Origin of the sequence: Acetobacter sacchari, from assembly GCF_017377715.1 — a bacterium.
GTDB lineage: Bacteria > Pseudomonadota > Alphaproteobacteria > Acetobacterales > Acetobacteraceae > Acetobacter > Acetobacter sacchari.
The window spans coordinates 287682-343909 of sequence record NZ_JAFVMF010000001.1 but is presented as its reverse complement, the minus strand read 5'-3'; the positions used below and the strand labels follow the sequence as shown (position 1 = coordinate 343909).

General features: G+C 60.9%; 58 protein-coding genes, 1 tRNA gene and 1 pseudogene (2 of these 60 cut by a window edge). 28 read left to right on the top strand and 32 right to left on the bottom strand.

The annotated features are described in order from the left end of the window. The 5 genes from J2D73_RS01555 to J2D73_RS01535 all read right to left on the bottom strand — a co-directional run. Positions 1 to 426, bottom strand: partial view of a sugar ABC transporter ATP-binding protein gene (locus J2D73_RS01555; RefSeq protein WP_207878694.1) — the beginning only. 1074 nt of this gene lie to the left of the window's left edge; 426 of the gene's 1500 nt are visible here — the first part of the coding sequence; its start codon is at positions 424 to 426; the stop codon falls past the left edge of the window. Positions 427 to 451: 25 nt separating this feature from the next. Further along, positions 452 to 1477, bottom strand: coding sequence for a substrate-binding domain-containing protein (locus J2D73_RS01550; RefSeq protein WP_243429522.1), 1026 nt, complete (start codon positions 1475 to 1477; stop codon positions 452 to 454). Then, positions 1437 to 1925 (bottom strand): D-erythrulose-4-phosphate isomerase, encoded by a 489-nt coding sequence (gene derI, locus J2D73_RS01545; protein WP_207878692.1) that lies wholly within the window; start codon positions 1923 to 1925, stop codon positions 1437 to 1439. Before derI ends, J2D73_RS01550 begins: the two co-directional genes overlap by 41 nt. A gap of 17 nt (positions 1926 to 1942) precedes the next feature. Continuing rightward, positions 1943 to 2791, bottom strand: coding sequence for a DeoR/GlpR family DNA-binding transcription regulator (locus tag J2D73_RS01540; RefSeq protein ID WP_207878690.1), 849 nt, complete (start codon positions 2789 to 2791; stop codon positions 1943 to 1945). A 661-nt stretch (positions 2792 to 3452) separates the two neighbouring features. Continuing rightward, complete coding sequence (locus J2D73_RS01535) at positions 3453 to 4349, bottom strand: LysR family transcriptional regulator (RefSeq protein WP_207878688.1); 897 nt, start codon at positions 4347 to 4349, stop codon at positions 3453 to 3455. Between the two features lie 168 nt (positions 4350 to 4517). Here J2D73_RS01535 and J2D73_RS01530 point away from each other — a divergent pair, with 168 nt between their 5' ends. The 3 genes from J2D73_RS01530 to J2D73_RS20975 all read left to right on the top strand — a co-directional run bounded on the left by J2D73_RS01530 (position 4518) and on the right by J2D73_RS20975 (position 6876). Continuing rightward, a complete protein-coding gene (locus J2D73_RS01530; protein ID WP_207878686.1) occupies positions 4518 to 5507 on the top strand; it encodes an aldo/keto reductase in 990 nt (329 codons plus the stop codon). Positions 5508 to 5646: 139 nt separating this feature from the next. Then, positions 5647 to 6630, top strand: a complete 984-nt coding sequence (locus J2D73_RS01525) for an aldo/keto reductase (RefSeq protein WP_207878684.1) — start codon at positions 5647 to 5649, stop codon at positions 6628 to 6630. A gap of 123 nt (positions 6631 to 6753) precedes the next feature. Then, positions 6754 to 6876, top strand: coding sequence for a hypothetical protein (locus tag J2D73_RS20975; protein WP_279380871.1), 123 nt, complete (start codon positions 6754 to 6756; stop codon positions 6874 to 6876). A gap of 76 nt (positions 6877 to 6952) precedes the next feature. Here the strand turns inward: J2D73_RS20975 and J2D73_RS01520 are convergent, their stop codons facing one another. From J2D73_RS01520 to J2D73_RS01510, 4 genes and pseudogenes are all read right to left on the bottom strand, one after another. Continuing rightward, positions 6953 to 8071 (bottom strand): HNH endonuclease, encoded by a 1119-nt coding sequence (locus J2D73_RS01520; protein ID WP_207878682.1) that lies wholly within the window; start codon positions 8069 to 8071, stop codon positions 6953 to 6955. A 125-nt stretch (positions 8072 to 8196) separates the two neighbouring features. Further along, positions 8197 to 8394 (bottom strand): hypothetical protein, encoded by a 198-nt coding sequence (locus J2D73_RS20625; RefSeq protein WP_243429558.1) that lies wholly within the window; start codon positions 8392 to 8394, stop codon positions 8197 to 8199. Between the two features lie 50 nt (positions 8395 to 8444). Continuing rightward, positions 8445 to 8798 (bottom strand): annotated as a pseudogene (locus tag J2D73_RS20620) (tyrosine-type recombinase/integrase); the annotation flags it as partial. 150 nt (positions 8799 to 8948) lie between these two features. Beyond that, positions 8949 to 9034, bottom strand: a tRNA-Tyr gene (locus J2D73_RS01510). 134 nt (positions 9035 to 9168) lie between these two features. Between J2D73_RS01510 and rlmB the strand changes: the two genes are divergently transcribed. Then, the gene (gene rlmB, locus J2D73_RS01505) at positions 9169 to 10053 is read left to right on the top strand and encodes a 23S rRNA (guanosine(2251)-2'-O)-methyltransferase RlmB (RefSeq protein WP_207878680.1); all 885 of its coding nucleotides are present in this window, start codon (positions 9169 to 9171) and stop codon (positions 10051 to 10053) included. 15 nt (positions 10054 to 10068) lie between these two features. Here the strand turns inward: rlmB and J2D73_RS01500 are convergent, their stop codons facing one another. From J2D73_RS01500 to J2D73_RS01485, 4 genes are all read right to left on the bottom strand, one after another. Beyond that, a complete protein-coding gene (locus J2D73_RS01500; protein WP_207878678.1) occupies positions 10069 to 10221 on the bottom strand; it encodes a hypothetical protein in 153 nt (50 codons plus the stop codon). Further along, positions 10218 to 11174, bottom strand: a complete 957-nt coding sequence (cyoE, locus tag J2D73_RS01495; protein ID WP_207878676.1) for a heme o synthase — start codon at positions 11172 to 11174, stop codon at positions 10218 to 10220. Before cyoE ends, J2D73_RS01500 begins: the two co-directional genes overlap by 4 nt. Continuing rightward, a complete protein-coding gene (locus J2D73_RS01490) occupies positions 11171 to 12478 on the bottom strand; it encodes a heme-copper oxidase family protein (RefSeq protein ID WP_207878674.1) in 1308 nt (435 codons plus the stop codon). Before J2D73_RS01490 ends, cyoE begins: the two co-directional genes overlap by 4 nt. 214 nt (positions 12479 to 12692) lie before the next feature. Then, positions 12693 to 13424 (bottom strand): class I SAM-dependent methyltransferase, encoded by a 732-nt coding sequence (locus J2D73_RS01485; protein WP_207878672.1) that lies wholly within the window; start codon positions 13422 to 13424, stop codon positions 12693 to 12695. Between the two features lie 164 nt (positions 13425 to 13588). Between J2D73_RS01485 and J2D73_RS01480 the strand changes: the two genes are divergently transcribed. Continuing rightward, complete coding sequence (locus J2D73_RS01480) at positions 13589 to 13786, top strand: hypothetical protein (protein ID WP_207878670.1); 198 nt, start codon at positions 13589 to 13591, stop codon at positions 13784 to 13786. Positions 13787 to 13793: 7 nt separating this feature from the next. Here J2D73_RS01480 and gshB read toward each other — a convergent pair whose 3' ends face one another. The 7 genes from gshB to J2D73_RS01445 are packed head-to-tail and all read right to left on the bottom strand — an operon-like array spanning position 13794 to position 20702. Further along, a complete protein-coding gene (gshB, locus tag J2D73_RS01475; protein ID WP_207878668.1) occupies positions 13794 to 14789 on the bottom strand; it encodes a glutathione synthase in 996 nt (331 codons plus the stop codon). Between the two features lie 59 nt (positions 14790 to 14848). Next, entirely contained in the window at positions 14849 to 15364 is a 516-nt protein-coding gene (greB, locus tag J2D73_RS01470) for a transcription elongation factor GreB (RefSeq protein ID WP_207878666.1), read from the bottom strand. A 31-nt stretch (positions 15365 to 15395) separates the two neighbouring features. Next, on the bottom strand, positions 15396 to 16262 hold the full coding sequence (gene motA / locus J2D73_RS01465; RefSeq protein WP_207878664.1) for a flagellar motor stator protein MotA: 867 nt from the start codon (positions 16260 to 16262) through the stop codon (positions 15396 to 15398). 55 nt (positions 16263 to 16317) lie between these two features. Next, complete coding sequence (locus J2D73_RS01460) at positions 16318 to 17502, bottom strand: flagellar motor protein MotB (RefSeq protein WP_207878662.1); 1185 nt, start codon at positions 17500 to 17502, stop codon at positions 16318 to 16320. 50 nt (positions 17503 to 17552) lie between these two features. Next, positions 17553 to 18998: a glycosyltransferase family 39 protein gene (locus tag J2D73_RS01455; RefSeq protein ID WP_207878660.1), complete on the bottom strand. Its 1446-nt coding sequence runs from the start codon at positions 18996 to 18998 to the stop codon at positions 17553 to 17555. A gap of 46 nt (positions 18999 to 19044) precedes the next feature. Next, complete coding sequence (locus J2D73_RS01450) at positions 19045 to 20226, bottom strand: glycosyltransferase (RefSeq protein WP_207878659.1); 1182 nt, start codon at positions 20224 to 20226, stop codon at positions 19045 to 19047. Then, entirely contained in the window at positions 20223 to 20702 is a 480-nt protein-coding gene (locus J2D73_RS01445; RefSeq protein ID WP_086643420.1) for an Lrp/AsnC family transcriptional regulator, read from the bottom strand. Before J2D73_RS01445 ends, J2D73_RS01450 begins: the two co-directional genes overlap by 4 nt. 230 nt (positions 20703 to 20932) lie before the next feature. Here J2D73_RS01445 and trxB point away from each other — a divergent pair, with 230 nt between their 5' ends. The 8 genes from trxB to J2D73_RS01405 all read left to right on the top strand — a co-directional run bounded on the left by trxB (position 20933) and on the right by J2D73_RS01405 (position 33072). Then, complete coding sequence (gene trxB / locus J2D73_RS01440; RefSeq protein WP_207878657.1) at positions 20933 to 21886, top strand: thioredoxin-disulfide reductase; 954 nt, start codon at positions 20933 to 20935, stop codon at positions 21884 to 21886. A 124-nt stretch (positions 21887 to 22010) separates the two neighbouring features. After that, positions 22011 to 22895 carry a LysR substrate-binding domain-containing protein gene (locus J2D73_RS01435; RefSeq protein ID WP_207878655.1) on the top strand — a complete coding sequence of 295 codons (885 nt, stop codon included), beginning with the start codon at positions 22011 to 22013 and terminating at the stop codon, positions 22893 to 22895. A gap of 255 nt (positions 22896 to 23150) precedes the next feature. After that, positions 23151 to 26459, top strand: coding sequence for an efflux RND transporter permease subunit (locus J2D73_RS01430; RefSeq protein WP_207878653.1), 3309 nt, complete (start codon positions 23151 to 23153; stop codon positions 26457 to 26459). Positions 26460 to 27745: 1286 nt separating this feature from the next. Continuing rightward, entirely contained in the window at positions 27746 to 28237 is a 492-nt protein-coding gene (locus tag J2D73_RS01425) for a MucR family transcriptional regulator (protein WP_207878651.1), read from the top strand. 82 nt (positions 28238 to 28319) lie between these two features. After that, positions 28320 to 29267: a signal peptide peptidase SppA gene (gene sppA / locus J2D73_RS01420; protein ID WP_207878649.1), complete on the top strand. Its 948-nt coding sequence runs from the start codon at positions 28320 to 28322 to the stop codon at positions 29265 to 29267. A gap of 20 nt (positions 29268 to 29287) precedes the next feature. Beyond that, a complete protein-coding gene (gene ihfB / locus J2D73_RS01415) occupies positions 29288 to 29590 on the top strand; it encodes an integration host factor subunit beta (protein WP_207878647.1) in 303 nt (100 codons plus the stop codon). Positions 29591 to 30330: 740 nt separating this feature from the next. After that, the gene (locus J2D73_RS01410; RefSeq protein ID WP_207878645.1) at positions 30331 to 31809 is read left to right on the top strand and encodes a mannose-1-phosphate guanylyltransferase/mannose-6-phosphate isomerase; all 1479 of its coding nucleotides are present in this window, start codon (positions 30331 to 30333) and stop codon (positions 31807 to 31809) included. Positions 31810 to 32370: 561 nt separating this feature from the next. After that, entirely contained in the window at positions 32371 to 33072 is a 702-nt protein-coding gene (locus J2D73_RS01405; protein ID WP_243429521.1) for an SH3 domain-containing protein, read from the top strand. Between the two features lie 137 nt (positions 33073 to 33209). On the opposite strand, the gene J2D73_RS01400 is transcribed toward J2D73_RS01405, so the two are convergent. The 3 genes from J2D73_RS01400 to aat are packed head-to-tail and all read right to left on the bottom strand — an operon-like array spanning position 33210 to position 35332. Continuing rightward, a complete protein-coding gene (locus J2D73_RS01400; protein ID WP_408736815.1) occupies positions 33210 to 33758 on the bottom strand; it encodes a hypothetical protein in 549 nt (182 codons plus the stop codon). Between the two features lie 47 nt (positions 33759 to 33805). After that, positions 33806 to 34588, bottom strand: a complete 783-nt coding sequence (locus J2D73_RS01395; protein WP_207878643.1) for a DUF4412 domain-containing protein — start codon at positions 34586 to 34588, stop codon at positions 33806 to 33808. 51 nt (positions 34589 to 34639) lie between these two features. Then, positions 34640 to 35332: a leucyl/phenylalanyl-tRNA--protein transferase gene (gene aat, locus J2D73_RS01390; RefSeq protein WP_408736814.1), complete on the bottom strand. Its 693-nt coding sequence runs from the start codon at positions 35330 to 35332 to the stop codon at positions 34640 to 34642. A 413-nt stretch (positions 35333 to 35745) separates the two neighbouring features. On the opposite strand from aat, the gene J2D73_RS01385 reads away from it, so the two are divergent. After that, positions 35746 to 36714, top strand: coding sequence for a 2-hydroxyacid dehydrogenase (locus J2D73_RS01385; RefSeq protein WP_207878641.1), 969 nt, complete (start codon positions 35746 to 35748; stop codon positions 36712 to 36714). 116 nt (positions 36715 to 36830) lie between these two features. Then, a complete protein-coding gene (locus J2D73_RS01380; protein WP_158093393.1) occupies positions 36831 to 36986 on the top strand; it encodes a hypothetical protein in 156 nt (51 codons plus the stop codon). Positions 36987 to 37174: 188 nt separating this feature from the next. Here J2D73_RS01380 and J2D73_RS01375 read toward each other — a convergent pair whose 3' ends face one another. After that, positions 37175 to 38032: an EcsC family protein gene (locus J2D73_RS01375; RefSeq protein WP_086643430.1), complete on the bottom strand. Its 858-nt coding sequence runs from the start codon at positions 38030 to 38032 to the stop codon at positions 37175 to 37177. A gap of 64 nt (positions 38033 to 38096) precedes the next feature. Between J2D73_RS01375 and J2D73_RS01370 the strand changes: the two genes are divergently transcribed. From J2D73_RS01370 to hflX, 3 genes are all read left to right on the top strand, one after another. Further along, positions 38097 to 38345, top strand: coding sequence for a hypothetical protein (locus tag J2D73_RS01370; RefSeq protein WP_207878639.1), 249 nt, complete (start codon positions 38097 to 38099; stop codon positions 38343 to 38345). A gap of 12 nt (positions 38346 to 38357) precedes the next feature. Then, complete coding sequence (locus J2D73_RS01365) at positions 38358 to 38978, top strand: hypothetical protein (RefSeq protein ID WP_207878637.1); 621 nt, start codon at positions 38358 to 38360, stop codon at positions 38976 to 38978. Positions 38979 to 39295: 317 nt separating this feature from the next. Next, positions 39296 to 40657, top strand: coding sequence for a GTPase HflX (gene hflX / locus J2D73_RS01360; protein ID WP_243429519.1), 1362 nt, complete (start codon positions 39296 to 39298; stop codon positions 40655 to 40657). Between the two features lie 110 nt (positions 40658 to 40767). Here the strand turns inward: hflX and J2D73_RS01355 are convergent, their stop codons facing one another. Then, positions 40768 to 41769: a zinc-binding dehydrogenase gene (locus tag J2D73_RS01355; protein ID WP_207878633.1), complete on the bottom strand. Its 1002-nt coding sequence runs from the start codon at positions 41767 to 41769 to the stop codon at positions 40768 to 40770. A 104-nt stretch (positions 41770 to 41873) separates the two neighbouring features. On the opposite strand from J2D73_RS01355, the gene J2D73_RS21240 reads away from it, so the two are divergent. Continuing rightward, a complete protein-coding gene (locus J2D73_RS21240) occupies positions 41874 to 42257 on the top strand; it encodes a winged helix-turn-helix transcriptional regulator (RefSeq protein ID WP_207878631.1) in 384 nt (127 codons plus the stop codon). Positions 42258 to 42645: 388 nt separating this feature from the next. Here the strand turns inward: J2D73_RS21240 and ssb are convergent, their stop codons facing one another. Beyond that, entirely contained in the window at positions 42646 to 43203 is a 558-nt protein-coding gene (gene ssb / locus J2D73_RS01345) for a single-stranded DNA-binding protein (RefSeq protein ID WP_207878629.1), read from the bottom strand. Positions 43204 to 43380: 177 nt separating this feature from the next. Between ssb and J2D73_RS01340 the strand changes: the two genes are divergently transcribed. The 3 genes from J2D73_RS01340 (at position 43381) to J2D73_RS01330 (ending at position 46201) form a co-directional block, all read left to right on the top strand. Continuing rightward, entirely contained in the window at positions 43381 to 44775 is a 1395-nt protein-coding gene (locus tag J2D73_RS01340; protein WP_207878627.1) for an ethanolamine ammonia-lyase subunit EutB, read from the top strand. Further along, positions 44772 to 45512: an ethanolamine ammonia-lyase subunit EutC gene (gene eutC, locus J2D73_RS01335; RefSeq protein WP_207878625.1), complete on the top strand. Its 741-nt coding sequence runs from the start codon at positions 44772 to 44774 to the stop codon at positions 45510 to 45512. Before J2D73_RS01340 ends, eutC begins: the two co-directional genes overlap by 4 nt. Before the next feature lie 362 nt (positions 45513 to 45874). Further along, complete coding sequence (locus tag J2D73_RS01330; RefSeq protein ID WP_207878623.1) at positions 45875 to 46201, top strand: hypothetical protein; 327 nt, start codon at positions 45875 to 45877, stop codon at positions 46199 to 46201. A gap of 61 nt (positions 46202 to 46262) precedes the next feature. On the opposite strand, the gene J2D73_RS01325 is transcribed toward J2D73_RS01330, so the two are convergent. The 4 genes from J2D73_RS01325 to J2D73_RS01310 form a co-directional block, all read right to left on the bottom strand. Next, positions 46263 to 46733, bottom strand: a complete 471-nt coding sequence (locus J2D73_RS01325; protein ID WP_207878621.1) for a helix-turn-helix domain-containing protein — start codon at positions 46731 to 46733, stop codon at positions 46263 to 46265. 91 nt (positions 46734 to 46824) lie between these two features. After that, the gene (lnt, locus tag J2D73_RS01320) at positions 46825 to 48414 is read right to left on the bottom strand and encodes an apolipoprotein N-acyltransferase (protein ID WP_207878619.1); all 1590 of its coding nucleotides are present in this window, start codon (positions 48412 to 48414) and stop codon (positions 46825 to 46827) included. A gap of 103 nt (positions 48415 to 48517) precedes the next feature. Continuing rightward, positions 48518 to 49366 carry a GNAT family N-acetyltransferase gene (locus J2D73_RS01315; RefSeq protein ID WP_207878617.1) on the bottom strand — a complete coding sequence of 283 codons (849 nt, stop codon included), beginning with the start codon at positions 49364 to 49366 and terminating at the stop codon, positions 48518 to 48520. Continuing rightward, the gene (locus tag J2D73_RS01310; RefSeq protein WP_341535000.1) at positions 49366 to 49917 is read right to left on the bottom strand and encodes a Fur family transcriptional regulator; all 552 of its coding nucleotides are present in this window, start codon (positions 49915 to 49917) and stop codon (positions 49366 to 49368) included. Before J2D73_RS01310 ends, J2D73_RS01315 begins: the two co-directional genes overlap by 1 nt. Before the next feature lie 280 nt (positions 49918 to 50197). Between J2D73_RS01310 and J2D73_RS20970 the strand changes: the two genes are divergently transcribed. The 5 genes from J2D73_RS20970 to J2D73_RS01285 all read left to right on the top strand — a co-directional run bounded on the left by J2D73_RS20970 (position 50198) and on the right by J2D73_RS01285 (position 53779). Next, positions 50198 to 50422 (top strand): sulfurtransferase TusA family protein, encoded by a 225-nt coding sequence (locus tag J2D73_RS20970; RefSeq protein WP_408736813.1) that lies wholly within the window; start codon positions 50198 to 50200, stop codon positions 50420 to 50422. Positions 50423 to 50559: 137 nt separating this feature from the next. Continuing rightward, positions 50560 to 51747 carry an amine dehydrogenase large subunit gene (locus tag J2D73_RS01300; RefSeq protein ID WP_207878606.1) on the top strand — a complete coding sequence of 396 codons (1188 nt, stop codon included), beginning with the start codon at positions 50560 to 50562 and terminating at the stop codon, positions 51745 to 51747. 73 nt (positions 51748 to 51820) lie between these two features. Further along, positions 51821 to 52426 (top strand): thioredoxin domain-containing protein, encoded by a 606-nt coding sequence (locus J2D73_RS01295; protein WP_341534996.1) that lies wholly within the window; start codon positions 51821 to 51823, stop codon positions 52424 to 52426. 100 nt (positions 52427 to 52526) lie between these two features. Next, positions 52527 to 53078, top strand: coding sequence for a methylamine dehydrogenase light chain (locus tag J2D73_RS01290; RefSeq protein WP_026396805.1), 552 nt, complete (start codon positions 52527 to 52529; stop codon positions 53076 to 53078). A gap of 113 nt (positions 53079 to 53191) precedes the next feature. After that, the gene (locus J2D73_RS01285) at positions 53192 to 53779 is read left to right on the top strand and encodes a hypothetical protein (RefSeq protein ID WP_207878602.1); all 588 of its coding nucleotides are present in this window, start codon (positions 53192 to 53194) and stop codon (positions 53777 to 53779) included. A gap of 3 nt (positions 53780 to 53782) precedes the next feature. Here the strand turns inward: J2D73_RS01285 and cobU are convergent, their stop codons facing one another. Further along, a complete protein-coding gene (gene cobU / locus J2D73_RS01280; RefSeq protein WP_207878600.1) occupies positions 53783 to 54325 on the bottom strand; it encodes a bifunctional adenosylcobinamide kinase/adenosylcobinamide-phosphate guanylyltransferase in 543 nt (180 codons plus the stop codon). Positions 54326 to 54435: 110 nt separating this feature from the next. Then, on the bottom strand, positions 54436 to 55293 hold the full coding sequence (bla, locus tag J2D73_RS01275; protein ID WP_207878598.1) for a class A beta-lactamase: 858 nt from the start codon (positions 55291 to 55293) through the stop codon (positions 54436 to 54438). Between the two features lie 300 nt (positions 55294 to 55593). Here bla and cobT point away from each other — a divergent pair, with 300 nt between their 5' ends. Then, a protein-coding gene (cobT, locus tag J2D73_RS01270; RefSeq protein ID WP_207878596.1) for a nicotinate-nucleotide--dimethylbenzimidazole phosphoribosyltransferase crosses the window boundary here: on the top strand, positions 55594 to 56228 show its 5' portion. The gene runs 400 nt beyond the window's last position; only the first 635 of its 1035 coding nucleotides appear in the window; it begins with the start codon at positions 55594 to 55596; the stop codon falls past the right edge of the window.

The following is a 56228-nucleotide window of genomic DNA, read 5'->3' as shown; positions in this document are numbered from 1 at the left end:
CGGCACGCTGATGCTACTCACCGATTGGTCAGCCAGGCAATGCATGCCGAAACGTTCAATAAATTTATCCGCAGCAACTTTCATGGCGCGCCGCGATACCGCGAGACCACCAAAACCCGCACGCCCGAATGGCATGAACATATTTTCTGCGACGGTCATCGACGCAAATAAATTCAACTCTTGCGGCACATAAGCTATTTTAGAAAAGAGCGCCCTGTTCGCCAGCGCGTCCTCTCCCTCAATATCTATCGAACCGGCGTCAGGCGTTACAAGACCTGTAATGGTCTTGATCAGCGTAGATTTGCCCGCCCCATTTTCACCCGCAAGAATATGAATTCTTCCCGGTTCTAGCGACAGATCGACACGATCCAGAGCAACGACGCCTGGGTACTCCTTACGGATTCCTGCAACCTTCAGAAACGACATGTTCACCTCCAGGCGTCGGATAACCTTAAAGAGACTGTTTGGTGATAATGTCTATTCCGGTATCGATATTTTTTGGGGTCTTCTGCCCGGCCGCTTTCTGCCACGCCGCAACGACAGCCCAATAACCCTGCATTTCCGGACGACTTGACGCCGACGACTCCGCGACTCCGTCTTTGATCAACTGGATCATATCATTGAGATTGTCGAGCCCGACTTCCTTTACCTTACCGGTTTGGCCACTCTCCCGAATTGCCTGCCCTACGCCTACCGGCCCTGCAGCGTCGCAAGCCACCCATCCCACCAGGTTGGGGTGAGCCTGCATAATCGCCGACGCCTGCTTCTGCGCCGTCTCGATGCTGTCATTGTCGATGCCCGTGGCGACCACTTTTATAGCAGGGTATTTTGCGAACACCTTCTGCTCGCACTGCGCACGAATGGAATGATTAGGCGCGGTGGGTACGCCCATCATAATCGCGACTTCCCCCTTTTCGTCTATCAATTTGACCAATCGTTCAGCCGCCAACGTGCCCTGTTCGCAAAAATCTGCACCGACGCCGGTCACGTCCATGCCCTGCGGTGGAGGCGAGTCAAACACCGTCAGTCCCACACCCTGACCGTCAGCTTCCTCCATGGTCGAACGATTCCCCTTTTCATCAAGAGGATCCAACAAAATTCCATTCGGATGTGTCGCAATCGCTCGCTCGATGATGTCATTTTGCATCGAGACGTCAGCATTTTGCGGCGCACGATACTCAACCGTAATTTGCTGTCCCGTCGCCTTACTCAGCATCGTAGCGGCCGACTGCGCGCCAGCGTTGACCTTGTCGAACCAGGGGTGAACCGTCTTCGGAATCAACACAAAGCGCATTGGACCACTCGTATCCGCCGCCTTCATTGGTGTCGGCGAAACCATGACGCCTGCGGCCAGAATTGCAGAAAGCAGAAAAACATGTTTCATTTTTATTTTTCTTTCGAAACCGTCTTGTCCGGTTATTTTCAATTCGGGCGTGTTAACAGGCCAGCTTATCCTCGCGTCCCGCCTTACCACCATATTTTCTTCCCAACGCGTCAACGCCAGCTACGTTTTTGGCGGACGCACTTTTGGGATCAAAACTCTTCATAATCCAGGCGTCAGCAATCACTTTAGCCAACTCCGCACCGATAACACGCGCTCCCATCGTGATGATATGCGCGTCGTTTGAAAGCGCTGCGCGCTCCGCCGAGTAGGTATCATGCGTCTGCGCCGCGCGTATTCCTGGAATTTTGTTCGCCGACATGCACACGCCAATACCTGTGCCGCAACACAAGATGCCGCGGTCGAACTCACCGTCGATGATGGAGAGACACACACGCTCACTTAGTTCGGAATACAGTTCCTTGTCGCCGCCGCGCGGGTGTGACATATCAACGACCGTCAAACCCTCTTTCTGAGACAAGTATTCGTACAGAACATGCGCCAATCCCTCGCCCGCGCTGTCACCTCCGACCACAATACGCATCTTTCCACTCCTTCTGTTTATTCTTCAGAGACCTGCATGACCTCCGCCTGATTCGCCCCACGTTCGGGGCGCAGAGAGGCAATCTGCAAGTTGACGCCAGCATCTTCCAGACGCGACCTTGTATCCGGCGCAATTCCGGCGTCCGTTATAACGATGTCAAAAGCAGTTAGATCCGCCAGTCGGTTCAAAGCGCTGACGTCGAATTTCATGCTGTCGACAAGCAAAACTCTCCGATCGACGATCTCCATCATGGCAAGCTTGGCTTTGATGACCTCCTGCTCTTGATGATAGGCCGTCGTGCCATGGATTGCAGACACGGACATGAACAATGTGTTCGCCCTCAACGCAGACACCGACAATTCGCAAAGGTTTCCAAAAAACGCATCGAATGTCGGCCGATATTGCCCCCCCAGTGAGATTAGCTCGATTCCACGGGCGGATGAGAGACGCGCCCCCGTTCCCAGACTGTTGGTTATGACAATCAGCGGCGCCTTTTGGACCAGGTAATCGCTCAGTATTGCGGCAGTCGACGAGTCGTCGAGCACCACGATATCGCCTGCCGACACTAACCGGGACGCGACATTCGCAATCGCCCGCTTTTCGTGAGTTGCACGCCGCGAACGATGCAAAATGCTGGTTTCCACACTTCCTGTGGAAAGCGTGGTCACGCCTCCATGCACTTTTCGCAGCAAGCCTTCGGCCGCCAAAGCCTGAACGTCACGGTGCACCGTCATGCGGCTGGTCGCGAAGTGTTCGGCCAACTCCTCAATTTGCGCATTACCGTTTGCAGTAACGTACTGCAGCAACGCCTGACGTCGCGCCGCCACCGCTCCTGATACGCCACCTGTATCGACTGAACGCGCCATAAATCACGCTCTCCTTTTTGTGCCCCTCATGACTGATAGCACCAGGCCCCCCGCCGCGCAGCGGCCAGAAAGCCCGGCAGGAGGGCGTCTCGTCTTCTGCGCGAACGAGTTCACCCAACCGGCACAACTTCACATAGAGAACATGAAGATCACAGTAAAGTGGTATTTTTTATGTGATAATGATACAAATATCACATCACTGTGTGAGTGACGTCACAAGCCGCCGCCCACGCGGCAACGCAACCTGGTTTTCTCCGCTTACCCACGGCCGAAGACAGATGAGCAGTCGCCGTGACCGATTGGGGCTCAAGCGGATGAAAGCCAGGGTTCTTCTCGAACTGAGAAAGTGGCGCTTGTCCCGGAGCACATTAGCGCCCTTAGATTGCCCACAAGCTCACGGCGTCACCGAAAGATCATGAGCGTGGTTTCATCAATAACCATAATAACAAACACCAATCGTCGGCGATCGGCGCCTTGAGCCCCTGCGCCGTCGAAACACTGCCAGCAGCTTTGCGGACGGAGACACACTACGCAGATCAACAGCAAACAATACTCGTTATTAGCGCAAAGTAAATTTTAATATATACTCACGTTTTCGTCGCGTTATTTAAATATATAATTCAATAACAAAACACCAAATTAATATTTACTGCGTGCAATTCTATAACTCGCGATAACGCAACGCCTCAACCAGCAGATTAAACGCTGGCGAGGTCTGGCGGCGACTGGGATAATAGAGATGATAGCCGGAGAACGGCGGGCACCAATCCTCCAGAACACGCACCAGCCGCCCCTCGTCAATCAAAGCGTCGAACTGATCCTCCGGCAAACATGCAAGCCCCAGACCACTGAGGGCCGCGTCTATAATCATCGGAACGTCGTTGCAGACGAACTGCCCCTCCACGCGCACATTCAGAGCTCGCCCATCCTTTTCGAGCTCCCATGCGTAAAGACCGCCGTACGTAGGCAGCCGGATATTAATGCAATTGTGCGCAGTCAAATCATGAGGGGTCATAGGTTTAGGATTTACCGCAAAATACTCCGGCGAACCCACGACTACCATGCGCAAGTCCGGGCCAATTTTAACGGCCACCATGTCCTTTTCGACTTGCTCGCCCAACCGGACGCCAGCGTCGTATCTCTCCGCAACGAGATCGACTAACCTCTGATCGACGGTGAGTTCGATCCTGATCTCTGGATAATCAAGCATCAACCGCTTCGCCGCGGGCATCAGAATGGTTTGGGCGGCATGCCTGCTGGTCGTAACCCGAATCAAGCCCGCTGGTCTTTGCCGTAGCGCACTGATCGCATTCATCTTCGCCACTATATCATTAAACGCAGGCCGCAGGGTCTCCGCAAGCTGCTCTCCAGCTTCGGTAGGCGCGACATTACGGGTGGTGCGCGTCAGAAGCCGCACCCCCATCCGTTCTTCCAGACGCCGGACAGTATGACTGAGCGAAGATTGCGACGTCGCCAGCCGAGCGGCCGCACGCGTGAAGCTCCGCTCCTCAGCGACAATCAGAAACGCCATCAAGTCGCCAAGTTCGTCGCGCTTCATATATGAACCTAAAATATAACTTCATGCGGAACTTAGCATCTAATTCATAAGCGAAGCGAGCGTTATGTAGGACGTTCACATAACGCTACGGCCATGTTGCGGCGCGTGGAAAGTGATCGCCTCCCTGAGGCCTTCCACCCCGACCCAGCCGACTGAAAGGAATGAGCAATGCTGAAAAGACGCCTTGGGGCTCGCGGCCCCGAAGTATCCGCATTGGGTTATGGCTGCATGGGCCTCGACTTTGGCTACGCGACCAGAGTCACGAAAGCTGAGGGCGTGACGCTAATCCGTCAGGCGGTGGATCGTGGCGTCAGCTTCTTCGATACGGCCGAAGTCTACGGCCCGTTCACCAATGAAGAGATGGTCGGAGAAGCGCTGCATCCGGTGCGTGAGCAGGTGGTTATCGCCACGAAGTTCGGGTTCAATTTCGTCGACGGCAAGCAGTCCGGGTTGAACAGCCGCCCCGAAAACATCAAAGCCGCCGCCGACGCTTCGCTCAAGCGGCTTGGCGTCGAGCAGATCGACCTTCTCTATCAGCATCGCGTCGATCCAAATGTGCCTATCGAGGACGTTGCTGGCGCAGTCAAGGACTTGATCGCCGAGGGCAAGGTGAAGCACTTCGGGATGTCCGAACCCAGCGCTGCGACCGCGCGGCGCGCTCATGCCGTGCAACCACTCACAGCTCTCCAGAACGAATACTCGCTGTGGACCCGTGGCGTCGAGACCAACGGCATCCTTGATCTTTGCGAGGAGCTGGGGATTGGCCTCGTTCCCTACAGCCCTCTCGGCAAAGGGTTCCTGACCGGCGCGATGGACAAGGACACCAGAATTGGCGAAGGCGATTTTCGCGCGATCATTCCTCGGTTCACCCCGGAAGCTATGGACAAAAATCAGGCGCTGGTCGACCTGCTGAAAGAGATCGCTTGGGAGAAGAACGCCACGCCCGCCCAAATTGCGCTCGCATGGCTGCTTACGCGCAAGCCATGGATCGTGCCGATCCCCGGCACCACCAAACTACACCGGCTTGAAGAAAACCTCGGAGCTGCAAGCGTCGATCTAACGCCATCTGACCTAGAAAAAATCGAAACGGCAGCGTCGGCGATTCGGATAGAAGGCGAACGCTATCCCGCACAGATCATGGCGATGACCGGTCTCTAAAACGTCGATGAGTCGCAAAACCGGCTACTGGCCAGACGCCGGAAGTCAACGATGCAATGTTTTCCGTTCGCGCCCACCACGAAAGCAGGTTGCGGCTCTTTGCCTACCCCGGAAGCAAACGGAATCTATGAGGTGATTTATGCAATACACGCGACTTGGTAATTCCGGCCTGAAGGTAAGCCGCCTCACACTTGGATGCATGAGCTTTGGCACAGGCGGTTTCTCGGGCTCATGGTCATTGAGCGAAGAGGACGCTCAACCCATTTTCCGGCAGGCGCTTGATCTGGGAATAACGTTCTGGGATACCGCCAATGTTTACGGTCAGGGCACCTCGGAAGAAATCGTCGGACGAGCGATTGCGAACCTCGCACGTCGTGATGATATCGTTCTTGCAACCAAGCTGAATTTCCCGATGCACGACGGTCCCGGCGGGTCTGGCTTGTCGCGCAAGGCGGTGATGGAGCAGATCGACGCTTCCCTGAAACGACTGGGAACTGACTATATCGACCTGTATCAGATCCATCGTTTTGATCCGAACGCGCCGGTCGAGGAAACAATGGAGGCCCTGCACGACGTCGTGAAGGCTGGGAAAGCCCGTTATATCGGCGCTTCGTCAATGTGGGCATGGCAGTTTTCCAAAATGCAGTATATCGCAGCCCTGAACGGCTGGACGCGATTTGTCTCCATGCAACACCAGTACAATCTGGTGCAACGAGAGGAGGAACGTGAAATGTTTGGCGTGCTCGCCGATCAGGGCGTCGGATCGTTGCCATGGAGCCCTCTGGCCGCAGGCCTCGTCACGCGCCCCTGGGGAGACAAAAGCACCACGCGGGGAGCAAACAATCCAACTGAAGACAGGTCTGGCCGTCCACTGTTCCTGCATAGCGACAAGCCCATCATCGACGCCGTCGAAAAAATCGCTGCTACACATGGTGTCTCGATGGCCACTGCGGCGATGGCATGGGTATTCAATAATCCTCTTGTCACTTCGCCGATTATCGGCGCAACGCGACCAAAGCATCTCGCCGACGCCGTCGCGGCGCTCGATATCAAACTCAGCCCCAAGGAAGTCGCCTCTCTGGAACAGCCTTACGCCCCGCGACTTCCGACCTATTTCGATTGATATTCTCGCTTTTTACCACAACAAACCATTAATTCATTAGACCGGGCGACACTCCGCAATTCACAGGCCGTAGCCGCATTAATCGTCCCCGATCGTCGGTTGACGGCCTTTATGCGGCAGGCAATGGCGGCCATACTCGATCAGGAAGGCGTTGTGCTGGCAATCCATGACACCCTGATGGCGCCTGCGTCGTTCCGCGAGCGGACGCGGACTGCTATTGAGGGGGGGCGTGTAGGGAACGATTAGGGCGCGTTGTCAGGACCGTTTAACGGACATTGGCTCCGTTCAGTTAACGCAGCCTATTGCTTCAAGAAGACAAGGTTTATCTGAGCCGATTTGAATGCATGTAAAAATCCACAACCCGCCTTGCGATGCTATCTGCGATTTTTCTTGACTGCTCCAACGAAAGACGTTCGCCTCTTTTGACGCCGCAATCTGTCAGTGCAATATCGATGGCATCCTCAATTGCATGTTGAGTTTCGCGCTCTCGCAAGCGAGTTAACGCAGGCGCGATCACGCTGTCAGCGGCTGTTTTTAGGTGTTCGAAATCACAGTGCTTGTACTCGAAGATATCCTCCATATCGGATCGAGAGAAATCAAATCGGGTCATTATTTCCAATTGCTCTCTGGTCGTCGGGTCGATGGCATAAGACCTGTTACATTCCGCACCTGTATAGCTTTCAGACAGCAAGACGACCGATCGAAGAAAGCCAAAATATTCGACATATCCGATGAGTAACCCGGTGTCTGGATTGCCCGAAATAGCCACACAATGTAACGGCTTGCTTGTGGGCCTATCGACAAGAATGTCGGTTGTTGCACAATAACCGAAGCAGGCCTCGCCTTCATCATTTCTCATGTAATTTATGGCTAAATTACAAAATTCAAAAGAGATTCCGCAATCGAGAGCAAAGGCGACAGCAGACTTGACTATTGAGCGCCCAGCGAGAGCGCCACCAATTTGAATCGGCAACTCAACCAGCCCTTGAAGGTAAGTTGTCTGCCGCGTGCTTTTCGACATCTCCTCGTCAATATTTAATTGCGGATGTTTCTTTTTAATTCCGCGAAGAATTTTCATAGCCTCAGATGCGTTGCGTGCGGTCACGTTATATTTGAAGCCACGGTCGGTCTCCGATAGCGAAACTTTCGGTTGCGGCAATTGAAGCCGCCCGTCTCTCAACTTTTGCATGACTTCTCCAGCAGTCGTGCGGATAGTCAGCATCGGAAGCTCGCCACGTTCTCGCCTAATATCGAAAAGATGACACAGGCCGTTCAGTTGCGCGGCAAGTTCCGCATCCCATTTATGCCCGCTCGTGTTGTTGCATGGAGCGCAAAGAAAGCCGCGTATTTTACGAGAACCGCCGATGGCATTTGGTATGATATGCTCTGCGGAATCATTCGAGCGGTCGATGTTGGTATTGCAAAGCGCACAATTCGGCATGGCTCAACCTACACCAGTGAAGGCAATATCCGAAGTGTTTCTTCACACCTGAAAGTGTTCCGGCGGCGAGGCGATGGTATTTTTGTTGACCTGCTCAGTCCGTCGCAGACCGCCGGGTATAAGCATTAAGTTGTTTTGCAAACGACGCCCAGAGCCTCCCGCACGCCCTCCGGCATCCCGCTTTCGACCACGCCGAGGATCGCACATCCGCAAACGGCCCACTGTAACTCGTCCTCCATATAAACCGCCTCTGCGATCGTCTGCGGCTTATGGTCAAGCAGCTTCTGTGCAACCAAAAGCTGGCATTTTGGAACACCGGCCAAATGCGCTCCCGCATGAAGGCGCCAAACGATTTTCTGAAGCTGTGAAAGTTCACCACGCCGTTGCCTTCCACGCCCAGCACGGCCCGCCGCAGGTCCGTGAAACATTGCGAGAAGACATGACCGCGCTTCTTGCCCACGCCACCGGGCCTGCACTCAGGGAACAGCACGGCGTCCGGTCCGCCCGTCGCCTCCGCATCCCGCAAGCGTCTCGCTTTAATAGGCATTAACCGCGGGGGGAGCGGAACCTTGCGGACGGAGTTCTCCGTCTTGGCGTGCTCTTCCGTCACCGAAATGCCCCAGAGCGGTCCATGAGCGCCGCCGCGATTCACGATGCGGCTCACCGTCAAGCTGCACAGTTCGTTTTCGCGTGCCCCTGTTAGCCGAGCGATCCGCAGCAGGTCCATGAGCGGCGCAGTCCGCCGTACGCTTCAAACCACGCATGTCTGGTCCCTTTTTAGCCATGAGGGACTACCGACAGACAACCACCGACGAGGTAGCTGATCACTACCGACAGCACGGTGTAGTTCGTTGGTTTTATTAAATTTTCAGGATCGTGGTGGAAGGGGTTGGATTCGAACCAACGTAGGCGCACGCCAGCGGATTTACAGTCCGCCCCCTTTAGCCACTCGGGCACCCTTCCGACGCGGAGACGAATTACGGCGCTCGTCCCCTCCTGTCAATGCGGTTTCGTCACACAAACGTATTCCGCGCCCTGGCGAACAGCGGGCGCGCGAAATGATGACGGATGCGCACCGTAATCGTATAGCTGCATTCATGCCTAAGCCACGCTCATCAGCACCCCGTCCCCAGCCATCCTCTCGCCCGCAGCAGAGGCGCTCAGAACGCGCCGCACCGCATGAGCACCCGGGGCAGCCATCAGCCACCCGCAACGAGGGCCAGCGTGCGCCTCGCGAGCATCGTGGCCGTGGGCGGCAAGGGGGTAAGCCCGGCGGGCCGTACTGGCTAGCTGGCGTTCACGCGGTGCAGGCCGCGTTGGAAAACCCCGCGCGCACCATTCTCCGCGTCCTGCTGACCGCCGAAGCCCGCCCAGACTTCATCGAGAGACTGTCAACGCCACTCCCCGCCTTGGCTGAGACCACAGACCGGGCGCATCTCGCGGCTCTTCTTGGAGCAGAAACGGTACATCAGGGCGTCGCGGCGCTGGTCGAACCTCTGGAAGCCATGGATCTTGAGGACGCTCTGGAGCGCCCCGGCCCCATCCTCGTGCTCGATCAGGTCACGGATCCCCGCAACGTCGGCGCGATTCTCCGCTCGGCCGCGGCGTTCGGCGCCGCATGCATCGTCATGCAGGATCGCCACGCGCCGGATGAAGGCGCCGCACTCGCCAAGGCCGCTTCCGGGGCTCTTGAGATCGTGCCGCTGATACGCGTCGTCAATCTTGCGCGGAGTCTGGAGACGCTGAAGCGTCAGGATATCTGGACAATCGGCCTCGACGCAGGAGGGAGCCGCCTCAACGGGTCGTCGCTGGGCGGGCGACGCGCCGCACTTGTGTTGGGCTCGGAAGGCGATGGATTGCGACGCCTCACTCGAGAAGCCTGCGACGAGATCGCAGGCGTGTACATGCCGGGCCACATGGAAAGCCTGAACGTTTCCGTAGCAGCGGCGGTCGGCCTCTACGAACTGATTCGGACCAATTGAGTAAAAGAAAAAATTCTACAGACGGATCAGCGCGATCACATAGATGATCGCCGCCATAGCCAGCGTGAAGCTCACAAGACCGACGATCCGGCCGCGCTGGCGACGATCAGCCTCATGCAATTCAGCCTCCGTCAAAATGGCGGAGGGGCGCTGTTCGATCGTGCTCATGAAAGCCACCATGTCAGTGCATGATCCCCGAGTAAGCCGCAGAACAGCAGGAAAAGATAAGCCAGCGAGAACCGAAACGACACCCGCGCAGCACGATCGCCGGCGAGACTGACGCCCGCATCATCCTGCTTCTCCAGCAGCACCCGCACCGCGCAGGCCACGAACCCGAGACCGAGCAAAGTCGCCGTCACGGTATAGAGCGCACCGCAAAGCCCCAGCACGGAAGGCGTCAACGACACCGGCAGAAGAATCAGGGTGTAGAGAAGAATCTGCCAGCGCGTGTGCCGCGCTCCGCGCACGACAGGCAACATCGGAATGCCCGCGCGCCCATAATCCTTACAGGCGTAAAGTGACAGCGACCAAAAATGCGGCGGCGTCCACAGGAACACGATCAGAAACATGACGACCGGCAGCACCGACAGCGACCCTGTGGCGGCGGCCCAGCCGATCATTGGCGGAAAAGCGCCCGCCGCCCCACCGATGACGATGTTCTGCGGCGTCGAACGCTTCAGCCACATCGTGTAAATAACCGCATAGAAGAAGATCGAGAACGCCAGAATTCCGGCCGCCAGCGCGTTCGTCGCCAGCCACATCAATGCGACGGAAAGAACGGAAAGACCGACGCCGTAAACAAGTGTCTCATCAGCGGGAATTCGACCACCGGGAATAGGGCGCGTCGCGGTGCGTTGCATGACCGCATCAATATCGCGGTCGTACCACATGTTGATCGACCCGGCCGCGCCAGACGCAAGGCAAATACATAAAATGCTGATCGCTGCGAGAATGGGATTCACCGGGCCTGGCGCGACAGCAAGGCCGGCCGCCCCCGTAAAGACCACCAGAGAAATCACTCTCGGCTTTAACAGTTGAACCCAGTCATGCGCCCGGGTCCCGACGCGGTCAGCGCGATAGCGGGGCCGCGCAGCGCGATCGGCAAGGCTCGCGCCGCTCATCGCGCAACCTGCGCAATCGTCGCGCCGTCAGTCGATCGCTCACCTAGGAAAACACCAAGAGCAACAACAACCAAAGCCAGCAACGACAGGCCAAACGCGACGCCGCTGACGATCTGCAGCGCCCCGCCAGCATGCGAAACCGCCAGATTGCCCAGAATGGATCCCGCAAACATAAACAGAAACTGGAATCGCGCCGCGACGGCAGGGTACCAACGCCCGGCGCTATCGAGCCAACCGTAAAAGGCCCCGAATAACGCCAGAGCGGATGCGCTCAGCACGGCGGCATGAACGCTGTCACCCTCCGCCACACCAACCGTCCAGCCCGAAAGCAGCACGACGAAGAAACCGGACGTCCATAACAGTTGCACGCCCCCGCGTCCTGCAAAGGAGACGGCCCGTCGCCACAAACGCGACATCCAGAGGGCGCCAAACGTGAGCGAGCACAGCGCCGCCAGCCCTGTCTCGAAAGAGACGACCGGCGCCAGCGCCTGATGCGTCATCATCGCATGAGCCCAAATTACCGGCCCGCCGACGCCTGCCGCCACCGCTACTGCGCGCCCGACGTTGCTTTCAAGGGCAGAGCCTCTCCGATCATCGTCCTGACCTGCAGCGGGCTCGAACGCACGTGACGCCAGACCAAGCGCCGCAACCAGCACGACAATCATCGTCGGCATCTCAAAAGACGTCAGCACATCCGACGTCGAAGCTCCGGACACAAGCGCTCGGGTCAAGCCCGCCGCCAGCACCGGAACCGAGAACAACAACCCGGCTGCCGCCGCGACCTGTGTCCATAAAAACAGGGAGAAACGGTGCGCCGAACCGCGTTCACCGGAAACGACAGATGTCCGGCTATCCAGAATTCTGCTGAGAACGGACGTCGCCATCACGACGGCTCCCAGACACCACACGAGCCCGCCCCACACGCTTGTCGCCGCCCCTGCCGCACCAAAGAACAGCAGCAGACTGGCGATCATCAACACGAGCGACAGCGATAAAAGCCGGGCGCAGATCGCGCTGGCGCCAACACCGCGTCGCAGCTCCGCCGGAGCCAAAAGCGCCCCGAAACCGCCCAGCAACGCAGGCAGCGCAACATACAGCACCATCGCGATCGAATGAGCGTGACCGGCCTTCTTTGCGAGATCGGAAGGAAGAAGGCCAAATTGCGACGCCAGCGCAGCCGCGCCGGCCGCAGCTCCCACAGCGCAGGAGAACACTACATATCCGACGGCGGATCGAGGAGATGACGACCGTTGGGCGGTCAGCCCGGACATCGAACGGAACGAAGCGTCTACTGTTTCAGACATGGCGCCGAGTGTCTCTCCACCTCCGGCGATTACGCCTCCTGAACCGCCACCCACGTCTGCTCGACGAAGCGGCGCGGCGTCATCGCATCTATTTCATCAACCTTAACGGGATTTCACGTCGCCATGAAGCCCGTTGACGGCGTCAGCGGGACAGACCTGCATCACCGACATTGCACCTACGCGCACGCCAATCCCAACAAACCGATGCGTAGCGTCAGGCGTCTTCAGGCTGCGGCGCGGCGACCTGTTCGTGCTTCAACGTCACCAGAGTAAAAATCCCCGCTGGCGGAACAGCTTCGATCCGGGCACGGCGTATGTCTTCAGGCGGCAGCAACGCCTCCATGGCGAAATCAGGATGCCAGCCCAGAGAGTGGGACGCGCGCGCCATGCCGCGCTCAACCGCGCCGCGCAGACCGTTCGGCGCAAGAAAATGATTCACGAACAGAATATGACCGCCGGGCCGAACAACGCGCTTCAGTTCTTTCAACAAACGGCGCGGATGCGGAACGACCGAAGCGACGAACATTGCGACCGCGATGTCGAACGATGCATCTGGAAAGCGCGTGTCCTCCGCGTCCATCTCCAGAAGCATTTCGACGTTGTTCAGGCGTTCGCGGCGAACCCGCTCTCTGGCGCGGGCCAGCATGTCGGAAGACAGGTCTATCCCAGTAATCCGCTTACCAGGGACGTAATGCGGCAGCGCAAGCCCCGTGCCTACGCCAACCTCAAGGACGCGCTCGCCCGGCAGGGCATTGACGGCGGCCACGGCGCGGCGGCGGCCAAACGCGGACACTCCGCCAAACACAGCGTCATAGACTGAAGCCCAGCGCTTATAGGCGGCCTTAACCGCGTCAGCGTCGAGGGCGACCTTGGGTCCATGAGACTCGGGTATCGAAGAGGCCACTTCCACCGACTCGGCGCGGACGCCTTGCAAGACTTCGCTCATGCCCCCTATCTGCCCGCCACCGCGAAGTTCTACAAGAGGCCGCGTATCGTTACACTTCGTCGAGCGCTTGCAAACGCAGCGACCGACCTACAGCATAGTGGAAGCCTCCGCGCTGGCCCGGAACACGGACCGGAGCGAAACAGCCCGGAAACGCGAGGACACTCATGCTGCAAATCGTTTTACCCTTGCTGTGCGTCATCATCTGGGGCGGAATGTTCGCTTACTACTTCCGCCAACAGTTGTGGGATTTGAGGGACCGTTTCGACAACCGTTTCGGCTCGGACAAACCCAAAGGGCCTGTGCCGGAAACAAAACTCCCGGCACCGCAGCCAGAACCCCCGGCGAGGTCGGACGGCGCCTAAACCCGCGTCAACCCGCCGACAGACGGGCCTCGATGCAATCCCAAAGAACCCCCGCTGGGTTGACGCCGTCGAACCGGGCCAACTCCTGCAGGCCCGTCGGCGACGTAACGTTGATCTCTGTCAGCCAGTCGCCAATCACGTCGATGCCGACAAAGACCAGCCCCTTCTCCCGGAGCATCGGGCCGATCGTCTCACATATTTCACGGTCGCGCGGGGTCAGGTCGACCTTCTGGGCAACGCCGCCCACATGCATGTTGGACCGAGCCTCGCCTTCCGCCGGGACGCGATTGATGGCGCCAATAGGCTTCCCATCCGCCAAAATGATTCGCTTGTCGCCAGCCCGTACAGCCGGTTCGTAACGCTGGATCATCAGCGGCTCGCGAGAACGGGCGAAATGCATTTCCAGCAAAGCGTTGAGATTCTGGTCGTCTTCGCGAATGCGGAAAACGCCGCTACCTCCGTTGCCGAACAGCGGCTTGACTATGATGTCTCTCCATCTGGCGCGAAACGCGCGAATCTCAGCTACGTCCCATGTGACAAGAGTCGGGGGCATCAGTTCCGGGTAATGCGTGACCAGCAGCTTCTCAGGTGAATCACGCACCGAACGCGGATCATTCACGACCAGCGCACGCCCTGGGCCGGTTCCATGAATATGCTCGAGCAAATGCGTCGCGGTGATGTACGCCATGTCGAATGGCGGATCCTGACGCATCAGGATCACGTCCATGTCGCCCAGATCACGACGTACAGCGGCGCCAAAACGCGCGTGATCGCCCTTTTCCCGCTGCACGCTGACCGGTCGCACGCTCGCCGTGACGCGGCTCGTCCGCCCACGCCCCGGAGTATGGGCGCCTTCCGTCAATGCAAGCGACTCAACACCATAGACAAAAAGATTATAGCCCCGGGCCTGTGCCTCAAGCATCAGGGCGAATGTCGAATCACCGTTGATGTCGATCCCCTCGAGGGGGTCCATCTGCACCCCGACGTCAAGCTTACGGGCCATAGCCGAATTTCCTCCATTGAGCGGTCGACACTAGAACAGTTTCGTCCCGCCGAAAACGCTCAGCCCTGTGGCGGCGGGTAGGAAATCTCCAGCAGCTCCAGTCGCTCGGGCCCGCGCGGCGTGTTCAGAACCACCTCATCCCCAACGCCATGCCCGAGCAACGCACGCGCGACCGGCGCCAGCAGGCTGACCTGCCGCTGAGAAGAATCCGCCTCATCGGCGCCGACGATAGTCACGGTGGTTTCCCGGTCGCTCTCATCGACATACAGCACCGTGGCGCCGAAAAACACGCGATCCCGCCTGGTCTGGGTCGCAGGATCGACCGCAATGGCGTTTTCGACACGCTGCGTGAGAAACCGAATGCGCCTGTCAATCTCACGAAGCCGCTTCTTGCCGTAGATATAGTCGCCGTTCTCGGAGCGATCGCCATTGCCTGCCGCCCACGACACGATTTCGACCACGGACGGACGCTCCTGCTTTAACAGACGCGTAAGTTCCGCCCGCATCGTCTGCAAGCCATCCGGCGTCACGTAGCGCGCCAGTTCGGCGCCAACGTCGGGCGTTGCGGCAGTCATATGCCCAGGTTTCTCACATCAACGCCCGACGTCAGCCGATCGCCTGCTCGCTGATCGCCGTGTCCATCTCCAGAAAGCTGGGCATGTAATGCACGGGGATGTCCTTTCTACCGATCTCGACACTGACCTGCGGGGCGTTGCCCTGAAGATGAGCCACGAATACCACGCGAATGAGATCGTAGTAACTGGCCTCTTCTTCGGCGACGCTGCGCATACGTGTCGCAATTGGCCCCACGATCCCATAAGCCAGCAGCACGCCGAGAAAAGTTCCAACCAGAGCGCCCGCAATCATTTCACCAAGCACCTCTGGCGGCTTGGTGATCGAACCCATCGTCTTGATCACGCCCAGCACTGCGGCGACAATGCCCAGAGCAGGCAACGCGTCAGCGAGCTGCTGCATGCCATGCGAAATATGCGTTTCTTCTTTCAGGTTTTTCGCCAACTCACGCGTCATGACGTCGTCGATCTGAAATGCGTCGTCCATATTCATGCTCATCATCCGCAGATAATCGCAGATCATGTCGCGTGCGCGTTCATTGTCACGAATCTTGGGATAGGCAGCGAAAGCGGTGCTCTCTGTCGGCGTTTCGATGTGACTTTCCAGCGCCATCAGACCCTGCGACTGCGCCAGACGCGTGAAGAAGAACAGCAGGCCGAGCAAATCCATATAATCGCGCTTGCCATAGCTCGGCCCTTTCAGCGCGGATTTGAACGCAGCCGGCACATGCTTCAGGTCGCCCATGGAATTGGCCATGATAAACGTGCCAATTCCGGCGCCAAGAATTGTAAGCAGTTCAAAAGGCATCGACGCCAGAAGCGGCGCGATGGCCCCACCCGACGCCACAAACGATCCGAACACGCACAGCAGCAGAAAAACGAGGCCGCCGATCACCAGCATTTACTGAAATCCCACTCTTGAACGCCGTTTCTGTTTGAAGAAGAAACCATTCGCATCATTTGACGGCGCCCACGTTAGAGGCTGCCGCCGACGTACCTACGCTTTCTGGCGCCGGATGATCGCGATGAAGGATAAGCACCACGCGGCGATTTTCCGGCGCGCCAGGATCGTCGGGACGCGCTAGGTCATGGTCTCCGACGCCGACCACCTCTCTGAGCCTCTGGTCCGGAAAACCATTGTCCGTCAGAATTTGCCGCGCCGAGTCCGCCCGCGCGCCAGACAGTGTCCAGTTCGACATTTTGCGCCCGCGATAGAGCGCGCCATCCGCATATCCATAGACAGAGAGCTTCTCAGGCAAAGCCGTCAGATACGGGGCGATGACACGCAACAAAGCGACCGCGCGGTCGGTCAACCGCGCCGAACCGTTATCGAACATCGATTTGCGATCAGATTCACTCAGCTCGATCTTCAACCCGGCAGGAATAACGGCGACGGCGACCTGCCCCGCATCCGCCGCCACCGTCGGCGTCCGGGCAAGCACCCGCTTTAATTGATCCGCCCCCGCCTCCAGAGCCCTCTGCTCCGCTCTGGCCGCATCCGCCTCTCCAACCGCAATCGATGGTCCTGCCCGGTCACCGCCGACTGGCACGATGCGCAGGATCGCTGGTGGCGCGAGTGTCTGGCGACCCAGACTGCGGTCAGGGAAGGACGGCTGCGGCGCGACCATCGCTCCGCGCTCCTCATGTGCAGGGCCGGAGCCTGCGTCACTGCGTCCGGGAACAGCTCCGGGCTCGGGCCCGAATCCCCCGACGCGCCCCGGCTCGGACACCGCGATCACACCAAGCGATTTACTCGCCGCAGCACGGAGACTCGCTGCGCCTGCCGCGCCGGACGCACTGGCGCTTCCTGCACTCGCTGCGCTGCCTGCGCTTCGGCTTTCAGCGCTTGTCGCCGTCTGCTTGTTGTCAGATGAGGACGCGTTTGTCGGGGTGTCCTGCGGCTGAACCTGCAAGGCGGGCGAGCCGCTATTGGCCATCGGGTTGAAGAAATTGGCGATGCCACGACGCCGCTGTTCGGTCGTGGCGTTGATCAGCCACATGACAAGGAAGAACGCCATCATCGCGGTCACGAAATCGGCGTAGGCGATCTTCCAAGCACCGCCGTGGTGTCCGGCGCCCCCGCCGCCGCCGCGACGCACGATGATCGTCGGCCCCTTGTTATGTCCGTTCCGTTTCGCCATCCGCTCCCACGCCTCCGCCGACATGCTGGCGGGCGCAGCTTAAGGGCGGCTTAACGGGCGGGCGGAAGGCGGTAGAAACCCGCCTGCGAACATGACAGGCGGTAAAGAACGTAGCGTTCAGCCTCGACGCCGCGTCGTGCGCGGATCACCGTCACCACCGTTTCCGCCCCGCGCATCCACCCCGCGTTCCCGGGCGGATCACGACGAGCGTTATGCAGCAGATAACCATCGCCCGCGCATGCAACAGGGTGAAGACCAAAATATGTCCAGCGATCGTCCGCCCCCGCTACGACGCGTCCCGGAAGACGCAACGCAAGTTCCGAAGCCAGCCCATAATCGTCGGCGGCGACGAAAGCCGCGCCTGCCGTCCGCGCATCGACGTCCTGCACGAAAGCAGGCCACCCGCCACCTTGCCGCAACGCGACGTCGAGATGGCGCCCCAGGGGAAACACTGAAGTCAGCGCCTGAAGGATCACCAGCACGCTTAACGCTACGCCCGTGAACGCGGCGACGAACCGCCAGCGGACATCGACCCGGGCGGCCAACACGGCGAAAACGGGATATATGATGACCGGCCAGTTCGCCTGCACCCGATCGCCAAGCGCGTGCTGCGCAAACACCGCCAGCGGGACGCCAACCAGACATAGCAGCAGCCTGTCGGCCGCATCGCGCCGACGCGACGCATTCCATACGCCTACGACGAACAGGGCGAAAATCGCAGGCGTCGCAAGGCCGACCTGTCCGCCGAGCAGTTCCCCCAGAAACTGCGCCGCGCGCGCGGGCCGCCAGTCCGCCGCCCGCCCGCCCTGCCTGACGAAACTCGCCCAACCATGTGTCGCGTTCCACCAGAAGACCGGCGCAGTCAAAACTGCTCCCGTGACGGCCGCCAACCACGGCCATGGCCGCGCAAGCCTGCGTCGTCCCTCTTTCGTGAGCACCAGCCATACCGCAAGACCCGCCGCAGGCAGGGCCATCGTGTACTTGCTGTCGAAGCCAAGCCCGACAGCCGCGCAGACGGCGAGCCACCACATCGACGAACCACCTGATGACACGCGCGCCAGGGCCAACAGAAAGAGCGCCACGAAAAATAGCAGCGGCGTGTCCGGGGTCATCGTCACAGACCCGACGCCCAGCGCCAGAGTCGCGTTCAGGAGAACGCCCGCCATGATCGCGCGGGCATTCTCCCGCCCGTCTGGCTGCGCGAGGCGAAACAGATCACGCGCAGCAGCGACAATCATGACTGTGCCAGCCGCCGTCGCCAGCGGAGCCAGCACCCGAATCCCGAAAGCATTGTCGCCGAAAAGATCTGTGCCCGCCCGTATCCACAAGGCGACCATCGGCGGATGATCGAGGTATCCGCCCTGCAGTCCCCGCGACCAGACCCAGTAATAGGCCTCGTCAGGCGTCACCGGCAGAAACGCAGCCACGATAAGGCGCAGTATGGTTGCCACAGCCAGCCAGACCGCAGGCGAGCGAACCGTCTGGCGGATTTTCACGACGGCTTCCGACTTCTCTTGCAGCCGACTTCCAGCCGCGCAGTCGTCACCTCGGGCGCCATATCAGGGTCGACGACACGGCATAGTTCCACACGACGCCGATCACTGCGCCCGCAGCGCTCGCCTGCCCCCAGCCGTCCCCGCCCGCGCGGAAAAGTTGCGCTATGCCGATATTCGCCCAGGCACCAACTGACGAGACCAATAGAAACGCTACGAAACCACCGAAAAGACGCGGACCACGCAGGCGTCGATCGCGATAGGTGAAGGTGTTGTCGAGCCAGAAATTCGCCAGAATGGCGGCGACGGTGCCTATGGTCTGGGCGACCTCGAAATCCGCGCCCCCAACACGCATGACGTTCATGACGATCAGATTCACCGCAACGCCGATCGCGCCCACACAGGCGAATGTCAGGAACCGCACCGGCAGCCAGCCACGAAACAGCTTGTCCAGCAACAGCCCCGCGAACTGCAGCAGGACCAGCACGTCCAGTTTACTTTCGCCTGCGACGCGTGGGCGGAACACGCAGGGGATTTCCTCGACCCTGATTTTTTCTGGAGCGGACATGATCAGATCCATCAGGATCTTGAAGCCCTGCCCTGACAATCGCGGCGCGATGCGCTGAAACAGCGTCCGACGCAGCGCGAAGAAACCGCTCATCGGGTCCCCGACCTTCACCGGCAGCACCATCTGCGCCAGACGGATGCCGCCATCGGACAGGGCGTGCCGCCAGACATTCGCTAAACCGCTGTTGTCGCCGCCCTCCACATGGCGGCTTCCGACCGCGATGTCGCAACGCCCTTCACTCAGAGCGTCAATCAACGCGGGCAATCGCGATTCGTCGTGCTGCAGGTCGCCGTCCATGACGGCGACGTAGCGAGCTGACGAAGACAGCGCCCCTTCGATCACCGCCGAAGACAAGCCGCGCCGCCCGATACGGCTGATTCCACGTACGCGCCAGTTCTCTTCCGAAAGCGCGCGGACCTCGTCGATCGTACCATCGGGTGAATCGTCGTCGACGAACACCACTTCCCAGTCGCGCCCCTCAAGCGCAACGGTCAGCGCGTCCACCAGAGGCCGGACGTTCGCCACCTCTTTGTAACACGGCACAACGACTGTGATCTCCGGGCCGCCGTGACGCTCCGCATCTGTCTCGGTAGCGAAATACGTTCTGTTTTCGAGCCCGCCTGAGCGTCCGGCGGCCTTCGGCGTCACAGTCTCTACCGTCATAACGCGGCCTCGTTCAGATCTGCCGGTCTCGCAGGTTGAGACAGGCTGGTGCGAATCGTATGAAGCGTCTGAACACGCGCGACATGCGGCGCTTCGGTCAGACGGCGCGTCAACCGGTTCTCATGCGCCGTATCCCGAGCCACCAGATGAACAAGGAAATCAACGCCGCCACGAAGCATGTGACACTCGCAAGCTTCCGGCCATGCGGCGATCATCTCCTCGAACTGCAACAGGATTGCTTCCTTCTGACTGTCGAGTCCGATCAGGGCGAACATCGTGATCGGCCACCCCAAAGCCTGCGGATCAGTGTCGGCGCGGTACCCGCGTATGACGCCTTCTTCCTCCAGCCTGCGGACGCGGCGCAGGCATGGCGGCGCCGAGATGCCGACGCGGCGCGCAAGCTCCACGTTCGTCATCCGCCCGTCCGCCTGAAGTTCGGCCACGATCCGCCGGTCGACCGCATCCAGTTCCGTCACAAGATTCCGCCTTTTCACGCACGGTTTGGCGGCGGGTATAGGACGAACGACGCTGCTTGCGCAAAGCCGTCTTCAGTGACGGCGCAGATGACCCGACTGTGACGGCGCGCAAATCCGGCGCGACTTGCCGGGACGTTCTCACGCCGCCATATGTAACTCACAGTCACTTCGTCGGCGCCCGGCGGCGTATCCGCCAAGCCGCACGCAGACGCCCACGGATAATCGACCCCATGAACGAACCCGTCACGACCGACCTTTTAATCATCGGCGCCGGTCCCGCCGGTTATACCGCCGCGATCTACGCGGCCCGCGCCAACCTCAAACCGGTTCTGGTCGCAGGCCTGCAACCCGGCGGCCAGCTGATGATCACGACCGACGTGGAGAATTATCCCGGTTTCGCCTCCGCGATTCAGGGACCGTGGCTGATGGAGCAGATGGCGGCGCAGGCGGAGCATGTCGGAGCCGAGATCGTGCATGACATCGTGACCGAGGTGGAATTTCGCCACGGCGGCCCGTTCCGCGTCACGCTCGACGGCGGCGACGTCATGCACGCCCGCAGCGTCATCATCGCCACAGGCGCGCAGGCGAAATGGCTCGGTCTGCCCAGTGAAAAGCGCCTGCAGGGCGCCGGGGTGTCGGCATGCGCGACCTGTGACGGGTTCTTCTTCAGGGGCAAGAAAGTCGCCGTTATCGGTGGCGGCAACACAGCCGTGGAAGAAGCCCTTTACCTGACGCACCACGCGGAACACGTGACGCTGATCCATCGTCGCGATTCACTGCGCGCGGAAAAGATTCTGCAGGACCGCCTGCACGCCAACCCGAAGATTTCCGTAGTCTGGAACTCGGTCGTAGCAGACATCCTTCATGACGGAACGCCGCCCGCGGTGACCGGCGTGCGTCTGTGCGACACGCTGACCGAAACGATGTCGACCATCGACGTCGACGGCGTGTTCGTCGCCATCGGCCACTCCCCCAACACCGCGCTGTTTCACGATCAGCTCATGCTCGACGACGAGGGCTATATCATTACCCAGCCCGGCTCGACGCGCACCTCCATCCCCGGCGTCTTCGCGGCGGGCGACGTGCAGGACAAGATCTATCGCCAGGCCGTCACGGCGGCAGGCTCGGGATGCATGGCGGCTCTCGACGCCGAGCGGTTCCTCTCCGGAATCGCCGCAGTCTGAAATCGTTACGCCTGCGGGTTGCAAACGCTTGACCTGAACCGCCGATTCCTGCACGAGAACGACAGGCATCGTGTTTTCGGGCGTCCGGCGCGCAGGCGACCCGCGTCCAGACAGGGAGACAGATGTGGACTGGGATAAACTAAGAATTTTCCACGCGGTCGCAGAGGCCGGGTCATTCACTCACGCGGGGGAAGTTCTGAACCTCAGCCAGTCCGCCGTATCCCGGCAGATTTCCGCGCTTGAGGATGTGCTTCAGGTTCCGCTGTTTCACAGGCACGCGCGTGGACTGATCCTGACCGAGCAGGGCGAGACGCTCAACCAGACCGTCCGCGAGGTTTTCTCCAAGCTGGAAATGACCCAGACTCTCCTGACAGAGAGCAAGGAAAAAGCAGCCGGAAGGCTTCGCGTCACCACGACGACCGGCTTCGGAAGCTGCTGGCTCATGCCGCGCCTGCACCGTTTCATGGAGCAGAATCCCGAGATCGCCATCACCATGATCCTCGAGGATAACGACCTCGATCTCGGCATGCGGGAGGCAGACGTCGCAGTACGCATGCACGCGCCCCGTCAACCGGATCTGATCCAGCGTCATCTCGCCGACTTCCCGCTGCCGGTATACGCCGCGCCGTCCTACATCGAATCTTACGGTATGCCGACGTCGCTCGACGATCTGGCGACGCACAAGCTGGTGGCGTTTGGCGGCTACCATCCTCCGGTGCCTCATATAAACTGGCTGCTCGAAGCCGGCCTGAACGACGGCACCCGCCGCGCTGCGCGCCTTGAGGTCAACAGCATGGCCGCCATGGCGGACGCCATCGCCTCCGGGCTCGGCATCGGGTCCATCCCCGGCTACGCGGCGGCGGAGTACCCACACCTCGTCAAAATCCTTCCGGACATACAGCACCCGGCGGTGGAGGCGTTTTTCGTTTACCCTGAAGAGCTGCGCAGTTCGAAGCGCGTCGCCGTCTTTCGCGACTTTCTCACCAGCGAAATGGGCCTGCGCGGTTAAAGGAGCCCCGGTGGGGCCTGCGTCCCACCTCCCCTTCGGCTCAACTCACTATCCGGTTTTTTCAAACTCCGGAAACAGACACGCTCAGAAGCATTTGTCAGGCACGCCTTCCGATCCGGACGTTTTTGAAATACGGAGCGGTAAAGGCGTATCCTTTCATGGATACCTCTCCGTTCACGGTCGGCCGCCGTAACGGTCGGAGAATCAGCCCGCGCCGAAATCGAACGCGACTGCACGCTTCGGGAGCCCCCGCATTTGAACCTGTGCCGCATTTTCATTCTTCGGCCGGTCGCGACGACTCTGATGGCCTTGGCGTTCCTCGTCTCCGGCGCTTTGGCCTACAGGTTAATGCCGATCGCCGATCTGCCGAATATTTCGGTGCCGGTCATCTACGTGATAGCGAACCAGCAGGGCAGTTCGCCGCAACAGATGGCGAGCGCCGTGACGACGCCGCTGGAGCGGCGGCTGGGGACCATCGCCGGACTGACGCAGATGACGTCCGACACGACGGACAAATCATCGTTCCTGCTACTCTTCTTTGACGATAATCGGGATATCGACGGCGCCGCCCGCGACGTTCAGGCCGCGTTGCAGGCGGCGCGGCAGGACATGCCGAGCACGCTCATCGACAATCCGCAATATTACAAGGCCAACCCAAGCGACAATCCGATCATCATCGCCGCCCTGACCTCCGACACGCGTCCGCTGATCAAACTCCGCGACTTCGCCGAAACGCGACTTATGCCGCAACTCGCGGGTATTCGCGGCGTCGGCTGGGTGCAGACGGAGGGCGTCGCAAAGCCGTCCGTCCGGGTCGAAATGAACCCCTACGCACTTTACAAGTTCGGACTCGGTTTTGAGGACATCCGTTCCGCGCTGGCGTCGGCGAACGCCAACACGCCGAAGGGCTTCATCGACGCCGGTGGCCTTCGCATGACGCTCGCCACCAACGATCAGGCGCGAGAGGCGGCGCAATATCGCGACCTCGTCGTCGGGTATCGCAACAACCGTCCGATCCGCCTGACCGATATCGCAACAGTCAGCGACGGGCCGCAGAACGAACGCCAGGCCGCATGGTTCGACGGCCAACCCGCCGTTATCGCCATCATCCGCCCTCAACCGGGCGCGAACGTTATCGAGGTCACGGACCAGATCAAGGCCCACGCGCCGATGTTGCAGAGCGTGCTGCCCGGCGACGTGAAGCTCACATTGCTCGATGACATGTCGAAGAGCATCCGTTCAGCGCTGGCCGACACACAACTGACGTTGCTGATCTCCGTGGCTCTGGTCGTCATCGTCGTGCTCGCCTTCCTGCGTTCATGGCGTTCGACGCTCATACCTGCCGTCACCGTACCGGTGTCGCTGGCTGGCTCCATCGCGATCATGCATCTGCTCGGATTCTCGCTCGACACTCTGTCGCTGATGGCGCTGACCATCGCGACCGGCTTCGTCGTGGACGACGCCATCGTCGTCGTCGAAAACATCGCCCGTCACATGGAAGACGGCATGGATCGAATGGAAGCCGCGATTCTCGGATCGCGAGAAATATCCTTCACCGTGCTGTCGATCACCATCTCGCTCATCGCGGTGTTCCTGCCGTTGCTGCTGCTGAGTGGCACGGCTGGCAAGATATTCTTCGAATTCGCGATGACGCTGGCGACCGCAGTCTCAATCTCACTGCTACTCTCGCTCAGCCTTACGCCAATGATGTGCGCATACCTCCTTGAGGTGCACCATGGCGGCCCGGCGCAGCAGGGTTCAGGTCTGGCGCGGTTGGCGCATCTCGCGTTCGACGCAGTGGAGAGCACGCTGAACGCGATGGTCGGCCTCTACATGCGCTCGCTCGACCGCACGCTTCGCCACCGCTGGCTGGTGCTTGCTTCTCTCCCGCTGAGTCTGGTGGCGACGGTCGCCGTCATCATCGTGATGCCAAAAACCATCCTGCCCGCCGAAGACATCGCGCTGCTCTCCGCCTACCTACATGCGGACGAAACCAGCTCCTTCTCGTCAGTGTCGACAAAGACCCGCGCCGTGGTCGACGCCATGATGACGGACCGGCAGGTTACGTCGGTCGTCGCGTTCACGGGAGACGACGCCGCGAACGAGGCCGAAGCCTTCTCCGAGCTGACTGACAAATCCACGCGCAGCGAAACCCCGGAAACGATCGCTGCGCGCGTTCAGAAACGCGTCGCCGACATTGCCGGGCTGGACGCGCATATTTCCAACTCCGGCGACGTGAACGGCGGCGGCGGACGCCAGCACAGGGGCAATTACAACTATGTCTTCCACGGAGAGAACGCAGACGACGTCTACGTCTGGGTGCCCCGACTGGCGGAAGCATTGCGCAACAACGCGATCCTCAAGGACGTCAGCACCGACATCCAGAACACTGGCGCTTCGGTTCATGTGAATATCGATCGCGACAACGCCGCGCGGCGCCTGATCACCCCCCAGTTGATCGGCAACGCGCTTGAGGACGCTTACGGCCAACGGACGGCGTCCAGTATTTCGACGCCGCTTACGACCTATTATGTCGTCATGGAAGCTGCGGCGCGTTACCGTCAGAGCCCCGACATCCTCAACAGTATGTGGGTTTCAACCTCTGGCGGCACGGCAGGCGGCGGCACGGTGTCGAACTCGATACGCGTTAAACTCCCCGACACCACGGAATCCAAGCAGGCCTCGCTTAGCCAGCAATCTTTCCGCAATCAGATCGCCAACCGACTGGCGGGCGGAAACGGCGCCTCAAACGGGTCGGCAGTCTCGTCGTCCTCCGAAACAATGGTGCCGCTCACGACCGTCGCATCTTTATCGTATTTGCCGACGCCGCTGAGCATCAGCCACACCGACAGCTTCGTGTCGGGGACGGTCTCGTTCAACCTGCCTAAAGGCAAGGGAATCAGCGATGCGGAAACCGAGATCAAGCGCGTGCGGACCCTCATTCACATGCCTGCTGAAATTCAGGGCGGCTTCACCGGCCGGGCGGCGGATTTCAACAAGACGCTGATCAACGAGCTCCTTGTCTTCATCGCCGCCCTGGCGACGATGTACGTGACGTTGGGCGTGCTTTACGAAAGCTACGTCCATCCATTGACGATCCTGTCCACGCTGCCTTCGGCCGCGATTGGGGCAGTGCTCGCTTTATGGGTCACGGGCCAGTCCTTCTCGCTGATCGCCATGATCGGCGTGATCCTGCTGATCGGCATCGTCAAGAAGAACGCGATCCTGATGATCGACTTTGCGCTGCAAGCCGAGCGTGAGGGCGGCATGACCCCGCAGGCGGCGATCCGCGAAGCCTGCCACAAACGGTTTCGACCAATCCTGATGACGACGCTCGCCGCCGCTCTCGGCGCGGTTCCACTGGTGCTGGGCAACGGATATGGCGCGGAACTGCGACGCCCTCTCGGGATCGCCGTGGTGGGCGGCCTTACCATGAGTCAGTTGCTGACACTGTATTCGACGCCCGCCGTTTATCTACTGATGGAAGGTTTGAGACGGCGCGTCGCCGGACTATGGCGGAAACGCGACGGTGGAACGAGGACACTGCGTTCCAAACCTGCTTAACGCGCTTTCTGTATAGATTTATAATTTTTTTTAACACAATTGGCGGATGCAGCCCAATACCTTAAGTTTACTACGTAGGTGTGAATATAGAGGCGTGACGCCGCGTTGACGGCGGCGCTCCATGTTTGCTTTACATTCTACAGCCACATGACGGAAGAGAAGAACGCCCTATGTTAAAGTGCTGCAAAACGTCCTCCAAGAACGGCGAGAACACCACCGGCCGCCGTTGCTGCAGGAAAGTTCTGGGGCTTGTCGCCGCCGGAGCCGCTGTCTTCTTTTTTCTAAAAAAACGCAGCAAAGAGTAACCAGAAAACGCGCAGGTCGGATGGCCCAGCCCATCAAGCTGGTTGATTATCCGACCTGATCGCGCCAACGCTTTCGACTGAGCGATGCGGCGTGGAAAACTTATGCAGTCCTTTGCAAAATATTCTGAATTACAATACCGCTGCGGTGCAGCAGCGCTGCGTGTCTGCGTAGGCCACCGGGATCACTGTTTGTATTTAAAAATTTTCTTAATAAATCTTTGCCTTGCTCCCATGCGCAAACGACGCGCCAAAGAAATCCAGAGAGTGAGCAATGACCACTCAAACGCATTTCTGCTTCGATTGAGCTGACCCAGCCGGCGCCTGCATTCCCTGCACCATTACAAAAAATTTGCTATTTATCGACAACTTCAATGACATATCCCGAAAAAGGAAATAATTTATCGAATTAAACATGACGCGCAGCATTATTTATTGAATATTTTAGAAAAAATACACAAAATAAAAACAGAAACCGACAGTAATCAATCACACACGCACGATAAAAAACAAAAATATGTAATCCGTAACCCCAAAAATATCCACCCTCTACCATTTATTCGTAATTTTTCAGACAATACGCAAGTCGTAACTGACTGTCACATCGAATCTGTCTCTGCGAGAGATATCAAAAAACTCTCCGACATAAGCAAAATTTTACACCGACAGCGCAGCAAAATTCCTTTTCGTTTCAAATTCGCGGCATGCAGTCAGAAGAAAATCAGCGGTTGAAGTCATCCAAAAAACTGTTCAACCCATAGAACAATCACCCTTCAGTGGCGGTTTGATCATGTTTTTTCGCTTCATACGGTGTAAATTCGGATATCGCAGAACAGAAAAAGTATCTCGAAAAACTTTCACAAACGGTATTGCGGTGAAAGCGCGCTGCGATTATTTGTCAACCGTTCGATTCCACGTTTTCCCCAAAAACTGATGGCTCTTCTGACCGAAGAGCCAAGTCATCCGAACGTAACGGAGTTTTTCATGACTGAGATAAAGCAGGGCTCCCCCCTTCTTGACCTGACTGCACAGATCGTTTCCGCGCATGTTTCGAACAATACTTTTGCGTCGGAAGCTTTGCCTGCCCTTATCCGCGACGTATACACAGCTCTTGAGGCCGCCGGTCAGGCCGCGCCGGAGCCCGAGAAGCTGCAGCCCGCCGTTCCCATCAAGCGTTCGGTATTCCCAGATTACATCGTCTGCCTTGAAGACGGAAAAAAACTCAAGATGCTGAAGCGGCATCTTCAGAGCGCCTACGGCATGACCCCCGAGCAATACCGTGAGCGTTGGGGCCTGCCCACCGACTATCCGATGGTCGCGCCGAATTACGCCGAGCGCCGTTCGACACTCGCTCGCGAGATCGGCCTTGGCCGCAAGATCAGCGCGGCGACCAGTGCGCCTGCGGCGAGTGTCAGCGAGGACGACGAGGCGGTCGCTCCGCGCAAACGCGGGCGCAAGCCTCAGTCGCCAGGCTAAACAGCAGCCTTGACGGTCCAGGCGCTCTTAAACGAGCGTCCGGATCACGCGTTGTGTACAGAAACTGGAGTAAATGGTTCGTATGACCGAGGATGTCGATGCAGCCGTGGTCAGCGCCCTTTATCGGCGTCGTCTTCGGCTGTGGCGCGGGGCGTCTGTCGCGGCGTTCAGCGTCGCGCTACTTGTCGCAGGCGTCTCCGTCCACCGACATGCATCGCCGCTCGGCCCGCATCTGGCGCGTCTCAAGGTCCACGGTACGATAGGCTCCGACGTGTCGCTTATGACGCGCGCGCTGAAAACCGCGGAAAAAGACAGTTCCATAAAGGGGCTTTTACTCGATATCGACAGTCCAGGGGGCGCCGTCACGGGGGGAGAGGCGCTTCACGACGCTGTCGAACGTTTCGCTAAAATGAAGCCTGTCGTCGTGACCATGGGGGGAATGGGCGCGTCGGCAGGTTACATGATTGCCGTTCCCGCAAAACGCATCTTCGCCCAGCGGGGCACGTTGACCGGTTCAATCGGCGTTCTGATGCAATCGCCGGATGTGTCCAGCCTTCTGGACAAGGTGGGCGTCTCGGTGGACGAACTCGTGTCCGGTCCGCTCAAAGGACAACCGTCAATGGTTAAACCCCTCTCTCCTGAGGGCCGAACCATGCTTCAGGGGGTGGTGAACAACCTGTTTGAACAGTTTGTGACCATGGTGGCTACCGGGCGACATATGCCGGAAGAAAAAGTGAAAGCACTCGCGGATGGACGGCCCTACACTGGCCAGCAGGCTCTTGCTCTCGGCCTGATCGATAGCCTCGGTGACGAAGACGACGCCAAAGCGTCCCTTGCCAAGCTGTGCGCGCTTCCAGAAGATGCAAAAATTGAGACAATCGGCGAGAAGTCGAAACAGTTCTCTCTCCGCCACCGCCTGCTCGGTATGATCGGCGGCTCCTTCGCCACACTTTTCGGTTTCGGCGCCGAAGAATTGCTGCAAAACGAAACGCTTGGCATTGACGGCCCCGTTGCGATCTGGAAACCTTAGCCCCCATCGAGAGGGACGCGATGACCAGATCCGAACTCGTGGCCGAGATTGCTGCGGAAAATCCGCATCTTCTTCTTAAAGACGTTGAGCTGATCGTCCACACCATCTTCAACGAGATTGGCGGAGCTCTTGCGCGCGGCGATCGCGTCGAGCTTAGAGGCTTTGGCGCGTTCACAGTGAAGAAACGCAACGCACGCGCCGGTCGCAACCCCCGCACTGGCGACACTGTCGCTGTAGACGAGAAAGTGGTGCCGTTTTTTAAGGCGGGCAAAGAACTCCGCGAACGGGTCAATACCGGAGGCCTGCCCAAGAAAGAAGGCTGACCCGATAGCCTGACGTCGGCGGATGGCGCTTTTTTTGACCGCGCCTTGGTCTGTTTAGCGTAAAGTGCTCACCTGCCCCCGTCAGGAATAATAAAAATATAGACAGGGCGCACCGCTCGTCATTACCTCATGATCGATTTGAGACATGGGATTATGATTCGTCCATCACGCCTGACCCTCTGGACCGCTCCGCTGCTCCACCGACCGCACGGCCGGCGGATGATAGCCCCGCTCCATGATCCGGCGCGGGCGATGCCTGCCGTCGCAGTTTGCGCCATTTTGTGGCTGACTGTCAGCGTCGCAGCCGCTCACACCACAGCACGCACGCGCGCCGCGCACACTCATACCAAGAAACACCACTTCATGCTGCGGGGGTGCCTTTCTGCAGGCGCGGTGATTCCCGCCCATAACCGATCCATGCGTCCGATCGGCCATGGCGGGCGACTTTTCGCCCCAGTTGGTCACGCGATGTATTACACTGACGCCAAGGGGCGGTGTATGCCGGGAAAACACGCCCGACATCGAGGATAATATTGACGCGTAATTATCGCTGCCTGACTGTCAGGCGCACTCGCAGCCAAAAAAAGATTCTGTTACCCTGAATTCGGTAGGCCGCCAGCCTCCTCTTTGAACCGCACGGGTTTCTGAGCGCGTCATGTACGGCCAGTTCCTGCGGCGCAAATCTTACCTTGCAGGATACTCAGCGGACTTTCCGTTTCGCGCATGGAGAATGAAACGCAATGCTTGATTCCCCCGAACTGAAGCCGTTGACCGAGCAGACGTCACCGACGCCTGGTTCCGGCGTCACTGTCGTTCCGGTCATCCTTTCGGGAGGATCAGGAACGCGTCTCTGGCCGATGTCGCGCGCCAGCTTTCCCAAGCAACTTTGGCCTCTGCTGAGCGAATATTCGCTGCTTCAGGAAACGGTAGCGAGGGCCAGACAGGTCTCCCTCGCCTCACCAATCATCGTCTGTAACGAGGAGCATCGCTTCCTGATCGCCGAGCAGCTTCGGGAAGCAGGAGTCGAGCACGCACGCATTCTGCTGGAGCCCATAGGGCGCAATTCCGCCCCCGCCATCGCCGCCGCCGCGTTGCTCGTTGCAGAGACCGACCCCGGTGCGGTGCTTTGGATGATGGCGGCCGATGCAGCGATGACCAAATCCGGCGCCCTGCCTGCGGCGATGGATCTGGCCGTCGCCGGCGCGGAGCGCGGAATGGTCGTGACCTTTGGCATGCACCCGACACGCCCCGAAACCGGCTACGGTTACATCGAGACGGGCGCGCCGGTGCCCGGCGTCCCGGGCCTGTCGCAAGTCAAGGCGTTCCGGGAAAAACCGGGCGTGAAACAGGCCGAAGAGTTCATCGACTCAGGCGATTACCTCTGGAACTCCGGCATGTTCGTGTTCCGGGCTGACACCCTGATCCGTGAAATGGAGCAGCACGCGCCGAAGGTGATGGAAGGCGTCCGCGCATCCTATGCCGCCCGCGCCAGCGATCTGGATTTCGAGCGCCTTGGGGCAGATGAATTCAAGCGCGTGCCTGATATCTCGATCGACTACGCGATCGCGGAAAAGAGCGCACACGTTGCGGTCGTGCCAGCCGATCTCGGTTGGTCGGACGTCGGCAGCTGGGACGCCCTGTGGGACATCAGCGGCAAAGACTCGCACGGCAATGTCAGCATCGGCGACGTATTGATCGAAGATTCGGCGAACTGCTACGTCCGGTCCGATAAATTGCTGACGGCGGTTGCGGGCGTCGAGGACGCGATCGTAGTCGTTACGGAAGACGCCGTACTGGTCACGCATCGCGATAAGGCGCAGGATGTCAAAAAAGTCGTCGATCGTCTAAAGCGTGAGAAGCGTCCCGAGGCGGCGGTCCATAACCGCTGCTATCGCCCCTGGGGCTTCTACGAGAGCCTGATCCAGAACGACCGTTTCCAGGTGAAGCGGATCGTCGTCCAACCTGGCCAGAAGCTCTCGCTGCAGAAGCATTTCCACCGCGCGGAACACTGGGTTGTCGTCGGCGGCGTAGCGCTGGTGACTCGCGACGAGGACAAGGTTCTGGTTCGTGAGAACGAGAGCATCTACCTGCCCCAGGGCTGCATCCACCGCATGGAGAATCCCGGCAAAATCCCGTTGACGCTGATCGAGGTCCAGACCGGCTCATATCTCGGGGAAGACGACATCGTGCGTATCGAAGATAGCTACAACCGCACCTGACGTCAGACACGCCCGATTCGATAAAAGGCGGCCTTCGGGCCGCCTTTTTGCATTTAATAGTCCACGTCACACCTGGGCGGCGCCGCGCCGGACTGCGCACAAAAGTGCGTAAATCCCCCGAGATCCAAATGACGGATGCAATCCAGACAACAGCGACGACGTACCTGCTTCCCCTCACAGGGCGGAGTTCGGCGGAACGGGTCGATTTTCACAACAGTCGGCTGAGCTCGCACCAACCCTCACGATGAACATAAATGACGAACGCAGAACGCCTCTCGCCCGAAACAAGGTCGCGTGCTTACTGACATCTTTACAGTGTGGAACAATTTTCCGGACGACGAGCAGCCTCTCAGGCCACGACCGTCAGACCGAAACATATGTCCCGCTCACCTCTCCATAAATGCAAACACGGCTTTATCCGCCGGACCTGTGACATCAGGAGCAAAAGCCGCCTCCCGCCACGACGAACATGCGTTCATCGTCCCGCCATAATATCGCGAAATCATGCCCACGCCGCACCGTGATCAACGGGCGCGGCGCGACAGATCAGGAACGCCCTTCATGCCACGGCTCAGAAAATACGCTGAAACTCCTCAGGCCCGGATGCGTCTCGTAGCGTTGTCCGCCACGCTCCTCGCCACCCTGCCCGCAGCGATCAACGCGGCGCACGCACAGACGCCCGCGTTCATTCCTGACGGCAGCTATCTCTACTCCGGCCCAGACCCTTCCTACCCGCTGGTCGGTTCTCTTCAACCGGGAACCCAGGTAGCTACCTTCGGCTGCCTGTCCGGATGGGGGTGGTGCGACGTTGCAGTTGGGCCTCTGCGCGGATGGGTTCCGGGGCAGAACATTCAACTGCCTTATCAGGGGGGCATGGGGTCGCCCATGACCTATGGCGCGATGATGGGATTGCCGCTCATTTCGTTCGCGTTCGGCTCCTACTGGAACAACCACTACCGCTCGCAGCCTTGGTTTTCCGATCGTGACAGGTGGGGCGGTGGCGGTTGGGACAATCGCGGCGGACAAGGGTCCGGACGCGGCAACATGGGCGGCATGGGCGGCATGGGCGGCATGGGCCAGCATTCAGAATTCAGATCCGGATACCAGCAAGGCGGCGGAATGGGACCCGGATCGCGCGGCGGCGATCAGGGCCGCCCCCAAGGAGGAAACGATCGCGGCGAACAAGGAGGACGTGGACCGGGACAGGGGGGCGACAGGCAAGGCGGCGGGGGGCAAGGACCTGGTGGCCACGGCCCTGGCTGACATCACAGCGCAGGCGGTCTTCGAAGATTGAAAGTCGCCTGCACAGATATCCCGCCGGGTGACTCGAAACCCGACTTCCCGCCTACGGCGCTTCCACCTTCCCCGCGGAAGACGCTCGCGAATTGCTCCGGGTCATATCAGCGGGCCGGAGCCGCGACGGCAAAGTCAGACGGCACAGCGAACACGTCATCGGATTGCGCCGTTCTGGAGACGGACACGGCGTTCACTTTTACCTGCCCCTGCTGCGATACGCGCACGAGTATCCCGTCCACAGTGTAGCACGCGTCCACCGGTCGCCCATCCTGATCCGCGGTGCGCCAGAGGACGCAGCTCTGGCCAGCCGCCATGTCCGAACCCAGACGCTGAAAAGATCCCGGGGCGACCTGCCCAGGCGGCGTCAAGGCGGCACCGGGGGCTGGCATGACGCTCCGTCGGCGATGCAGCGTGTCCACGACGGCCAGAGTCCCGTCGCGCCAGGACGTGACCATGTAGACCGCCGATCCTTCCGGATCGATTCTCTGCCGCAGCGAAGAGACCTGCCAGCGCATACGCTGGCCGACCGGCTTCCCGCCATCGGGAGACGCCATTTCATACCGGACATCGACGTCAACCGACGGAGTCACGAACGGCCCTGTCGCACCGTCATCCGCAGCCAGACTACGAGAGATCGGCTCAGCCCCGCATATGACGGCCAACAGAAGCAGCACTCTCCCTCTTCGGAACGCCCGCGGCATCAACGACCTGACGCCGCGTCACCCGCTACCACGCCTGGCTGTCCGGTCACAGGCGCTACAGTCGCCGCCCCCTCCCCGGCCGCGCCAGCCGGGCCGAGCACCGGAGCGCCAGCGCCGCCTCCGGGGGCGATGCGATGACGGTGAACTTCCTGATAACCGGCGGGCGGCGAGAATACACTTTGCGGTATCGGCTCGTAACTGATCGTTTTAGCGACGAGGGCGCCGTTGATCCCGTCCGCGTCCACGCCATTCTCACGGAGGATCAGACCATCGGAAGTCACGCAAGCGGTCGCCTGCCCCCTGCCTGACGTCACTGTCCAGTCCGTGCAGTGCGTCCCCGCAATCGTCGACTCACCCTCGCGTTTGAACTGCATCGAAACATCGAGAAGGAACGGGCTGCGCACGCCGTCGCGCTGTTCGAGCTTCGTGTAGATCCTCGGCTTGTGCAGCGCGATGACCACCTCTTTGCTGGTTCGGTTGAGAATCGTTGAGCCGGAGCCGTCGGGCGAATCGATACGCTGCTGTGCGCCCTGCGCCGAAAACCAGACCTTCACACTCTGCGGCTCCTGCGAACCATCGGCGCGCACCTCGTATGTGACGACTGCGTCGCGCGTTGGCATCAGCGCAGGATGATCAGCATCCGCACGGCTCTGTCCGACGGACGCGCATACCGCCGCCAGTGCGAATCCCAACGAAAGCAGCCCCGACGCAACGGCGCGCCTCTTTGCCGCCGGCCGCCGCGACACCCCGTTCTCCGGGGGGATGTGACCCTGTATTTTCACGACGCTCCTCCCACATGTTTCAGCGCAGGCAACGCGCGGACAGACAGGAAGTCAACTGGGTAAGGATCTGGCGTCGACTTCCGGCCGGCCACCCATCGCGCGGATTTCATCGTCAACCAATCTCGGATCGAGATCTTCAAACCGCTCCCAGCAAGGCGACGCCGCCACCGCCAGCTCCAGCCGCTTCTTGTAATCGTTCGCCGGAATCTCGATCCCCCCGAAGCGCGCCAGATGCTCAGTCCCAAACTGCGTATCGAGCAGAACGAAGCCCCGCAGCCTTAGCCGCGCGACCAGATGCACGAGCGCGGTTTTGGACGCATCGGTTGCGCGGCTGAACATGCTTTCGCCGAAAAAAGCCCTGCCGATGGAAACCCCGTACAACCCGCCAGCCAGCGCGCCTTCTCGCCAGACCTCGATGCTGTGTGCGCATCCCGCCTCATGAAGCGCGCAGAACACCCTTACGATGTCCTCGTTGATCCAGGTCGATTCACGTCCCGGCGCTGGAGCTGCGCAGGCGCGCATCACCTCCTCGAACGCTCGATCAGCCGTCACCGTGAAACGGGAACCCAGAACCGTCCTTCGCAGCCTGCGCGGCAGATGGAAGGCGTCGAGCGGCATGATTCCACGTGGATCAGGGTCGTACCAGCGCAGACGCGATGAATCGGCGCCGTCGGCCATCGGAAACAGCCCGGCGGCATAGGCGCGCAACATCATCGCGGGCGTCAACGATGGCATTCGCCGCATACGCATCGCGTCTCTCACCTCCGAAGGGCGCATCCGATTGCGTCAATACCCGGGTCCGGTTTCGACCTTTCGGTTCGCAGGCAGCCCAGCAGCCGCACATCTCCGACCAGCGGGAAGCCCGATCCGCTCCAAAGTATTTTCACGAAACATCGGTTAAAGGGAAATGCCTTCAGTGAATATTTTATCCAGCGTTATCGCCCTCTGAAGCGTTTCCATCGGAACGACGAACGATTCCGGCGCATTGCCGGAGACACCGACCGCAATCCCAGCCTCCCGCCGGCTCGCAGCCTTCCCGACGACCACGAAACAGCGAACTCCTGCTTACGCTGTGTTGAGGCGACGGAAGAACCCTACATAGGGTAGCAAAGCGCCGTCGGGTTCCGCCCCCGCATATCCCGAGACCGGAGACAGTCATGTCCGCAAGCCGCCCCAGCATCGTCCGCAGCCTTCGCCTTCCGGATGCGGTCGAGGCCCGCATCGCCGCCGAATTCGACGCCCCGCCGCCGCCAGACGCGCCGTTGTCCACCGATGCGCTGCTGGAAGCCGCGCGGGAGAGAAAAGCCGTCGCCTTGCTGGTCACGCACCACACGCCGATCACGAAAGACGTCCTCGATCGTATGCCACCCGACGTAAAGCTGATCGCCACGGTCAGCGTCGGTCTCGATCACCTCGACGTAGACGCCATTCACGCGCGGGGAATCGCCCTGACGAACACGCCCGACGTGCTGACTGAGTGCAACGCAGACCTCGCGCTCTTTCTCATGCTCGCCGCCGCCCGGCGCGCGAGCGAGTATGCCGCCGTGATGCGCGGCGGTTGGGGCCGGACACTCGCCATGGACGAACTGCTCGGCCAGCGCGTGTCAGGCAAGACGCTGGGCATTATCGGCATGGGACGGATCGGACAGGCCGTCGCTCGCCGTGCGCAGGGTTTCGGCATGACCGTGCTCTACAACAACCGCCGTCGCCTTGCCCCGGAGCTGGAGCACGGCGCCACATGGGTCGCCGATTTGCGAGAGATGCTGCCGAAGACGCAGATTCTAAGTCTGCACCTGCCGGGCGGCCCTGAATCCGACTCCCTTATCAACGCCGAAACGCTGGCGCTTCTTCCCCGTGGGGCAATCTTCGTCAATGCGGCGCGCGGACGCCTTGTCGACGAGGACGCTTTGCTGGCCGCCCTTGCCTCAGGGCAAGTCGCTGCCGCCGGTCTGGACGTGTGCCGCAACGAGCCAAACCCCGACCCTCGGCTGCTCGCGGCCCCGAACGTGTACATGACCCCTCATGTGGGGAGCGCGACCGTCGAGACGCGAACGGCGATGGGCATGCTCGCGCTCGACAACGTCGTGGCGGCGGTCGCCGACGCGCCCCTGCCCTCCCCCGTCTGATCTCAGGTATTTCCATATTCCTGACGTGGCGGCATAAATCCGACAGGTTGGATTTATGCCGTCGCACTCGCGCCCGGTGAACCCGACCGGCGTTTGAGACGAAAGAAGACCACGCAATGCATATGCTTATCGTCTGCCTAATCGGTATCGTCGGGAGTCGCGTGGTCGGCCTTGTCGCGCCGCACTACGCGAACGCTGCGGACGTCGCCTGCGTCGTTTACATGATTCTGGGAATACCGGCGGCCGTGTTCACGCTACGCGAACGCGCCTGACCAACGCAAACGCCGGGACTGATTTCAAACGCCACCTCGAAACGATGTTTCACGCGAAACGTCTCGCACGCCGATGTTCCGCGCGATGATGCGTACGCAGCCTCCGAACCTTGCCCGCGCAGCCGGTTGACCGCGCGCATGAACGCACCGTCAACGGACATTCAGGAATCCGCCCGGCACAAAGGATTTCAGCCGCCCGCGCGGCTGAACGCCTGATCGCGCAACGCGAGGGCCGTTTCACGAACCGTTGGCCCGTGCTCGCGCTCAAGCCGCCGTATCGTGAAATGCGCCCGTGCAAGCGCCCTGTAATGCGCCAGGAACGCCGCGTTCAACGACGCGCCACATAACGCGCCCGCCACAGGCATCAACTGCATCGAAATCTTCTGCCCGATCGCAAGGCCGTAATGCGACGCGACCTCGGCGATCAGCATCACCACGGGGCGTCCACGCAACACCGTCCGTGCGGAGAAATAGCCAAGCTCGCTCTCCCGCCCTTCGCCAGCATTCGGGAACGCCTTGAGCGCGAACACCTCCAGACACGCCCGACGCGCGTCGGGATCAGACAAGTCCTCTCCTTCCTCGCGCGCAATGCGCGCAATCTCACGCATGATCGTCAGGGTGGTGAACCCGATATCCGGAGCGAGCCCAGCGATTCCGGCGAAGCCGCCAACAGCGCCCGACACCGCGACAGCCGCCTGCACCGCCGTCCCGCGCATGGAACGGCCGGACGACGGCGCCAGACTTTCCCCCTCGCCTGTCCGGGGCGTTGTCTCGGCCGGGCCGCCAAGTCCGAGGATCGCCATATCGAAGGCGCGGGCAATCGCGGTTTCCGCGATCCCGCGCAGCTTTTCTTGCATGTTCGGGGCCATGCCCAACCCACGCAGACCAAGCCGTGTGGCGTGGCCGACGGCGCCGCCCATCAAATCGGCGAGACGAACCAGAACGCCCCGTCCTGACTCCACCTGATCGAGCGCCCGTTCAAGCTCCGCGATCTGATTGCCCGTAAGGGCCAGCGGAGCGAGGTCGCTTCCCGTGCTGAGATTCATGTAAGTCCGTCCTGTCTCACTATGTCGCGCGCCAGAATCGATGATTCGGAGTTGTTTATCCAGAGTGGATTATAGCGCGCAGACCCCGCTCAGGGTTGCGGAAACGCCCCTTGACCGCAAGCGTTGCGAAACCAACGTTAAAGGCGCACGGTGGAACCCTGTTCGCTGGCTCGAAACGTCGCCCATCCACCTCGCCCTGCGCGAAGACGGATCGGGAGTTCAGGCTACGTGTCGACCATGCCGGGCTTACACGGCGACGCTCAGGGCGGGCTGGCGCGTCGCCCGCGATCCAGTAGAAACCGGCAACGCTTGAGGGAGGCTCATCATGATTCGCCACATACTTGGCTTGACCGCGAGAACAACGAACGTTCCCGGCGAATCCGGCGCTGTAACGCGCCGCATGGGCCCGCAGACTTTCGCCGTCCTGCTTGCGCTCAGCGCCTCGACCGTCCTGTCCTCGACAAACGCGCTCGCCGCGCCCGACGACGCGATGCAGACTTCCGACTCGTCGCTCACACAGGCTCCCGCGCGAAGCGCAGCGAAGCACGTCCGGACGCGCGGGGCGCAACACAGTCGCTCCGCCCAGACGACCGCCGACGCGGCGACGTCCGACCATCCCATGCCTCAGTCTCTTGAATCGCAAGAGCAGGCCCCTCCTCCGCCCGATGGTTACGTGCCTGTTCAGGACATGGACGTTGTGCTGGAGGCGCATTCTCCACAGATCACGGCGCATAGAGGCCCCGGTCTGGCGCCGGTTGACGCCCAGCAGACGCCGCGCGACGACCGCAGCTCGACGCCGCTCGCAACGATGGGAGGATACACCCTGCACGTGACCGCGCCCGTCGTGCCGCCTTATAACGGCGCCTTTACCTACACGACCTACGGCGGACAGCCGGGCAACGGCCGCAACGCGCCGGGCGCATGGGGCGCCGCCGGCGAGCCGTAATAGCAGGTCGTCAGCTTTCATCTGCAGTCTCCCCGCCCGCGTCGAACTGCACTCGATACCGTTATAACTGACGCCGCTCGCCACCCCGGGGCATGACGCAGCCAAGTGGTCAGTTGCGTCCCCGACGCCGATGTGACGTGCTCTTACGCAGGTGTTCGCCCGTCTCCTGACGGAGCCGCCTCGTGCACGCCTCCGCAGTGCAGTTCTTTCCTGCCGCAACCGCGCACCAATCGCCGTAGCCGTTTCAGCGGGGAACGGTCGCTCGCCTCCATTCGGCGCCCTACGGACCCGAACATTTCCGTGCTATGGCGGGCATTATGGAAACTGCCTCCCCAATTCCGCTCGCCGTGCTTGTCGGCATCCAGACGCCCGATGTGGACGACATCGCGCATGAAGCCAGCCTCGAAGAACTGGGAAGGCTGGTGAAAACGCTGGGCTATCAGGTCGTCGGCTCGGTGTCGCAAAAACGGGAGGGCACGGGCGCCGCACTTTTGCTGGGCGCGGGGAAACTGGAGGAGCTGGCGGCGATAACCGGAGGCAGCGGCGTCGTGACGTCCATGGCGACGGCCCCGATGACCAAGGCCCGACGCCGGTTCGAAAAGGCCGAGGAGGCCGACGAACCGGATGAGCCGGCCGAAACCTCTGCGGACGCCACCCGCAAACCCGAATTCGTCATCGTCGATCACGAACTGTCGCCCAGCCAGATCCGCAACCTCGAACGCGCCACGGGCGCGCAGGTGCTGGACCGCACCGGCGTCATCGTCGAAATCTTTCATCGCCACGCCAACACCCGCGAAGCGAAGCTGCAAGTGGAGATGGCGCGCCTGAAATATGTCGCGCCACGTCTGCGTGAATCCGCTAGCGGCGGCGGGCGGCAACAGGGACGCGGCGCGGGCGAAAGCGACCTGTCGCTGGATCGCCGCAAGATTCGCGACCGACTGGCGGAGATAAAAACCCAACTGGAAGCCGTGCAGCGAGACAGCGATCACCGCAGGTCCACCCGCCGGGATCAATTACGCGTCGCTCTGGTCGGCTACACCAACGCAGGCAAATCGTCTTTGATGCGCGCCCTGACCGGAAGCGAAGTTCTCGTACAGGACAAGCTGTTCGCAACCCTGGACACGACAGTTCGCATTCTTCAGCCCGAAACACGACCGCGCGTGCTCGTCTCCGACACAGTCGGCTTCATCAAGCAGTTACCCCACGATCTGGTGGCCTCGTTCCGCTCCACCCTGTCCGAAGCGCTGGAGGCGTCATTGCTGCTGTTCGTGGTCGACGCTTCCGACCCCACCTACGAAGCGCAACTTGAGGTCAGCCGCAGCGTCTTGCATGAAATCGGCGCAGATGCTGTCCCATCCCGGCTCGTTCTGAACAAGATGGATCGCGTGGACGCCGAAAGACGCGCCGCTCTGATGGAGAAACATCCCGACGCAATCACGCTCTCCGCCCACAACCCCGAAAACGTCAGCGATCTGCGCGAAACCATTATCGCGTTCTTCGAAGCCGGAATGGTGGACGACGTGCTCACGCTGCCATACGCAAAGCAAAACCTGATCGGCGAGATTTACGAAAGCGCGCGGGTTCTGTCGGAAGACCATGACGAAACGGGTCGCGTGCTGACGGTGCGCGGCCTGTCCGGCGCCATCGCGAGGTTGAAACGGAGCCTCGCTGCGGGGTGAAATGTTTCCCAAGCGCGTCATGGACGCGACGCGCAACCGCTTATCTGGGTCCAGACTGCACGCCTGCTATATTCTCATCGTGGCGTCTCTAACTTCCTGTCGCTCACGTATCATAATTTCGGGACGAGAACTGCTCGTGCGCCATGCCTTGTTTCATAAGCCATGGCGTCCTCAATCTCATCAAAGCTGAATCTCTCGCCACATTGCGTCCTGAACAGCGGATCAATGATGATGCCTTCGAGATACGCCAGTGCGCCACGAAGCGCGCCTGCATCTTTGACCGTGACGCTGTTGAAATTGCTAAACCCTTTCATTTCCAGCGTCTTTGTTACAAAGAGCACAGACGGAATGGAGATAGGACTTGCTCCGCCAAGGAAGCCATAAAACGACACCGTAGATCCTGACGGCAACAGAGGAGCGATCCGATTTATCAACTCGCCCCCAACTCCGTCGAAGACAGCCGTCGCGCCGAGCTGACCAGCAAGTGACGAAAAATGACGCTCAAAATCATCCGCGTTTGTACAGAGAACATGTTCTGCGCCTGATCTGCGCAGGATTTCGCCAGCCTGCTCAGAGCGCACAAGAGCCAGCACCGGAATCTGCTTTCTGCGAGCGATCGCCGCGATCGCCAGGCCCGTCGCAGACGCTCCTGCCGTTACGATAATGCCTCCGCACCCCTCTGACAGAACCTCCTCCAAATACGCGTATCCTGTTATCGCATTGACCAAAGACCCGGAATAATCCTCGACCACGACGGAATCGGGAAGAATGATGGCGCTGGTGCAGGGCACGACAGCTTGCTCAGACCATAACCCGACGATGTGCGGGCTTGACGTCAGCGACCGATAGAGCGCCACGTTTTTTCCCACGAACTCCGCTGGCACGCCGTTGCCGATTTCGCGCACCCTTCCTGAAGCGGAAGCTCCCCAGATTTCATTGAGACTGGTCTTCAAACCTGCGGCGATCGTCGGCCTTGAGAGGAAAGTTTTATCACCATGATTGATAGCGGCAGCAGCAATGTCCACCAGAATATGGCCGTCAGGAGGCGACGCTGGCGATGGGACCTCGCGCACCTCAAGCTGCCGGGTTTTCGTTACGCAAATCGCCTTCATCCTCGCATCTCCTTCGGTTGATTCTATGAAAATCGTCTTCCGGGACAACGAAGTATGAACGCCAATTTTACACAAGTGCGGATATATTTGTTAGTGTCGGAACCATGCAACTCACGACCCCATGCCCTGTCGCGTTTACGTCGAAAATATTAGGCGGACGATGGAAAGCTCGTATCGTATGGTCACTCATACGCAGCCAACCACTACGGTTCTCGGAAATACGAAGAGCATGCCCGCCGATCAGTGATCGCATTTTGACAAAAGAACTGCGTGAGCTGGAGGAGTGGGGGTTACTGTCACGCCTGGCATATCCCGTGATCCCTCCAAAGACGGAATACAGACTCACCAATCTGGGGGAAACGCTGCGACCCGTCATGCAGTCTATGGCTGAATGGGGACTCTCCCATCGCGACACCATTAGAGGAGAATCTGGAAACGACGATCAGGGGCTTATGGTGAATGCATCAGATCAACCGGCCGTGCGCTGAGGAAAGCACGAAAGAATCTGAGAGTTGTTGCTTTCCTGAGGTAAACTGATCATCACAGCGCGATTCCGCGCATATAACCTTTTTTATTTTTATCAAAAGATCTTTCCTGTTTCCTTTCACCTCTTTTCCTAATCTCATGAACTCGCCCTACTTTTTCCTGCGTTCGTAAAAAGCAGCGATGGCGACGAACCTCCTCCTCAGGATCACTCAGAAAAAGCCACAAAAATCGACAAAGGCCTTTGCTAAAATAATTTTTCCAATTCTTGGATTATCACCTCAGTTAAAAAATACCGCCCGTCCAGATTACGGCGGCTCATAACTGCATAAAAAAGGGGCCGCGTTTCCGCAGCCCCCGAAACACCCCAACAATATTTTCGGCCGCCGCTCCTCAGAACGGAATTTCGTCGTCCAGATCGCCGCCCGGCGCGTCCCATCCACCGCTGGAAGGAGCGCCGCCGCCGCGTGATCCACCGCCGCCAGGAGCGCCGATCTGGCGCGGCGCGGCAGGGCTGCGGCTTCCGCCGCCGCCATATCCACCGCCTCCGCCGCTACCGCCGCCGTAACCGCCCTCGTCGCCATCACCGTCGCCCGAGCCGCGACCGTCAAGCAGCACCAGTTCTCCACGGAAGCGATCCAGCACGACCTCGGTCGTGTAGCGCTCCTGCCCTGACTGATCAGTCCATTTACGGGTTTGCAGCGTGCCTTCCAGATAGACCTTGCGGCCCTTCTTCAGGAACCGCTCGGCGACGTCGGCCAGACGCTCGTTGAAGACCACAACGCGGTGCCATTCCGTACGCTCGCGGCGCTCGCCGGAGGCGCGGTCGTTCCACGTCTCGCTGGTCGCGACCGACAACGACACGATCTTCATGCCATTCTGGCTGGTGCGGGTCTCCGGGTCCTTGCCCAGATTGCCGACCAGAATCACCTTGTTGACGCTGCCTGCCATGGGCCGTCCCTTACGCTCTGCTATGTATCCGTTGCGCCTGCTGTACTGGAGGCGGAGGCGCCAGTCGAGCCTGAAGTCGCAACTGCGTGACATCGCGGGTCGCAGAATCGGCACAGCGTGATAACGTCGTGTCCGTAACAATCGCGATTAGCCCCAGCGCCCGGACGAAATACGGCCATGACCTACCGCGCCGCACTTGATGGAACCAGCTACGCGTTCACAGACCTGAAGCGCCTGCTCGCCCGTGCATCGCCGATGCGCTCCGGCGATCAACTCGCCGGGTTGTCAGCAGCCGACGATGTGGAACGGGTCGCTGCGCGTTACGCACTGGCGGATGTTCCGTTGACCGACTTTCTTGAAAACCCGCTGGTTCCGTACGAAACCGACGACGTGACGCGGTTGATCGTGGACACACACGACCGCGCAGCCTTCACGCCAGTCGCACATATGACGGTCGGCGCCTTTCGCGACTGGCTCCTCGGTTACGACGTTGGCGGCCCGACCATCGCCGCGCTGGCGCCCGGCCTTACACCGGAGATGGTGGCTGCAGTCAGCAAGCTGATGCGCAACCAGGACCTGATCACTGTCGCTCGCAAGGTCGAGGTGAAAACCGCCTTTCGCAATACGCAGGGGCTGCGCGGTCGGCTCGGCTCGCGGTTACAGCCCAATCATCCGACGGACGACGTGCGCGGCATCGCGGTATCGATGCTCGACGGGCTGCTGATGGGCGTCGGGGACGCGGTGATAGGCGTCAACCCCGCCAGCGACAGCCTGCCGGACATCAAAGTTCTGCTCGACATGATCGACGGCGTGCGGGAGCGCTACGACATGCCGATCCAAAGCTGCGTGCTCACGCATGTCACCAACACCATCAGGCTGATGGAACGGGGCGCGCCGGTCGATCTGATCTTCCAGTCGATCGCCGGATCACAGGCCGCGAATACGGGCTTCGGCGTCACGCTCGACATCCTGCGCGAAGCGGACGACGCAGCGCGCTCGCTGGCGCGGGGAACGGTAGGCGACAACGCGCTCTACTTCGAAACCGGACAAGGCGCAGCCCTATCCGCCAACGCACATCACGGCGTGGACCAACAGACGATGGAAGCCCGCGCTTACGCCGTCGCCCGCGCATTCCGTCCACTGCTGGTGAATACCGTCGTCGGATTCATCGGCCCGGAATATCTCTACGACGGCAAACAGGTCATCCGCGCCGGGCTTGAAGATCATTTCTGCGCCAAGCTGCTTGGCGTGCCGATGGGTTGCGACGTCTGCTACACCAATCACACGATGGCTGATCAGGACGACATGGACGATCTGATGATGCTTCTGACGGTGGCGGGCGTGAATTTCCTGATCGCTGTTCCGGGCTCCGACGACGTGATGCTGGGGTATCAGAGCCTGTCATACCACGACATCCTGACCCTTCGCTCCACCTTCGATCGCCCGCCCGCGCCTGAATTCGAGGCGTGGCTGCGTCGTCAGGACATGCTGACGGCGGAAGGCAGGATGCGCGTCTCCGCGCCGCAGCAGCTTGGCCGCGTAATCGGTCCAACGGGAGGCCTCGTGGCATGAACGATCAGACGCCGGAGCCAAGGGGCGTCGATCCGTGGGCCGATCTGCGGGATCTGACCATCGCCCGAGTGGGTCTCGGTCGATGCGGAGACGCCATCCCGGCTCGCGACGTGCTCGCTTTTCAACTCGCCCACGCACAGGCGCGCAACGCCGTCGGCGCAACGCTTGACGCCGCAACTCTTGGACTGGATGACGTTATCGAGGTCCACAGTCGCGCGACAGACAGAGCGACCTTTCTCCAGCGGCCCGATCTCGGCCGCCAACTGGCCGAAGAGGATGCCTCCCGTCTGCCGCCCGGCGCGTATGACGTCGTATTTGTCCTCGCCGACGGTCTCTCCGCAACCGCCGTTACGCGACAAGCACCCGGCGTTCTCGCCGCCTGCCTCAAAGCATTGCCCGGCTGGAGCGTCGCCCCCATCATCGTCGCGCATCAGGCGCGCGTCGCACTGGGCGACGAGATCGGCGAAAGACTCGCAGCCCGTTTCGTCGTCATGATGATTGGCGAGAGGCCGGGACTGAGCGTGGCCGACAGCCTCAGCCTCTACGTCACGGCGAACCCGCGTCCGGGACGCGCGGATTCGGAACGGAACTGCATCTCCAACATCCACCCCCGAGGCGGCCTTTCGCCGGAGTCTGCGGCTGAAAAACTCGCATGGTTGCTGCGTGAAGCGCTCAGGATCGGCGGCACAGGCGTAAATCTTAAAGACGACCCGAGCGCAGCCCTGCCCTCTGCTTGAACGCCGCCCGGAGCGCGAAAACCGGTCAGGGAATCGCCTGCCGGCCAGGCGGCGAACATGCGTGATATTTCGCGACCTTCGTTTTTTCGAAAATAAGCGAGGCGGACCCACCCAGGCAAAAGCGCCCGCTCGCCGGAAACTGGCCATTAAGGCTTAACGCTATAAAAACGTAACGTGACGCAGTTCGCCTTGAACCGGACCGACGCATTCGGCCTAATGTTTCCAACGCGACTTCAGACTTCAGGACGACACGCCGACTGCTCGCCCGTCTCCGCCCTGTCGACCGAAAATACGCCAGCGTTTCGAAGCGCCCGGCGCATCAGTTCGTCCGGCAGGACGAAGGTCCAGAGAGAGAGTGACGCATGATTTCTGAAGAACAACTGGAAGCTGCAGCCCGCTCATACTACGACTATTGCGATGGGTCGTGGGAAACCTTGAACCCGATGGCGCAGTCGCTCTACCGCACCCGTATGCGGCTGGCCCTGAACACGTTCGTGGCGACCCTCTGGCGCGATATAGCAAGCGCGCCGAAAGACGGGACGGCGGTGCTGCTGTTCAACCATATCGACGGGCGCGGCGATTATACATGGCTGGACCGCTGGGACCCGGAATACGGTCGCTGGATTACTGCCCCTAAGGCGCGGGCCACCCACTGGATGCCCATTCCCCCCGCACCCGACCCACGCTGATCGTCGTCGTTACGCCGCGCTGCAGTTGACGGAAGTTACGAGCGGACGATGCTTCGCTGCGTTATTCCGCAGGCGCCATGGAGCGAATGAGATCGAGGACCCGTTTGCGAACACCTTCGTCGGGGATACGATAATAGGCGCGCACCAGTTCGATGGTCTCCCGGCGGTTCAGCACGCCGGAATCAACGCCGGTCGAACCGCCGCCGCCCGCAGGCGGGCCGCCAAAACCCTGCTGTGCCTCAGCAAAACCAGCCACAAAACCGCCCCCTGCCACAGGCCGAGCAGGCGGCGCATCTGCGTTCATGTCATCGAAGAAGAAGCCGATCGGCACATCGAGAACGTGAGCGATATCGTAGAGGCGAGACGCACTGACCCGGTTTGTGCCCCGCTCGTATTTCTGAATCTGCTGGAAGGTCAGCCCGATCGCCTCGCCCAGTTTTTCCTGCGACAAGCCAAGCAGCGTGCGACGCAAGCGGATACGCCCACCAACGTGGACGTCACGCTCCGTACTCCGCCCGGTTTCTTCTCCCATCGCCGTTCAGCATCCTTAACTTCGACCGCAAAGCGGCAAAACATTCAAACAGATGCTAATTTTACAACCAAAAGATGTGTTTGTTAACCGTTTATCGACTAATCGGCGGGAGGCGACGCCCAAAAACTGCAACGACGATCGTCAATACACAGAAAACCAGCGGTATCTCCTGCCCGAACCGCGCGAAAAAAGGCGGCGGCAAGGCAGGTGGCAGAGCCCGGACCAGCACGCCCTCCCGTCCCCATTCCAGCCGCCCCATATCATGACCGCGCGCGTCGTATACGATGCTGACTCCGGTGTTCGCAGCACGCGCGACGGGCAATCCCTCCTCCACCGCACGCATCCTGACTGCCGCCAGGTGCTGACGGGGGCCCGCACTGTCGCCATACCAGGCGTCGTTCGTCACATTGACCAGCCAGTCCGGTCGATGGCGCCGGTCGACCACATGGCCGGAAAAAATGACCTCGTAGCACACCAGCGGACCGACAGGGGCCAGCCCCGGCAAACGCCACGTCACGGGGCCCGGTCCCGGAGTCATGCCCCCGCCCGGCACAATCTGCAGAGGGATGAACGCCGGTTGATACTCGCCGAACGGCACCAGCCGCGCCTTGTCGTAGGCGCCTTTCACCGCGCCGCTATCATCCAGAGCGATGACCGAGTTGCGCCAGTGCCCGTCGCTCGCCTGCCGCAGGGAGCCGATCATTCCCGCCGCCGCGCCGGTAGCCGCTCGCGCTATCATGGAACGCGCCTCCGGTTCTTCCTCGAGTACGCCCGGAAACGCGGTCTCCGGCCAGACATAGACGACCGGGCGCGCAGGACCCTGGGCAGACGCCGCCTCAGCCACCGCCGCCTTCACGCCCTCCGAAGTCAGACGCAGATAGCGCTCGAACACCGTCCGCACATCAGCGCGGCCGATCTTGTCCTTCTCCGCCACATTGCCCTGCGCCAGCACCACGATCGGCGACACACGCTCATCGGTCTTCACGCCCGAGGCGACAGTCTCGAAACGCCAGGCGCCGACCGCGCCCCAAAGGAATAAGACGACGACGCCCAGCAGCGCCTCCCGACGTCCGAGCGGCATAAGCACAGCCAGCAAAACCGTCAGCAGCGTCAACCCGTCGACGCCGATCCACGCCGCAGGCTGGATCATCACATCGCCGAGAAAACCATGGAACGCCCAGTCGCTACCCAGAGGGTTCCACGTGAATCCACTGAAGAGGAACGCCCTCCCCATGTCACACAGCGTCCAAACCCCGGCGAATAGCGCGCCACGCCGCCAGCCGCGCGGCGCGAGGCGCGACAGGGCCGCAGGCACGGCGGCGAACGGCGCCAGAATGACGGCGCAACCGGGGGCCGCCAGCGGCACGAACCACCAAAATTCACTCGCACGAATAAGAATGGCGTTGGTCAGCCAGTACAGCCCCGCCGTATGCAGCCCCAGGCCGAAGGCGAACCCGGCCCATGCCGCCTGCCGCATGTCGCGCGAGCCATTGATCGCACGCATCAGCATCAGAAATGCGAACGGCAGCACAAACACGAGATGCGCGGGAGGAAAGGCCAGGGCGGCGACGGCGCCAGAGGCCGCCAACTTCAGAAACGCGCCGGCTTTTGGAAGAAGGCGCTGCAAAAAACGCGGACGCTTCGCCCTAGACGAAAGCGTGTCCGCGATGGGGGCGTTCATGCAGCGATGCCAATCCTGAAAAAAGATGGACCGCACGCGGCCCATTCTGAATGAAGCGTTCGCCTAAACTCTTACGAACAACCCGCGAAGCGCCGGACTCGACTTAGTCGAGCGCGTCGCGCAGCCGCCGCTCATAATGCCGGTAGTACTTGTCGGCCATCAGCTCGCTTTTGACCAAGACCGCGACGTCGGTAGTGTTGAACTGCGGGTCAACGACCGCCCCGTCCCCCACATAACCGCCCAGCCGCAGATACCCCTTGATCAAGGGCGGCAGCTTGGCGAGCGCGCTTCGCGTGTCGATGGTCAGCGGGTCGCGCCGAAGCATCTCCACGCGGCGCTCCGGCAGCGCGCGAACACGCAGCGCGGGCGGTGCCAGATGGTTCTGATACAGATATGTCAGCTCTTCGCTCAGATCGTCCGGGTTCGGGCTGGGCAAGCTCGCGCAGCCGAAGAGGACATCGATCTGATGCAGGAAGATATAATATGCGATGCCACGCCAGAGCAGCTGCATGGCCGCCCGCCCACGGTAACGCGCATCAACGCAGGAGCGTCCGACTTCAAGTAGCCTGCCGGGAAATTCGGTCAACGGCGAAATGTCGAATTCGCTCTGGCTGTAGAAGCGTCCCAGTTTCGACGCCGCGTCGCCCTGCATCAGGCGATAGGTGCCGACAACGCCCTCCGGCCCTGAAGAAATCGCGTGATCGATAACCAGCAGATGATCCGCATAATCATCGAATTCGTCGACGTCGCGCTTCAACCGTTGCGCCTGCGCGTCGGGATGGGCGCCCATTTCCTCGAAGAACACGCGATAGCGCAGCGCCTGCGCCGCGTCTTTCTCCGCGTCCGTCGTGGCGATGCGCACACCGAGATTGCCGCCACGAAGTTCGTGGAACCCTGTGCGATCAAGGTCCAGCGTGGAAAGTGTCGAACCTCTCGGCTTTTCAGCGCTCATCAGGCTTTTCCCCCGCCACGTGCGGCAGGCGTCTTGCGCTCGCGCCCCGCCGCGCCCGCCTTGTCGCTTGCTTTGCCCGCACTGGCGCTTTCCTGCGCGGGAACGCGCCGACCGAACAGCTCCATCCGCAACGAGACCAGGTCAAAGCCCAGACGCTCGGCGATGCGGCGCATCAGCGCCTCATGCTCTTCATCCTCGAATTCGATCACCTTGCCGGTGTCAATGTCGATCAGGTGATAATGGCGACCATGCTCGCTAGCCTCGTACCTCGCCCGACCACCACCGAAATCGCGGCGCTCAAGGATTCCCTTCTCTTCAAGGAGGCGAACGGTGCGATACACCGTCGCCACCGAAATACGGGAGTCCAGAGCAGTCGCCCGGCGGTAAAGCTCCTCGACGTCCGGATGATCCTCTGCATCCGACAAAACGCGTGCGATCACGCGACGCTGGCCGGTCATCTTCAGGCCGCGCTCAACGCACAGCCTGGCGATTCGAGATTCCTGTACAGACGTTGCGCTCGTCCCGTGGACGGGCGCGTCTTCCGATACGATCGAACGTGCGTTCACGGCGCTTATCCTATCGCCGACCTGTTTGCGATCCATGAGCAAGTCGCGTAGCCGACTCAACCGAAGTTTGTCCACTGGTACATTACCAGGACGCGCGTCCGCGCCATCGTCCGCCGCTCCCGTTTCAGCCCGCCTTCGATGAGGGCGAACCTCTCGACACCTTGCCGAACCGTCGCCTCGCGCCCATTTTCTCGGCATGCAAGCGCCTGAAAACACGACCAAGCCGACCCCGGCGGCCACCGAAAATTATTCCCGAGTCGGTCACATCGACCGAACCCTCGACATCACGCGTGACACGTGTCCGATGACGTTTGTCCGTACGCGTCTCGTGCTCGACGCCATGAGCTCCGGGCAGTTGCTGGCAGTGACGCTGCGCGGGGAAGAGCCCCTGCGAAACGTGTCCCGATCGGCGTCCGCTCTGGGTCACGCGATCATATCGCAGCGTGATGAGGCCGACGGCTCAGGCACCCTGTTCATCCGCAAGGCCTGACGACGAAGGCGCAGTTGACCGCTCAGGTGACGTTGATCGCGAAGGTATTGTTGCGATCGTGAAAGATTTTTTTTCTCATCCCCTTGGCGGCGTCCCGTAATTCGGCTTGTCTTGCACGCGTTACGTGGAGGACCGAGATGACGGATTGGCTGAAGACCTGCGCCCGCCGCGCGATAGGACCGCTGGGGTTCGGTCTCGCCGCCGTGCTGTCACACACCCCGGCCATGGCTCAGGCTACTGGCGCCCACCCCGTGTTGCAGGCGGAGCAGAACGACGTCGCCACGTTGCCGCCGATCGGGCCGCACTGGTTCATCCCGTCCGCGACCGATTACACGTACCAGATTTTCGACATGGACAAGGGACGTATGCTGGGCACCTTGCCCGCCAGCATGCTCGCCAATATCGCCATCTCGCCGGACCACAAGGTTATCTATGTGGCCGACACGATGTATTCGCGCGTCGATCACGGCACGCGACAGGATCTGCTTCAGGTCTACGACGCCAAGACGCTCGCCCTGACAAAAGAGATCGAACTGCCGCCCCGCGCCCTCGCCGTCTACAAAAAGCAGGATCTCGACGTCAGCAGCGACGGGCGCTGGGCGTATATTTTCGACATGAGCCCAGCGACCGCCGTCACCCTGGTGGACCTTTCGAAGGGCGCTGTCGCGCGGACTGTGGACATCCCCGGCTGCGCGCTGATCTTCCCATGGAAATCCGGTGGTTTCTCCAGCCTTTGCGGCGACGGGTCCCTGACCAATGTCGGCGTGAACGACGGATCGCAGCCGACGATCACCCACACCAAGCCGTTCTTCGACGCGAATAACGACCCCGTCTTCGAACAGGGGCTGGTCGATCACAAATCCGGCAAGGCGCTGTTCATCAGCTACACGGGCAAGGTCTACAACGTCACGCTCGGCCAGAACCCCACCATCGACGCCACATGGTCCCTGCAGAAAGCCGCAGGCCTGCCACAGGCAGGAACCGGCGTACAGGAACTGGCGTGGCGTCCAGGCGGACAGCAGCCTTTCGCCTGGAATACCGCGACCGGCCACCTCTTCGTGCTGATGCATTCCGGCAACCACTGGACGCACAAGACCGCAGGCACTGAGCTGTGGGAGTTCGATCCGGCGCAACAGGTCCTTCTTCGCAGAATCGACCTGCCGTCGCCCGCGAAAGGCGTCGCCGTCAGCCCCGACAAGGCGTCCCTCGTTTACGTAACGGGAGACCACGACGGCCCGATCACCGTGATCGACGCCGCCACCGGGCAGGTGAGCCGGACCGTCGAGGCGCGCGTCGGCGGCATGTCGATCGTGCCGGATATGTGAGCCGAATGACGCAGTCGATCCATATTCCGGCGCGCGCTTCGCAGCCGTCCAGCCCAGCCGCGTGGGCGTCCGCGTGATCACGCTCGCCGCAGCGCAGGCGCTGACATGGCTGCTCGTGGCGGCAGTGGCGGTCGTGATGGCCCTGCTGTTCCGATCCCTGCGCGGCTTTTATCGTGTTGTGGCCCCGGCCGGCGCCCTGATGGCGGGAGGCGGCCCTCCCCCCGGCGCGCAAGCCCCGACCTGGAACGGCTCCGCCCTGGACGGAACGCCAGTCGTTCTCGGCGGCCCGCGAGCGCGGATGCAGCTCCTGCTCTTTGTCGGCGAAGGATGTCCGATTTCTCGCAAACTGGCGCCGATCGCACGCGACTTCGCCCGGCGGGAGGCGCTGGATCTGGTGTTCATGGGCGACGACAGCGCGGAAGCGCAGGAGCGTCTGGTCGCGTCGTTCGGCCTGCCGCGCGGGCAGATGGTCAACGATGATCGCTATGGCCGCATGATTGGCGTCGACAAGCTGCCGTTCGCGGCGCTGCTCGGCACGGAAGGCGCGATCGTGGCGAAGGGACTGGTCAACAGCCGCGAGCATCTGGAAAGCCTGCTGACGGCGCACGAGACCGGTTTCGCGACGGTCCAGTCTTATCTCGCAGCGCGGTCGCACGCCGGTCACGCCCATGCGGCATGATCTGACGCGCAGCAGCGCCGCACATACATCGCCGGTCCTGACGGGCGCCTTCGGGGCGCCCGCAGAGCTGAAGTTCGAACTGGTCAGGGGAGAGTAAAGCATGTCCGTGTCGCTGTTCGACACACTGAGCGAGAAATTCGCCCGTTACCTTGCCGTCAACTCTTCCCGTCGCAGCGTCCTCGGCAAGGTGAGCACGGCCATGGCCGTCGCTCCCGCCTTCCCGCTGCTGCCCGTCACGCGTGCGGAAGCGGCGGCGCCGAACCCGCCGCCGACGCTGACGGATTTCGAGCGCAACGCGCAGTCCAAAGATCCGGATCGCTGCGATTACTGGCGGCACTGCGCCATCGACGGCGTGCTGTGCGGCTGTTGCGGAGGCGGCGTACACACCTGCCCTCCGGGCACGGAACCCTCCCCGGTTTCATGGATCGGCACCTGCCGCAACCCGGAAGATGGCCGTTCCTACGTCATCGCCTACCGTGATTGCTGCGGTCGCAATATGTGCAACGTGCCGAAAGAGTGCGACTGCAATACGTCCGACCGTGAAATGCCGATCTACCGCCCGCAGACGAGCAACGACATCATCTGGTGCTTCGGCACCAAATCGACCACGTATCACTGCTCAACGGCGGCGATCATCGGTCAGGCCAGCTAGGCTCCATCATGTTCGGTCCCCGCTTCGCGTCGCGCCTGCGGGCATCGTTTAGAGAGCGTGCGCTTCCTGTCCGGCGACATGCCCAGAGCACAGCCGGTTCTGGAACGACGGCGGTGTCCCGTGCCCCCGGACGCTGGCTCGCCGCCCTGTTCGTTGGAACGGCGCTGCTCGGTGGAAGCGCCGCCGCGCTTGCGGGCGACAATTCCGTGAACGTGGCGCCGGTTCCCATGGCCTCCGTCCCCGTTCTGCCGGGCGTTCAGGGGAACTATCTGACCGGTTGCGGCGGCTGTCACGGCGTGCAGGGACATTCCGGTCGCAGTGTGGTCCCGGATCTCACCGGACATGTAGGTTATTTCCTCTGCACCCCCGCCGGGCGCGAATACCTGATTCGCCTGCCCAACGTCGCCTTTGCGAACCTGTCGTCGGCGGATCTGGCGACGATGATGAATTTCGTCGTGTTCAGGCTGGGCGCAGGCAGCGCCCCGCAGGGCGCCAAACCCTATACCGAGGAGGAAGTCGCCAGATTGCGCGCACATCCTTTCCGGGAGGCCAGCCTGCATATGTATCGCGACGAAGTGGTGCGTGGCGTCGCAAAGGCCTGTCCGCGCGCGGCCGATCTCCACGATTACGATCTCAATCTGAACAGCCGGGAGGTCGACAACGGCGTCTCCCGCCCGTTCAGCGCGCCGGGGCCGTCCTGACTGCTACTTGAGACGCAGCGGAAGCCCGGCAGCCAGAAACACGACCTGTCCCGCGTCACGCGCGATGCGCTGATGCAGCAATCCCGCTTCATCACGAAAACGCCTGCCTAGCGGAGTTTCCGGCGTCAGCCCCAACCCTACCTCGTTCCCGACCAGAACCGTCGGCGCAGCACGCCGGACCAGCGCCTCCATCAACCCTTCCGACGCCGCCGCGATATCGCGATCATCTAAAATGAGGTTCGTCAGCCAGAGCGTCAGGCAGTCCACCAGCACCGGAGCGGTCCCCGCCCGGTCCAGAACACCGGGAAGATCGAAACGCTCTTCGACGGTCCGCCATCCGTCTTTCCGATCCGCGCGATGTTTGTCGATCCGCTGCGCCATCTCGTCGTCCCCGGCATGCGCGGTCGCAACGTAAATCCACGGCGCAGGCATTGCGTTGATCAGGGCCTCGGCGTACCGGCTCTTGCCCGAGCGTGCGCCGCCAAGAACGAGAACCGTTCCGCCCAGCCCCGTCAAAACGGGCGTCAGGACCACCTCAGACGTCATCAGAACCGCTTGCTCCCCACACGTCACATGACCTTGCCCGAACGGGCGCCTTACGTTTTTTTCCTACTCCAAGGCGCCGCGACGTCTTGCCACGCAACCCGCCCGGAGCCTCAACCCAGCGTCTTTGCGACAAGCGCGCCGACGCCAGAGAAAGCCGCAGTCAGTTGCGCGTCAGTCGGCGTTCCGCCCCTCGTATAAACCGCTACAATGATCGGGGCGTCCGGTTTCGGCCACAGCACCGCGATGTCTCCAGCCGCATCCTTCGCGTTGTTGCCGGTCTTGTCGCCCACGCGCCACGTCTTGGGAAGACCGGCGCGCAGGCGGTTTCCGCCAGTCTGGCACCCGACCAGCCACCCGGTCAGCAACGCCCGCGACGAGTCCGACAGCACGTCCCCCAGCACCAGGCGCTGCAGGATCTTCGCCATCGCCTCCGGGGTCGTCGTGTCGCGAACGCCGCCGAGGGGCGTCCGGTTGAGATACGGCTCCGGATCGTCGAGGCGCGTCTGCGTGTCGCCGATCGAACGCCAGAACGCCGTCAGGGCCGCCGGGCCGCCAATGCTTGAGAGAAGCAGCGTGGCGCAGGTGTTGTCGCTCTGCTCCACGGCAGCCTGACACATCTCAGCGACCGTCATCGACCCGCGCGCCAAATTCTCCTTGGCCACAGGCGCATACCAATCCGGCACATCCGCTTTCGTATAGGCGACGCTCCGAGCGAGCTTCTCCTGCCCTCGCTCGACGCGGCGCAACACGCAGGCAGCGAGCGAAGCCTTGAACGTGCTGCACATTACGAAACGTTCGTCGGCCCGCCACAGCAGCTTGCCGCCGGTTGCAAGGTTTTCGGCATAAACGCCTATGTGGCCGCCGCTCTCGCGCTCGTACGTCGCGATCGCTTGTGGCGGGGGCGGCAGCGCGTAAGCAGGAGAGGCCAGCAATACCGAGCCATACTGAAGCAAGCGCCGACGTCGCATGTGTTCCGCCTGAGTTGAGGGATAAGTGTGTTGCACCTGATGATGTAGGTTCCGGGCTTTTTTGTGTCGAATTCGGAACGGAATGAGCATTCTTGCCTAGAGGGGGCTGGAGCGGGTTTCGCTTAGAAAAACTCGTTTGAACGGGTAAATATCATCGATAAAGTAATAACTTAGAGTATGTTTTCCTTGACGCCATCTTTGCAGTTAACGCAGCGCAAGCATCTTCATCCCTGTATCACAGGCGAGCGAACACCCCTCCCCGGCTTGCCGCCCACGCCCGAAGGCCGCACATACCGGGGCATGCCAGAATCTTTCCTCACCATCGCCGCCCTCCGCGACGCCGCCACCTCGCTCTGGCGCGGCGACGCGGACGCCGAGGCTCAGGCCGCCGCCCGCGACCGGATACTGACCAAGCCGCCCGGCAGCCTCGGACGATTGGAGCGCATCGCCCAATGGCACGCCCGCTGGAGGCGTGGACGGCCCATGGTGCTGGAGCGCATCGACGTCATCGTGTTCGCAGGCAATCACGGGGTCGTGGCGCAGGGTGTCTCCGCATGGCCGTCCGCCGTCACCGCGCAGATGGTGGAGAATTTCCGCAACGGCGGCGCCGCGATCAACCAGTTGTCGCGCGTCGCAGGCGCAACGCTTCGCGTCGTCGAAGTCGCCGATCTGGCGCCGACGCAGGACTTCACAGCCGGCCCGGCGATGGACGAAGCCGGGTTCCTCGCCGCCGTGAACCTCGGTTACGCCTCGGTGTCGCCGGAGGCCGACCTTTTGTGCCTCGGGGAAATGGGCATCGGCAATACGACCGTGGCCTCTGCACTCTCCGCCGGCCTGTTTGGCGGGAGCGGGACGGACTGGGCCGGACGCGGCGCCGGGATCGACGACGACGGGTTGGCCCGCAAGGCGCGCGCCATCGACGCCGCGCTTTCACG

What these genes read in the sequence shown, in the direction of transcription:
- lnt (WP_207878619.1), bottom strand. Translation starts at nt 48,414, where the DNA reads ATGAACGCCCCCATCGCGGACACGCTTTCGTCTAGGGCGAAGCGTCCG.
- aat (WP_408736814.1), bottom strand. Translation starts at nt 35,332, where the DNA reads ATGCGGCGAATGCCATCGTTGACGCCCGCGATGATGTTGCGCGCCTAT.
- J2D73_RS01520 (WP_207878682.1), bottom strand. Translation starts at nt 8,071, where the DNA reads ATGCCGAATTGTGCGCTTTGCAATACCAACATCGACCGCTCGAATGAT.
- J2D73_RS01385 (WP_207878641.1), top strand. Translation starts at nt 35,746, where the DNA reads ATGTCCGCAAGCCGCCCCAGCATCGTCCGCAGCCTTCGCCTTCCGGAT.
- cobU (WP_207878600.1), bottom strand. Translation starts at nt 54,325, where the DNA reads ATGACGTCTGAGGTGGTCCTGACGCCCGTTTTGACGGGGCTGGGCGGA.
- J2D73_RS01375 (WP_086643430.1), bottom strand. Translation starts at nt 38,032, where the DNA reads ATGAATCTCAGCACGGGAAGCGACCTCGCTCCGCTGGCCCTTACGGGC.
- J2D73_RS01450 (WP_207878659.1), bottom strand. Translation starts at nt 20,226, where the DNA reads ATGACGGTAGAGACTGTGACGCCGAAGGCCGCCGGACGCTCAGGCGGG.
- greB (WP_207878666.1), bottom strand. Translation starts at nt 15,364, where the DNA reads ATGACTGCCGCAACGCCCGACGTTGGCGCCGAACTGGCGCGCTACGTG.
- J2D73_RS01355 (WP_207878633.1), bottom strand. Translation starts at nt 41,769, where the DNA reads ATGAAGGCGATTTGCGTAACGAAAACCCGGCAGCTTGAGGTGCGCGAG.
- J2D73_RS01490 (WP_207878674.1), bottom strand. Translation starts at nt 12,478, where the DNA reads ATGTCTGAAACAGTAGACGCTTCGTTCCGTTCGATGTCCGGGCTGACC.
- J2D73_RS01315 (WP_207878617.1), bottom strand. Translation starts at nt 49,366, where the DNA reads ATGAGCGCTGAAAAGCCGAGAGGTTCGACACTTTCCACGCTGGACCTT.
- motA (WP_207878664.1), bottom strand. Translation starts at nt 16,262, where the DNA reads ATGCTGGTGATCGGCGGCCTCGTTTTTCTGCTGCTGTGCGTGTTCGGA.
- eutC (WP_207878625.1), top strand. Translation starts at nt 44,772, where the DNA reads ATGAACGATCAGACGCCGGAGCCAAGGGGCGTCGATCCGTGGGCCGAT.
- J2D73_RS21240 (WP_207878631.1), top strand. Translation starts at nt 41,874, where the DNA reads ATGCAACTCACGACCCCATGCCCTGTCGCGTTTACGTCGAAAATATTA.
- cyoE (WP_207878676.1), bottom strand. Translation starts at nt 11,174, where the DNA reads ATGAGCGGCGCGAGCCTTGCCGATCGCGCTGCGCGGCCCCGCTATCGC.
- J2D73_RS01325 (WP_207878621.1), bottom strand. Translation starts at nt 46,733, where the DNA reads ATGGGAGAAGAAACCGGGCGGAGTACGGAGCGTGACGTCCACGTTGGT.
- rlmB (WP_207878680.1), top strand. Translation starts at nt 9,169, where the DNA reads ATGCCTAAGCCACGCTCATCAGCACCCCGTCCCCAGCCATCCTCTCGC.
- J2D73_RS01460 (WP_207878662.1), bottom strand. Translation starts at nt 17,502, where the DNA reads ATGGCGAAACGGAACGGACATAACAAGGGGCCGACGATCATCGTGCGT.
- bla (WP_207878598.1), bottom strand. Translation starts at nt 55,293, where the DNA reads ATGCGACGTCGGCGCTTGCTTCAGTATGGCTCGGTATTGCTGGCCTCT.
- J2D73_RS20975 (WP_279380871.1), top strand. Translation starts at nt 6,754, where the DNA reads ATGGCGGCCATACTCGATCAGGAAGGCGTTGTGCTGGCAATCCATGAC.
- J2D73_RS01365 (WP_207878637.1), top strand. Translation starts at nt 38,358, where the DNA reads ATGATTCGCCACATACTTGGCTTGACCGCGAGAACAACGAACGTTCCC.
- J2D73_RS01290 (WP_026396805.1), top strand. Translation starts at nt 52,527, where the DNA reads ATGTCCGTGTCGCTGTTCGACACACTGAGCGAGAAATTCGCCCGTTAC.
- J2D73_RS01410 (WP_207878645.1), top strand. Translation starts at nt 30,331, where the DNA reads ATGCTTGATTCCCCCGAACTGAAGCCGTTGACCGAGCAGACGTCACCG.
- J2D73_RS01485 (WP_207878672.1), bottom strand. Translation starts at nt 13,424, where the DNA reads ATGAGCGAAGTCTTGCAAGGCGTCCGCGCCGAGTCGGTGGAAGTGGCC.
- J2D73_RS01405 (WP_243429521.1), top strand. Translation starts at nt 32,371, where the DNA reads ATGCCACGGCTCAGAAAATACGCTGAAACTCCTCAGGCCCGGATGCGT.
- derI (WP_207878692.1), bottom strand. Translation starts at nt 1,925, where the DNA reads ATGCGTATTGTGGTCGGAGGTGACAGCGCGGGCGAGGGATTGGCGCAT.
- hflX (WP_243429519.1), top strand. Translation starts at nt 39,296, where the DNA reads ATGGAAACTGCCTCCCCAATTCCGCTCGCCGTGCTTGTCGGCATCCAG.
- J2D73_RS01500 (WP_207878678.1), bottom strand. Translation starts at nt 10,221, where the DNA reads ATGAGCACGATCGAACAGCGCCCCTCCGCCATTTTGACGGAGGCTGAA.
- J2D73_RS01530 (WP_207878686.1), top strand. Translation starts at nt 4,518, where the DNA reads ATGCTGAAAAGACGCCTTGGGGCTCGCGGCCCCGAAGTATCCGCATTG.
- gshB (WP_207878668.1), bottom strand. Translation starts at nt 14,789, where the DNA reads ATGGCCCGTAAGCTTGACGTCGGGGTGCAGATGGACCCCCTCGAGGGG.
- J2D73_RS01535 (WP_207878688.1), bottom strand. Translation starts at nt 4,349, where the DNA reads ATGAAGCGCGACGAACTTGGCGACTTGATGGCGTTTCTGATTGTCGCT.
- J2D73_RS01380 (WP_158093393.1), top strand. Translation starts at nt 36,831, where the DNA reads ATGCATATGCTTATCGTCTGCCTAATCGGTATCGTCGGGAGTCGCGTG.
- trxB (WP_207878657.1), top strand. Translation starts at nt 20,933, where the DNA reads ATGAACGAACCCGTCACGACCGACCTTTTAATCATCGGCGCCGGTCCC.
- J2D73_RS01540 (WP_207878690.1), bottom strand. Translation starts at nt 2,791, where the DNA reads ATGGCGCGTTCAGTCGATACAGGTGGCGTATCAGGAGCGGTGGCGGCG.
- sppA (WP_207878649.1), top strand. Translation starts at nt 28,320, where the DNA reads ATGACCGAGGATGTCGATGCAGCCGTGGTCAGCGCCCTTTATCGGCGT.
- ihfB (WP_207878647.1), top strand. Translation starts at nt 29,288, where the DNA reads ATGACCAGATCCGAACTCGTGGCCGAGATTGCTGCGGAAAATCCGCAT.
- J2D73_RS01550 (WP_243429522.1), bottom strand. Translation starts at nt 1,477, where the DNA reads ATGGTGGTAAGGCGGGACGCGAGGATAAGCTGGCCTGTTAACACGCCC.
- J2D73_RS01525 (WP_207878684.1), top strand. Translation starts at nt 5,647, where the DNA reads ATGCAATACACGCGACTTGGTAATTCCGGCCTGAAGGTAAGCCGCCTC.
- J2D73_RS01330 (WP_207878623.1), top strand. Translation starts at nt 45,875, where the DNA reads ATGATTTCTGAAGAACAACTGGAAGCTGCAGCCCGCTCATACTACGAC.
- ssb (WP_207878629.1), bottom strand. Translation starts at nt 43,203, where the DNA reads ATGGCAGGCAGCGTCAACAAGGTGATTCTGGTCGGCAATCTGGGCAAG.
- J2D73_RS01425 (WP_207878651.1), top strand. Translation starts at nt 27,746, where the DNA reads ATGACTGAGATAAAGCAGGGCTCCCCCCTTCTTGACCTGACTGCACAG.
- J2D73_RS01480 (WP_207878670.1), top strand. Translation starts at nt 13,589, where the DNA reads ATGCTGCAAATCGTTTTACCCTTGCTGTGCGTCATCATCTGGGGCGGA.
- J2D73_RS01300 (WP_207878606.1), top strand. Translation starts at nt 50,560, where the DNA reads ATGACGGATTGGCTGAAGACCTGCGCCCGCCGCGCGATAGGACCGCTG.
- J2D73_RS01340 (WP_207878627.1), top strand. Translation starts at nt 43,381, where the DNA reads ATGACCTACCGCGCCGCACTTGATGGAACCAGCTACGCGTTCACAGAC.